Source organism: Candidatus Zixiibacteriota bacterium (genome assembly GCA_035380245.1).
In the GTDB taxonomy this organism is placed as follows: domain Bacteria; phylum Zixibacteria; class MSB-5A5; order GN15; family FEB-12; genus DAOSXA01.
Window position 1 is genome coordinate 346,029 of sequence record DAOSXA010000002.1, and the last position, 57,671, is coordinate 403,699.

Sequence of the window (57,671 nt, forward strand, 5' to 3'; positions counted from 1 at the left end):
GGCAACCGCACGCAGCGGCTGTGTTGAACACCGACGTGACGAAACAGATCTCTGATCTGAGCGCCGAGCTTGAGCGGCTCAAACAGCGCTTGGCCGAACTCGAAAGCAAGTGATTCACAGGACGGCAGGTCTCTCATTCGGAGAGACCTGCCCTACAAAAGACTGCCCTATGATAAACTAATGTAGTCTACAATTCTTATTTAACCGACTTGATCAACTCGCGAGCAATCACCATGCGCTGGATCTCCGAGGTGCCCTCACCGATCTCGCACAGCTTGGCATCGCGCCAGAGACGTTCAGCCGCGTGCGGACCGGTCAGCACGCCAACGCCGCCCAGGATGTGGATCGCTTTCGAGGTCACCCGGTTGGCTACCTCGGAAGCGTACAGCTTGCACATAGCGCTCTGTTGCGAGAACCGCACCTTGGCATCCTTCATCCGCGAGGCCTCGTAAATCAACAGCCGCGCCGCCTCGAGTTCAGTCGCCATGTCGGCCAGTTGGTATTGGACCGCCTGATTATAAGCGATCGGCTTACCGAACTGCTTGCGCGTAGCACTGTACTTGAGAGCGCAGTCGAACGCTCCCTGAGCCAGTCCCAGCGCCATAGCGCCGATAGAAATGCGGCCGCCGTCGAGCGTGATCAGCATCTGCTTGAACCCTTCCCCCTGTTTGCCGAGGAGGTAGTCGTCGCTGACGCGAAGGTCGTCAAAATGGAGCGAGGCGGTATCGGACCCGCGCAGCCCCATCTTGTTTTCCTTCTTCCCCGTCTCGTAGCCCTTCATCCCCTTCTCCAGAATGAAGCAGGTGATGGTCGGGTCATCGGGATTGTCGGAGGTCCGCGCCGTGCTGATCGTGGCGAGCGCGTACGAGGCGGAAGTGATAAAACACTTACTGCCGTTGATCACCCATTCATCGCCGTCTCGGATGGCCATCGTCCTCGTCCCGCCTGCATCCGAACCGGCGTCCGGCTCGGTCAGCCCAAAAGCCAGCAACTCTCCCTCGCAGGCGCGCGGGAGGTACTTCTTCTTCTGGGTGTCGTTGCCGAAACCGATGATCGGGAACGTCCCGAGGGAGTTATGTGCGGCGATAGTAATCCCGGTCGAACCGCAGACACGCGAAAGCTCTTCGACCGCGATCGAATAACAGATCGTGTCGACCGGTTTTCCGCCGTACTCCTCGGGAATGAGCATGCTCATCAATCCCTCTTCCGCCAGCAGTGGCAGATACTCGGTCGGGAATCGCTGCTGTTCATCGAGGGCGACGGCGTTCGGCTCGATCTTCTCGAGGGCAAAGGCCCTGATTCGTTCTCTGAACTCGTGATGTTTCTTTTCGAGCAACCGTTACTCCTTTAACAGGTCTCTCGCGATAACCATACGCTGAGCTTCGGAGGTGCCCTCGTAGATCATCATTACGCGGGCGTCGCGGAAATACCGCTCAACCGCGTATTCTTTCATGTAACCGTAACCGCCGTGAATCTGGACCGCTTCGTTGACCACGAAGTTGGCCATTTCGGTGGCGAACACTTTCGACATCGAAGCCTCGCGAGCCATCGGCGCCCCCTCGTCCTTCAACTGAGCGGCGCGATAGGCGAGCAGACGAGCGGCGTCAATGCGCGTCGCCATATCGGCCATCTTGAACTGCAACGCCTGGAAATTTGCCAGCGGCTGACCGAATTGCTTGCGCTCCTTCGAGTACTTGACCGCCTCGTTAAGCGCCGACTGCGCCACCCCGATAGCCTGGAACGAAACGCCCACGCGACCCGAGTTGAGAATAGTCAGGGCCATCTTGAATCCGTCCCCTTCCTTACCGAGCAAATTCTCTTTCGGAACTTTGACATCGGCAAAACTGATCTCACGGGTATCGGAAGCTTTAAGACCGCATTTCCTCTCCGGCTTACCGACCGTGATACCCTCGGAGTCGGCATCGACCACGAGACAACTCATCCCCCGGGAACCAGCTTCGGGATTCGTCTTGACGAATACGATCAGCACCCCGGCGAAACCGCCGTTGGTAACGAACGTCTTGGTGCCGTTGACCAGGTAATGGTCTCCCTTGTCCTCGGCCGTCGTAGTGATGGAACCTACATCGGTACCGGCGTTGGGCTCGGTGATGCAATAGGCGCCGATCTTCTCACCGGAGGCCATCATCGGCAGATACTTCTTTTTAAGATCTTCGGAGCCGAACTGCTTAATGATTTCGCAGCAGAGCGAGCAATGAACCGACAGAAGAATCCCCACACCGGCGGAAGCGGCGCAGATTTCTTCGAGCACACCGCAGAACGTGACCGCTCCAAGTCCGGAGCCGCCGTATTCTTCGGCTACGGTGAAACCGAGATAACCCAATTCGCCCAGCTCGGCGATCAATTCCGGCGGGGTGGTGCCTTCTTCGTCGAATCTCTCCGCTTCGGGATAGAGACGTTTTTCGGCGAAGTCACGCGCCATCTCTTTCAATTCGAGATCGTCTTCGGACAGCCTGAAATCCATAACAGCTCCTTACTTGCTGTAATCGTAGAAGCCGCGTCCGGTCTTGCGACCCAGATAGCCGGCTTGACACATTTTCTTGAGCAGCGGGCAGGGACGATATTTAGGATCGCCCAAACCCTCGTGCATTACTTCCAGAATCGCAAGACATACGTCGAGACCGATAAAATCCGCAAGGGTAAGCGGTCCCATCGGGTGCGCCATACCGAGTTTCATGACTTCATCGATCGCCTCGACCGTGCCGACTCCTTCCATGAGAGCGAACACCGCCTCGTTGATCATCGGCAAGAGAATGCGGTTGGCGATAAAGCCGGGGAAATCGTTGACCTCAACCGGCACCTTACCCAGCTTCCTGGCCAGTCCTTCGATCAAAGCGAAAGTTTCATCGGTGGTGGCGATGCCACGGATCACTTCGACCAATTTCATCATCGGAACCGGATTCATGAAATGCATACCGATAAATTTGGCCGGGCGTTTGGTAGCTGCGGCCAACTGTGTGATCGGCAATGATGAGGTGTTGGAAGCAAAATAGGTTTCGTCCGGACAGACTTCTTCGAGCCTGGTGAAAATATCGAGTTTGATCTGAAGATTCTCAGTGACCGCCTCGATTACGAGTTGTGAATCCTTAGCGACATTTAGATCAGTAGAAGTTTTCAAACGACCCATGGCGGCTTTTTTATCGTCCTCGGAGATCTTCTCCTTCTTGATCATGCGGTCGAAGCTCTTATCTATCATAGTCATGGCGCGATCGAGAAATTCCTGCTTGATATCGACCATATTTACGTCAAAACCGCACTGCGCGAAAACCTGGGCGATTCCGTTTCCCATCGTACCGGTGCCAACCACGGTGACTTGTTTGATGTCGTCAACTTTCATCGTATATACTCCTTCACAAACTCGTTATACCATTTCAATCGCCATCGCCACGGCATTGCCGCCGCCCAGACAGAGAGTGGCCATACCGTTCTTGAGGCCGCGGTCTTTTAAAGCGTAAATAAGGGTGGTGAGAACACGAGCTCCGGATGCGCCGATGGGATGTCCCAGCGCCACCGCGCCGCCGTTCACATTGACCCGGTCAAAATCCCAGCCGAGGAGCTTGCCGTCGGCTACCGCTTGAACCGAAAATGCCTCGTTAGCCTCGATCAGGTCCCAATGGTTGATATCGACGTTCATCTTCTTCATCAGCTTCTGGACAGCATAGACCGGTGTCCAGAACAACCGTTTCGGTTCGGCACCGGCGACGGCATAATTGATGATCTTAGCCAGCGGCTTGAGTCCCTTTTCCTTCATGTAGGATTCTGATACGACGACTGTGGCCGAGGAACCGTCGTTGAGACCCGGAGAGTTACCGGCCGTCACCGAGCCGTCCTTCACGAACGCCGGACGGAGCTTGGCCAGACCTTCTATCGAAATGCCCGGACGCGGGCCTTCGTCCTTGTTGAATATGATCGGATCACCCTTGCGCTGGGGGATTTCTATGTTAAAAATCTCTTCGTTGAACTTCCCTTCCGCCTGAGCCTTGAGAGCCTTGAGATGGGAGTTCAGAGCGAATTCATCCTGCTCCTGACGACTGATCTTCTCTTCATTGGCGATAAATTCCGCCGCACAACCCATGTGCCAATCGTTGAAGCTGCACCAGAGTCCATCAGTGACCATAATGTCGGTAAGCTGTTTGTGTCCCCAGCGAAGCCCCTGCTTGGCTCCGTGGACGACATACGGTGTGTTGGACATGGACTCCATACCACCGGCAACGAAAACATCACCGTCACCGGCACGAACAGCCGAAGCCGCCAGCATGACAGCCTTGAGACCGGAGCCGCAAACCTTGTTGATGGTCATTGCGGCAACTTCGCCCGGAAGTCCGGCATGAATAGCCGCCTGCCGAGCCGGGGCCTGCCCGCAACCGCCTTGAACCACTTGTCCCATAATGACTTCGTCGATGTCGGCAACATCCACTCCGGCTCTTTTGATCGCTTCTTTGATAGCCAGAGAACCTAACTGAGGCGCAGTGAGTTGGCCAAGACCACTGTGCAGAGTTCCGATTGCACTACGGCAAGCCGAAATGATGTAAGCTTCGTTCCGATCAGACATTGATTATCCTCCAAGTTTCACATTATTCTGCATTTCGAATCTATATATAGAAAAAACCGCTTGCCGGCGCAAGTGAATCAGTTCACATACATCGCATTCAAGAAAAGGTGAAGGTTTTCGCGTCATCCCGCCGATTATGGTAATATATGGGTGTTGCTATGGGAATTTTCCAAGATCCAAACAGGTTCATTTTTAGTTGTTATGAACCGATCCACTTAAGATGATAAGAAAAGAAGCAAGCGAAATATCCTGCGTTTCTTAACGGAGAGAGAGGAACAACGATGAAGAGAATCGTGCTTATTACAGTACTGGCACTGATGCTGGCCTCGGCCGTATCCGCGGGCGAAGGCACGAAACTGATTAACTTGTATATACAGGGCGGCGTGGCACTGCCGCAGTCTGACTTCAAGGACGGCTACAAAATGGGCTATCAGGGCGCCGGTAAAATCGGTCTGGCGATACTTCCTCTGCTAGAGCCCTGCGCAATAGTGTCCTATAACTACTTCCCGATGGACTATGATGCCTGGGGTTTGCCTGATAGCTATGATGTTGACGGTGGTGAAGTAACCATGCTTACCTATGGCCTTGAAGCTAAACTCAATTTAATGTCGGGGAAATCAAGTGGACTGTTCGCTCTGGCCGGTTTTGGTATCGTGAAAGTCGACATGAAGGAAATAACGGTATCTGACGGCACCTCGGAATACTCTTCAGGTGATTTTGATATCGACGATATGGAATACCTCACTATCGGCGCCGGTATCGATTTCGGGAGTATGTACCTTGAGGCCCGTTATATGAAAATGACCGATGATGTTAACTTCAGCGAACTGGATGAAGAAGTCGACGAGGATGCCTCGATCATTTACATCCCGATTTCACTCGGGTTCCGCTTCTAGTCGTTACGCCCTACGATAAAAGATTCTTTTGACCGCCGTTCTTGCGGCGGTCTTCTTTTTTGGCATACAGTTGCGAATCTTGTTGTTTTGATTAACGTCACGACCTAGTTTGAAGCAGGAAACACAATCGCATACATGGAGGTATGCCCGTGCACAAAGCTATTACGAGCCTTGGTATCGTTTTATTTCTGACAGTATCAGCGATGGCTCAGTCGCCGGTTCCGGTGAAGCTGTATTTAGGCGGCGGGGTGAGTTTAGGCGACAAACCGGGTTTGTTTGATTCCAAATATGACGCGTCTCCGCATGGCATGGTCGGCGTCGGCGTTGGAGTAGCGACCAATTTCGAGGTTATACTTCAGGGAACTTATGACCGGTTCGACAACAACTTGTTCGGCGACAAAAACGGCGACATCAGCATATTCAGCGGCAGTCTTTTTCTGAAGCCGCATCTTCAACATCCGGAATTCCCGGTGGAGTTTTACGCCCTGGCCGGATTGGGAATTACCCGGGTGAATATGGAAACGATCGTCCTGCCGGAGGGCGTTGATCGCCAGACGGAGGCTATCGCTTATTCTCTTGCTATCGAGGACCAGACAAAACTCTCTTACTCCATCGGGATCGGTATGCAATACCAGCTATTCTCCAAAGTTGGCTTGTTCGGCCAGGCAATCATGAACGAGATTCTCACCGAGCAAATCGACACGGTCTTTGACAACGGCATGCGGACCTTCAGCATCGCGTTCGGATTACGCCTGCTGTGAGCTTTAGGAATACTATCGTTGATTGACCCGCTTGAACTGCATCACTCCGCCTTCGTAGCCGATTTACATTGCGACACGGTCCTGCGTATACGTCAGGGACGGGATTTTAGTGTCAGAAACGAACGAGGTCATATCGATCTCCCTCGCTTGCAGGAAGGCGGCGTAGGATTACAAGTTTTCGCTTCCTGGATCGACAATGAGCTTCCGGCTGACCGTTGCCGGGCCGAAGCCGACAGCCTGATCGACCTGCTCGAAACAACCTTCTCTCCCCTGTCTGATCGGATCGTTATCTGTCACGATCAGGATGAAGTCCTGACGGCCGGGGCAGCAGGTAAAATTGCAGCCCTGCTGTCGATCGAAAACGGCACGGCCATCGAGAACAATCTCGCCAATCTCGAACATTTTTATGAACGCGGCGTGCGACTCATAACCCTGACTCATTTCAAATCCAGCGAATGGTGTGAGTCATCATCCGATTCCGAGTCAAAGATTTCAGGATTGTCGGAGTTCGGACGCGAGGTAGTAACCGAAATGAACCGGTTGGGAATGATCGTTGATATCTCCCATGCCTCCGTGAAAGCGGCCGAGCATGTGCTTGAGACCACTACCGTTCCGATTGTCGCATCTCATTCCTGCGTACACGAAATCTGCCGCGTGGATCGCAACCTGACCGACGAGCAAATCCGAGCCATCGCCGACAACGGCGGGATGATCGGCCTCAACCTCTCCACCGGTTTCATCAACCAGGAATGGGAAAATGTCGCCCGAGAATTCTACGAGGCACGAAAAGATGAGATCGATTCCGTCGATGACTTATTCGACGCCGGGATCAAACCACACGATCATATCAAACCGGTTTACCGGGAGTTCTGGGATACCACCGACAAGGTACAGGTAACAATAGAGCAGGCGGTTGATCATATCGACCACATCTACAAATTGGTCGGCGCCGACCATATCGGGCTAGGTTCCGATTTCGACGGGATCGCTCGTTCTCCCGAAGGTCTCGCTGACTGCAGTCAATGGCCTAACCTTACAGCCGAACTGGTCCGTCGCGGTTACCGAGCGAGAGAGATCCGTAAGATACTTGGCGGCAATTTCTTACGGATCATCGGCGACGTCTGCGGATAGACCGAACAGCGGCCGAGATAAATTCCGAGTTGTTATTGATTGCCTGAATTCATCAATGAAAATTACCGATATGAATAAAAAAGAGTCCATTCACCTAAGGAGGACAAAAATGCAGAAACTCATGATAGCAACAGCCCTGGTAGTACTACTGGCCGTTTCAGCCTCAGCCCAGGTATCGAGCCCAATTAAACTCTATGCCGGTGGCGGCATCTCGTTTCCGCAGACACCGGATGAGTTCAGCGACAATTTCAAAACCGGCTGGCACGGCATGGGGGGAATCTCGATGTTGGTGTTCCCGCGCGTATCGGCAATGGGTAAGGTTATGTACAACCAATTCTCGAACGATCTGGACCAGGTTGACGGTGGTGAGTTGAAGGTGACCATGTTCGGCGCCGATGCTCGTGTCGATCTCGGTTTTCCGACGATGCCGATTAAGCCGATAGTTTTTGGCGGCATCGGATTGGCCAACGTGAAGCTGGCTTCATACGATATCAGCGGACTTACCGAGGGTGATATAGATTTCGCCCTCGAGGATCAGACAAAGTTCTACTACAACATTGGCGGCGGACTGGAATGGAAACTCATGCCCGCAGTATCAGCTTTTGGCCAGGCTACCTGGATTACGATCGCTACCGACGGCGACAACTCCAGTTTCTGGAGTTTGACCGCGGGAGTGAAGCTGTTATAAAAAACTACGAATCCGAACATTCCAGGAGATCGGAGTATCAACTTCGATCTCTTTTTTTGTTGAAACGGAATTGTACAAAGAGTTTATTCGGCCATCCGAGAACCGAAGAATATATTCCCTAAGGAGACAGAGAGATGAAAAAGGTTCTTTTCGCGATGGTGCTGACCTTGGTTTTAGCAGGTATTGCATCGGCTCAGGGTCCCAAGATCAACTTCTACGCCGGCGGCGGCATGGCGCTGCCGATGGGCCCGGATGACTTCAAGGATTATTGGAAATCCGGGATATCGTTCGGCGGTGGTGTCGGTTTCCAACAGTCGGCCAACATGGAGCTGAAGGCCATGTTGTTCTACAACAAATTCGACGTTGATGAAGACGGCATGATTGAAGAAATCGAAGAGGCGTACGGCATCGATGCTTCCGGTTTGGAAATTGACGGCGGCGAGATGACTGCTATCGAGATCATGGGTGTTTTCAAGTATTCGCTTGGACTCCCCGAAGCTCCCGCCCGCCCATACCTGCTCGGCTCGGTCGGTATCACGGCCATGAAAGTCGCCGAAGCGACCATTTCTTACGGAAGTGAATACGGGTCCGAGACGACGCCTGAGACAACCGAGTCGAAGCTCTCATTTGGCGTCGGCGGCGGTGTTGACATCAAGATCGGCGCGACCACGGCTCTCTTCGCCGAAGCTCAGTACATGTACGTTTCGACCGAAGGCGACGCGATCACCTACCTGCCGATTCGCGGCGGCATCAAGTTCACGTTCGGTCAATAATCGACGAATGCGAATAGACGAAAAAAGCCGGAGCCTTCGCTCCGGCTTTTTCTATTTCGTGAGGATTTCCACCTAATCAGGTTTTCTCTTCCTCCAACTCCAGCTCAATGATCGGTGTCTCGGTGTCGACCTGGTCGCCGGCCTTGAAATTGACCGCCTTCACCTTGCCGTTGGCACGACTGTTGACCTGGTTTTCCATCTTCATCGCCTCGACGATCACCATCGGCTGCTTTTCGGTAACTTCATCGCCGACTGCAACCATGATCTTCACGATCTTACCGGGCATCGGCGCGAAAATCTTGTCCTTCTCTCCGGCGGCGCCTCCGGCTCCACCCGCAAAACCATCCTCCGAGGGCTCTTGCAGCTCTATCAGTCGCGAGTCTATATCGAGATAATACTTGCCGTTGTTGCCGACCGCTCCTATCACACAGGAGCGACCATCGATCATGGTACGAAACCGATTCTCCCCCACCGGCACGAACTCGAAGACCTTCTCCCCCACCGTCACCTTGACGCCGTCCGAGGTCCTCTCGCAGACCGTTTCCACCGCCTCGTCGTCGAACATGAATTCGTGATTACTCATGGATAGTCTCTCCGATCTGCCAGGCTCCGAGTGATTGCCACGGGGAGGGCACTGTCGTCTCTCCCCCGGGAGCGACTATCGCCTTACGCACGCTCAGAACCGTAGCCGCACTGGCAGCAGCGGCGGCCAGTTCCCTGAACGGACTGTAGTCGACATCGCGGTCGGCCATATTTTTTTCGATGAAGTCGGTGTAGGTGCGGCCAGCGGCGAACTCCGGATGCATCATCGCCTCGATCATGAACCGCTTTGAGGTCTTCACGCCGAGAATTTTGTAATCGTTCAGGGCGCCGATCATCTTCTCGATGGCTATCTCCCGGCTCGGAGCATGCACGATCAGCTTGGCCATGATCGGATCGTAGTCGATCGTCACCTCCTGCCCCGCCTGAATACCGCTGTCGACCCGGATACCGGGACCGACCGGCTCGGAGTAATGGTGTATCTTACCGGTCGAGGGCATGAAGTTGTTGTCGCCGTCTTCGGCGTAAATGCGGCATTCGATGGCATGCCCGCGCTGGGTGAGATTCATAAACTGTTCAGAGAGCGGGAGTCCCGCCGCAATGCGAATCTGCTCGACTACCAGATCGACTCCGGTCACCATTTCGGTAATCGGATGTTCCACCTGGATACGGGTATTCATTTCGAGGAAGTAATACCTGCCGCTTTCGTCGAGCAGGAACTCGACTGTCCCGGCGTTGGTGTAGTCGGCAGCCTGGGCAACTTTGACCGCATCCGCGCCCATACGCGCCCGCAACTCATCGCTCACCGCCACGCTGGGAGTCTCCTCAATGATCTTCTGATGGCGACGCTGAATCGAGCACTCGCGCTCGAAGACATGCATTGTATGGCCATGCTGGTCGGCAAGAACCTGAAATTCGATATGGCGTGGATTGACGATGTATTTTTCAAGATAGACCGTGTCGTCGTTGAAGGCGTTCAAGGCCTCACGTTGAGCCGCTTCGAGAGCGGGGACTAACTCCTCGGCGTTACGGACAATACGCATTCCCTTGCCGCCTCCCCCCGCCGCAGCTTTGATCATAACCGGATAACCGGCCTCATCGGCGACTTTCTTGTAAACCGCCGGATCGGTCTCACTCCCTTTCATGCCGGGAATGAGCGGCACCCCGGCGTCGGCCATCTTGACGCGTGAGGCTACCTTGTTGCCGAGCAGCTCGATCGCTTCCGGCGACGGACCGATGAAGGTGAGCCCTTCCTCCGCACAGTGACGAGCGAAAACCGGATTCTCAGCCAGAAAACCGTAACCGGGATGGATCGCATCCGCCCCGGTCTCTTTGGCGGCGGCAATCAACTTGTCGATATCGAGATATGACTCACGCGGCGGCGATGCGCCGATATGAACCGACTCATCGGCCGTCAGGCGATGTCTGCTGTTGACATCGGCATCGGAATAAACCGCCACTGAGGGAATACCTAAGGTACGGCAGGCGTTGATAACCCGAATCGCAATCTCGGAGCGGTTGGCCACCAGGATTTTTTTGAACAGCTTTTCCATCGATTTATTTCCGTTAATTTTATTGCTAATCTGTGACCCAGTTCGGCTTGCGCTTATTCAGAAAGGCGTCCATCCCCTCCTGTCCCTCATCGGAGACACGCAGCCGGGCAATCATCTCCGCCGTGAACGGTTTGAACTGCTCGGGTGTCATTCCGGGTACCTCACTGACCAGCCGCTTGGCCATCGCCACCGCTTCCGGCCCGGAGGTTAAAACACTCTTGACGAGATTATTCACTTCGGCATCAAGTTGGTCGTCGTCGACCACCCGATTGACCAAACCCACTTCATAAGCCCGGTCGCCGTTCATACGCTCACCGGTGATAAACAATTCACGAGCCTTTCCCTCGCCCATCTTCTTCACGACATACGGTCCGATACAAGCCGGAACGACACCGATCTTGACCTCGGAGAACGAGAATTTGGCCGAGCGAGCCGCGATAGCAATATCGCACACCGCTACGAAACCGGTCCCGCCGCCAATCGCGGCTCCGTTGATACGACCGATCACCGGTCGCTTGCAAGTGTAGATGCTGTAAAACAGATCGGCCAGGGCGTTGGACTCAGCGAGATTTTCATCGAAGCTCTGTTTAATCACACCGCGCATCCAATTAAGATCGGCCCCGGCGCAGAACGATTTCCCCCTGCCGGTCAGCAGCACCACGCGAATGTCGTCGTCGGCTTTGATCTTCGCGAAGATATCGCTCATCTCCTCGATCACGGTACCGTTGAAGGCGTTGTGAATCTCCGGCCGATTGAAGGTCACGTTGGCAATGCGACCATCGACGGAGAAATCAACCGTTTGATAATTCATAGAAATCTCTTTTCCCTCGTCTTTGGCCTACATTCTGAACACACCGTAACGTTGCTCCGGAATTGGCGCGTTGAGCGAGGCGGAAATTGCCAATGCCAGGGCATCGCGGGTTTCGGTCATACCGAGCATGCCGTCGTCCCAGAGTCGCGCCCCGGAATAGTACGGAGTGGATTCACTTTCGTATTTTTCTACAATCGGTTGGCGGATGGCGTTGATCTCATCCTGCGACAACTCCTGCCCCTCTTTCTGGAGCTGCTTGATCTTGACCGTCGCGAGGACATCGGCCGCCTGCTCGCCGCCCATCACACAGATTTTCGAGTTGGGCCACATCCAGAGCATCCTCGGAAAATAACCGCGCCCGCACATGGCGTAGTTGCCCGCTCCGTAAGAACCACCCACCACCACGGTAAACTTGGGTACGTCGGCGTTAGCCACGGCATGGACCATTTTCGCGCCGTCGCGCGCGATACCGCCGGCCTCGTATTGACGACCGACGATAAATCCTGAGATATTCTGCAAAAAGAGCAGCGGAATTTTGCGCTCGGTGCACAGTTCGATAAAATGCGCCCCCTTGACCGAGGACTCCGAAAACAGTACGCCGTTGTTGCCGATGATCCCGACCAGATAACCGTGTATACGAGCGAAACCGGTCACGAGTGTCGTGCCGTAAAGTTCCTTGAACTCGTGGAACCGGGAGCCGTCGGCAATACGTGCGATTACTTCCCTGACATCGAACGGCTTGCGGATATCGGCCGAAACGACGCCGTAAAGTTCCTCGGGATCGTAATACGGATCCTCCGGGGTAGCGCGGTCAAGCGGGAATTTAGCCGGGGTGTTGAAGTTCTCAACAATGTTCCGCGCCAGTTGCAAAGCATGAGTATCATCCTGCGCATAATGGTCGCTCACACCGGAGGTGCGGCAATGCACGTCTGCGCCGCCCAACTCCTCGGCCGTCACTACTTCACCGGTGGCCGCCTTGACCAACGGCGGTCCGCCAATAAAAATCGTCCCCTGCTTGCGCACAATGATCGTTTCATCCGACATGGCCGGGAGATAAGCCCCACCCGCCGTGCACGAGCCTAACACCACCGAAATCTGGGGAATGTTCTGCGCCGACATCTGTGCCTGGTTGTAGAATATGCGCCCGAAATGGTCCTTGTCCGGGAACGTTCCACTCTGCAGCGGCAGGAATATCCCGCCCGAGTCGACCAGGTAGATACAAGGCAGCTTGTTCGATTCGGCGATTGCCTGGGCACGGGCATGCTTGAGGATCGTCATCGGGTAATAGGTGCCCCCTTTAACGGTGGCATCGTTGACGACAATCATGCACTCGCGGCCGTGCACCGAACCGATACCGGTGATAATCCCGGCGCTGGGAGCATCGTTGTCGTACATATCGTACGCCGCCAGCGGACTTAGCTCCAGAAACGGTGTATTTCGGTCGAGTAATTTGGCCAGCCGCTCACGCGGCAGGAGCTTGCCCCGGTCGGTATGCCGCTTGCGCGACTTCTCCGGACCACCCAGTTTGACCTGTTCAAGGCGTTCCTTGAAAACTCGGTGCTGCTCCTGATTCAGCCGCTGGTTTTCTTTGAATAGATCGGAGTTGACGTCGATTTTCGATTCAATGCGAAACATTATCGGCTCTTCGATTTATAGTGATGATTCAATTGTTAACTGGGTGGCAGATACATCCATTTGGACGATGAATATAACTCCCCGGTAACAGTTTGTAAAGCTCAGATAAAACTCTCCCCAAAGAAGAAAAAATATGATCGCATCGAACGCGATCATGACCGAACGACTAATCAGCTTCAGACATACCCGACTGTCGTTCGTAGTTGCGACGCCCGGCCGCGGTCAGCCGTCTGAGGCCGAACCGCTCGTAGAACGGGATTAGAGCCTCATCGCACGCCAGATCGACCATGTAGTAGTCCTTGAGGAGCGCGAGCATACGCTGAACCAACTCTCCGCCGATTCCTCTCCCCTGATATTCGGGGAGGACCTCAAGCAGCGGCAAATAGGCAGCCAGGACGCCGTCGCTGATCGCGTTGATGAACCCGACCACCCGCTCACCGTCCAGAGCGAGCACCACATGACTGCTTCCCTTCAGGATGCGCAGATGCGTCTCCTGATCGGGTGGATTAGGCCAACCGACAAAGAAGCCGGCGAGTTGGGATGGGTCGACACCTTGAAAATCTGAGCTATATACAATCATTGTCAATCATCCTTGTGCTAACAAGTCCCCTTCATAATATGGGATTGGATACAGATGATCAACGGGATAACATACTAGTTGAATCCCAGGTAGAATCCCAGCGTAATACCGACGCCGGTAACATCCACCCCTTTTATGGCATACAGGTTCGATTCTTTGCTGAAGAAGTGATTCACATAGATTTCCGCTCGGACTGATGTCGTTGGGCCTGTGTATTGATTGTGACCAATACCGAATGCGAGGAAAGAGTATTCGTAGCTATACTCCGAGTCACGGCGAATCTTTCCATACTCAGGTTTGGCAAAGAAGAATGACCGTTGTCCACCAGTGAACCGGGCTATCCCATGAATAGAGTAGGAAAATGCATCTCCGCCACCCGCTACAGACCTGGTATAACCGATCCCACCTCCCACACCGATACGGCTGGAGAAGAAATACTCTCCCTCCAATCCCCAACCGAACCAGAACTCGTCTTTCGTGCTTTGAATCCTCTCAGTGGCATCGCCAACCAGCTTCCCGCCAGTTCCTTTAATACCGATAAACCAGTCTGTCTGTTTCACGGTGAAGTGGCGTTCTGAAGGCTTTGACAGCGCCTTGCCCTTCGCATAACAGGGCTGCCCTGCGGACACAAGAAACAACACAAACAGGGACACGGTAATCAGGTGTTTCATAGATCCCTCCTCTTCGAGATCGTTAACGATTATCAAGATGTCTTGAGGAATCTACCAATCCGAGATATCAGGCGCAAGCCCAAATCGCTACGCTGCGCCTACTTGCGTGACCAATACTCCCGTTTGAGCATCGACATCGTGATCAGGTTGACCCGACGGCCGTCCACCACCGCTGCCTCACGTTGTACGCCCTCTTTGATGAATCCCTCGGTCGAATAAATATGATACCCGCGCTGGTTGTGCTCCATGACATCGAGCCAGACTCTATGCGCTCCCAACTCCTCGAACACCATCTCCACAACCTTTCGGAACGCGGCTCGGCCGTATCCCTTATCCTTGGAGTCGATTACCAGTCGTTTGAACTCAATATTCCCCTCCGGATCATCGAGTCCGACCAGAATGGCATAACCTAAAATCTCCTCGGAGTTATCGAGAGTAACGATATAATGACCGTGATCGATATCGTTAACGGCGTGTAAATGACGTTCAACAGACCAGGTTCGAATATACGGAGTGTTGGCGGAATCGCGCTCGATACCGACGATGTGTTCGATATCTTTGGGAAGGCTCTTACGCAGAACTACATCAGGCATAGGACTCCTTAACGAATAACATGCTTATGAACGTTTGTACGTAGAACCGATCGAGTGGTTTGAAGAAAGCCTCGGAATAATGTAACGGGATCACATTGTGATAGATGCCGGCCCCATGAGGCGGGTGAAATTTTCGAGTAAGTTCAGGTCAAAAATGTTCTTGTCGCCGAACATGACCATCAGGGCCGGGAATGTCTCCACCGCCTGCCGGTACACTCGGTGCGTAGTCATGGCATCGAAGACATCGGCTACCGCGACAATCTTGCTGTGGGGATTAATATCTATCGAGGTAAGACCGCGCGGATAGCCGGAGCCGTCTTCTCGTTCGTGGTGCTGGATGATAGGGAAATAGGATTCCTCTCCGATTAATCCGGTCTCCCGCATCAGCTCGACGCCCCAGCGCGGATGCTTGCGAATAATTGCGAACTCTCGCTCGCTCAAAGGCCCCCGCTTGTTGAGAATGCGTTCATCGACCCAGATCTTCCCGACATCGTGAAACAAAGCCCCGGTTCCCAGACTTATCATTTCCTCATCGGACATTTCACCCATGAATTGCGCCAGAGCTATCGCAAAAGCACAAACATTGAGCGAATGAGTGTAGGTATAATAGTCGAAGGACATCACCTTCAACAGACTGTGAAATGTCTCCTGGCCGGACATCAGCAGGGTAACGGTACCCTCCACCACCGCTTTTCCGCGATGGATATTGTCGCCCAGAGTTGGATTACTAAGGACATCCTGAACCGTTCGAGTGGCTGTTTCGTAGATAATGGAGGTTTTCGTTTTTTCATCGATCGCTGAATCCCGGGCAATCATTAACAAGTTCTTTTCGAGATAATCCTGGTAGTTCCGGCGTTGTTCTATCGGTGTATATAATCGATCGACGTTATTATCGAGCAGACCGGTACGATTATCCTCATCGAACGGCAACTCCCGGGATCGGTAAAGAACCATTTTGTCGGCGCGCAGGGTGTAGAGATCAAAGCCAAGGACGCTGTCTATCCGAAGTGATTCCAAATAGATAGGGATGAATTGGTCGACATATTTCGCCGCCAACTGAGTCGCAGCCATCAGTTTCCTCCATTGCCTGTATTATCGGAAGGCGGTTGCTGAACTTAAGTGATACTAACTAAATCGTCTGTTGGGCGGCAGAGATATACAAGAAACAGCAAAGCTCCCGTAGCGCAGATCCGTCTTCGAACCTGCGAGGACTGTGAGTCATATAGGTCCCTTTGAACCTGAGATACTGTTGTCACGAAGCAATCAGACAGAGACACCTATTTCCTCGCGCCGATGCTCTGCGTCGTTGCGAGATGATTGGATGCTCTGCGTTTTTCCTTTTGTCAGGTTGCAAGCAACCTGACCTGACAGGTCCCTTCCCCCACACGTTTTATCCCAACACAAAGGCCGGGATCGCAAAGATCCCGGCCTGAGAATTGATCGAATTCATTGTCAGGCTCCAAGGAACCTGACCTACGAAGAAATAAGAATATACGGACCTACTAGAACCATTTCGGTGTGAACTTGTAGCCGTAGCTCAACACACCGGAATGCCCCTCGGTCTGGATACGGCGGAACTCCACCCGTATCTCCATACCGATCTTGACATCATCGATATTACAATCAGTGATCTGAGCCATCACCCGAGTGCCGTCGGCCAGCTCGGCAATACCGAGGGCGTACGGCCCCTCGTCGCCCCACATATTGGGAGCTACGCGGATAACGGTATAGGTCACCAGCTTGCCGGTATCGGGTAAACGCACGATTTCATATTCGGTGTCGCCCGTTTCCGGATCGATGTCGCGCGGCGGGAAATAGGTCTTGCCGCTCTTCTTGAACTTGGAAGCCTCCATACGATAGCGTTGAGGATACTCCCGCCAGTTACGTGCGCTGAACATACTCATTACGCCACCTCCATGATATGGACTGCCGATGAAGCCCCGGTACCGCCCATATTCTGAGCCATACCCACCTTCGGGGAGGTTTTGAGCTGGCGGCCATTCTCAGCCAGCCCCAGTAGCTGTTTGTGCAACTCAACCATTTGAGCCACCCCGGTCGCACCGACCGGATGTCCCTTGGCCTTGAGACCGCCGGACGTATTGATCGGGAACTTGCCATCGAGTCGTGTCTCCCCCGCCAGCACGGCCGGACCGGCCTTACCGCGTTCATAAAGACCGATCTCTTCCATGATAATGATCTCAGCGATCGTGAAACAGTCGTGAAGTTCGGCGAAATCAATATCACTGAGTTTCTTTCCGGCCATTTTCAAAGCCCGCTCCAGCGCCAGAGCAGCGGATGGAATCGAGGCCAGATCGGTACGATCGGCAAGCTGGATAGCATCGGTCGCAAGCCCGGACCCGGTTATCTTTGTATATGGCTTGCCGAGTTTTTTGGCAATCTCCTCAGTGGTGAGAATAATCGCTGAAGCGCCGTCGGTGATCGGCGAACAGTCGAGTATATGCAGCGGATCGGCAATCATTACCGAACTCAACACCTGATCGACCGAGACCTTGAACGGATACTGCGCTACCGGATTCATCGAACCGTTTTCGTGATTCTTGGACGACACGGTCGCAAGCATTTCCGGGGTGGTTCCGTATTTGTGCATATGGGCGTGCGCCATCATAGCGTACAAACCGGGGAAAGTCGCGCCGTGGAATACCTCGTATTCCTTATCGGCGGCGCCGGCCAGCGCGGCGGTGGCATCATCGCCGGAGCAGTCGGTCATTTTTTCGACTCCGGCCGCCATGACGATATCGGCGACACCGGCAGCGACTTCAATATAGCCCTGCCGTACGGCAATACCGCCCGAAGCGCAGGCTGATTCCACGTGCGTTGCGGGAAGACCGCGCATGCCGAGATAGTCGGCGCACAAAGCACCGATATGTTCCTGCCCGATGAACATGCCACCGGACATACAACCGACGTGAAGTGAATCCAGGTGATCCACGCCGGAGTCCTTGATAGCGGCGGTTGCGGCATCTACGAACAACTGGCGCAAGCTCCGTTCCCAGACCTCGCCCCATTTGCTCATGCCGACGCCAACACAACAAACATCTCTCATCGTGCGATCACCTCCTCAGTAGTTCTTTTTGATCTTCCGCCGGAACTTGGCATAAGTGCCATAGTCGACGTAAGTCAGGTTTTCGTCCAACAGTTTGTGCGTTCGTATGGTCAGATCGCGCACTTCGTTGATGCGCTCGGTCACCTTCCAGACGAAAGCATCGGAACCGGCGCCGCTGCCGTAGGAACACATGAAGATCAGATCGCCCGGCTCGGAGACATCGAGAGTCGCCGTCAAACCGATCGGGGAAGCGCCGGAGTAGGTGTTGCCTAATCTCGGAGCAAGCCAGCCCGGATCGATTTGCTCCTGGGTAAATCCCAGCATACGCGAGACGCGCTGCGGGAACTTCCCGTTCGGCTGGTGGAAAATGGCATATTTGAAATCGGAGGGCTTCATCCCGGCTTTCTTGAGGATCGCTTCGGAAGCGCCCATAGTAGTCCTGAAATAAGCCGGTTCACCGGTGAAACGACCGGCATGTTGCGGATAGAACTCATGCTCACGACGCCAGAAATCAGGGACATCATTCATCCATGAATGAGTATACAGGCATTCCGCGATGAGATTCTCCTTGCCCATAATGAAGGCCGCGGCTCCGGCAGCCGCCGAGAATTCCAGGGCGTCCGAGGGAGCACCCTGTGAAGTATCACCGGCAATAGCCAGCGCATACGGCATAGCACCGGAGTCGATATGCGACAACGCCACGAACATCGCTTCGGAACCGGCCTTGCAGGCAAATTCGAAATCGGCACAGTGAATGTCGGGAGTAGCGCCGATAGCCTCGGCCACTGTCGTGCCGGAGGGCTTAACCGCGTACGGATGTGATTCGGAGCCGATATAAATAGCGCCGATATCTTTGGGGTCAACGTTCTGGGCTCTAATCAGAGCGCGACGGGCTGCTTCGACCGACAATGTGATCGTATCCATGTCGGGCGGAGGAACCGATTTTTCGCGAAGCATCAGGCCTTTCTTGTAACTCGGAGCGTCCGCACCCCACACCTTGGCGATCTCTTCGACCTTGATGCGGTGGCGGGGTAAATGGGCGCCGTATCCGACAATACCTGCCATACGAAACCTCGTAGCTTATGTGGTTAGTGCTCAAAAAGTGGCTGTCAATCCGAATACGTCATGTGACGCAATTATTCATTATACGTTCCCGGACGTCTCAAGACAAGCATTTAGGAGATAAAATGTCCGGATGCGATCTCTTGGAATGCGAGCCCTACAGGCACCTCATTCACCCCGATATACAAGGGCAGGTCCATCTTCGAATCCGCTGCTGTCGATTCTGTCCCATGAATTGTTGTATAGAAATGCCGGTTATGGAGTCACCCGGCGGAGAGACCTGACATTCTCGTGCGGTCGTTCTGCGGCCGCACGTAATGTTTGGACGCTCTGCGTCCTCCCTTGCGTTAGCTGTAGATCGGTGCTTGGGGAATGTTGAAAAAGCCGTACGCGCGGATGTTCAGCAAAACACGTTTGTAATGCGGGCGACACAAGGCCGCCCGCTACGCGAGGTTATATGGCTCTTTAACGCGTAGCGGCGGGGCTTGTCTCCGCCGCGATGGAGTTTTTTCAACACCCCCTTTGGGGGTGTTGAAAAACCTCTGCATGGGCCTGATCACCGGGAAGACAGGCCCTCCGGCTATGCAATAGAGTGCCTTAGCTTCGCCTGGCATGAGATCCCCTCCACACCGTGCACAAGCTCAGAAGAAAAACGAAAGACCTATAAGGGCCTCGGCGTTGTCAAGCGTGAAGCTGTCGCTGCTGCTGTCGCTTTCGGAGATATCCTGCACCGAACCGTCATCGCCGTAAATAGTGTAATCGGTTTCCTGCTTCTCATGACTGTAAAGAGCCAGCAGATTATACTCAGCTGAAATGCTCACCGCTCGATGCACGAACCATTCAACCCCGGCAACCATCGAAGCCCCCATTCCCCAGCGACGCACCAGATTCCTGGAATCGCGAATACGACCATCCGAGTTAACGGTAACACTGTTGGTCTTGCTGCGATAAAAACTTATGTCCGGACCGAGTCCGAAGTAGAAACTGGTTACATCTGCGGTCGAACGATACCAGAGCCGCTGAAGTCGCAGACCGATCTCGAAGTTATTGGATTCATTGGTGCCGGTTGCGGTCAGAGTATCATCCTCGACCGTAACTCCGTCTGAATCGAGATAACGGCCGCTCAGCGTCAAGCCTAGTCGCGTTGCCTGATTTATCCCGTGGAATTTCTTGAGAGAAATAGTCGTCCCCTGAAAGGACTGTATGTCGAAATCGTCGGCCAGTTGAAATTGAAGCGCCCAATCGCCGGCCCGTCGGGAATCGCTGCTATCAACCTGTGAGAAAGCCGAAGAAATTGTCATGAAAGAAATAAGAAGTAATAAAGCGCCTGCCTTCAACACCGAATCGACCTCTTTGTACATCGTGTAAGTCCTTTCCTGGGAGTTGACCAGGTCGCTAAACGATTCCTAAACAGACTTTTAATAGGCAAGCCGGTCGAAATATATACAAACTGTTAAACCGGCTTTATCGCCCAAACTTTTAAGCCGATAATATAGCCAATGCTTAAAGTCAATAAAAGAGTTAAACTACTGCCCCTGCTTTTGTTATTACTTATCCTTTGGGCCGTAAATACGTACGCTGCCGAGGTGGAACCGGGTTATGTCCTGGACAGCAGCACGGCCGTATATGAAGGAGCCAAACAGACCTACTTGATACCTCCCCCGGCTAATTTCAAATTGGTAACCGATGAAATCGCCGTCGATGGTTATTCGCTGGCTTTCATTCCCGAAGGTGAAGATTACCTCGAGGCCTCCACAATTATCGCGGTAACGATCTACACCCTCGGAGAACTTCCTTTTGGAGAGATATTGACAGCCGACACCGTTGGTTTGCGCGATTTCTACGGTGATGACCTGATTATTCATCCGGTCGATTCCGTCCTTAACTTCGCCGGTGAATCAGTCCCGACCTTTTTCATAACCGAACCCGGCCGGTTCATTCCAACGGTGGAGTTGTCGTATTATAACGGCGGCAGCGAGATTCTCATTTTCGAATTGATCATTTCAGAAAACGGCCTCCCCCGTTTCATGGCCGAGGCGCTCTACAACGAATGCATCGGCTATTTCAAGGTCATGCGCAACCGCAAGCTGGCCGACAACTGATCAGCCCCGCTCTGCCACGATACAGAAATACTGGGCAATCTGTCCCGACATATGATCCCAGGTGCCGGGCACGGCTCCGTCCAAAGGGTGAAGATGCCGTGGGTCTTCATGTACCGATTTGATTCTGAAACCGGCCTCGACGAGCGCCGTGAAAATATCCGGCAGCAGATGCCGGAACTCGCGCGCGTCGGCATCCTCGACCGGACCACCCCGATAGCGTCCTTTGAGCGAATACCCCGCGCCGGTCCAATCGGTCTCCTGCGCGCCGTAGGTGTTGGGTAACATGTGCCCCACTCGATACAGCCCGCCCGGCTTCAGGACTCGCGCCACCTCCCGGTAGACCGGCCGCGTGTCCGGGACAAACACGATTGAGATCGCCTGGTAAACTAGATCAAACGAATCATCCGCCAGAGCCGACAGGTCCCGCATATCAGCCTTGATCGTAGTCACCCGAAAGCCATACGCGGCCGCCGCTTTGCGATCGCCGGACAACTGCCCCTCCGTCAGGTCCACCACCGTCACATCCGCACCAAGCAGTCCGAACACGGCCGACTGCTGGCCGCCTCCGGTAGCAAGACACAGCACCTTCTTGCCACAAACGTCCGAGAAGACGTACTGCGGATAGGCATACATGTAGGGCCGGGGCATCGGGTCGATCTTGCCGGCCGCAAAGTCCCGCACCAGGCCCGGATCAAGGTCAATCCACGGTCGGGTGTACTCCGATTGGTTGTCCACCCACTCCGACCAGATTTTCTCGTTGTGCTTCGATATTTCATCCATGCTTCAACAATACCGCCTCCTCAGGGGATCGGGCAAGCAGAAAGCGGACCGGTGAATCAACACCGACCCGCTGCATCAGCTATGTTTATAGAATGAAACGAACCGGCCCCTCGCCGGGGAGACAAGTCCCCCGGCTACGCAGCTAAGGGCCTCCACAATGACCACCTCAGCTACTTAAAGAGTATGCATCAACGCAAGTGGGCCGACAACCGGCACTAATCACATGAACCGGGCTCAGAAGCCTACGAGCGCCCGTCTATTTCCCTTCCTTCGACGCACTCCCGGTTTGATCAGTTCCCGTAGACTTCCCATCACCCGATCCGGCAGTCGAACTGGAGGACTGCGCTTGGCCCCCCGCGGCACTCGTATCCGCCGAACCGCTGCCCGGTCGAAGGCTAGAAACGGGTATCGCTTTCTCAATGACATCTACCTGCACTCGGTTTTCAACTCTCTCGTCAGTCATATTACTTTCCTTTCTTGAATGACTGTTCAGACCAATGATGGCACCCCATGTAAGGGCAATCATTGAGAAGGCTATTGCAGCAAGAGCAATCCATGAAGCCTTTCTCGTTGAAGCATCAATCCTCTCAGAGACATCCCAATCTCCTTTGATGGCAGCCCTGCAGGAAGCCGTTATTCGAAGTTGTGTCCAACCCACCGTGAGTATTGCCAGTAGTGCCAAGAGCACTGAGACTCCAACAGGCAAGAGGGATTCCGCATCACTTGTCCAGCGCTCGCTCGTGACAATCAGGAGAGCCGCGCCGAGTAAACCTGTTGACACTGATCCCACAAGTTTGTACAGGTCACGGGCTATAGCAACCGACGTATCATAGATCACTCTCTTTGTTTCGTCCACCGAGATAGCCTTCCCTTCGCCGTTTGTCAGGCGTTTCTATAAGTATCTCAAATATGAAAGCAAACATGCAATCACTTTTCAGCCCAGCACGCTATTTTGTGACATTTGCGCACAACAGAAAGCGGGCCGGTGTTTTTAGCATCGACCCGCTTTTTAATGGATAACAATCAGGAGGATAGATTTAGCCGGCCGGTTCTTCCTTCGGCTGGTCGTTATTAGTCGACTCGGCCGTCATACGCAACTGCTCGTCGGCAACGTCGATCAAGAGCTTCTGTCCTGGTTTCAACTCGCCGGACAAAAGCATCTTCGCCACCTGTTGCGAGAGGTGCTTGGAAATGAACCGCTTAATCGGACGCGCTCCGTAGGTTTCATCGAAACCCGTAGCAGCGATATAATCCCGAGCCGCATCACTGACTTCCAGCTCGACATTTTTATCCGCCAGCAGTTGCTCCAGCCGTACCAATTGCAGACTGACGATCTGTTTTATTTCATCGCGCGTCAGCGATGAGAAAATGATCGTTTCATCGATACGGTTCAGGAACTCCGGTCGCAATGTCTGGCGCAACCGCTCCATAACGTTGGTCTTGATATTCTCGTAAACCACCTCGCGGTTGAACTCACCCAGGTTACGGGATTCGTTCTGGATATAGTCGCCGGCGAAGTTCGAGGTCATTATCAGGATCACGTTCCGGAACGAAACCGTGCGCCCCTTGTTGTCCGTCAAACGACCGTCATCGAGCACCTGCAGAAGGATATTGAACACCTCGGGATGCGCTTTCTCGATCTCATCGAGCAATACGACCGCATAAGGCCGCCGCCGCACCGCCTCGGTCAACTGGCCCCCTTCATCGTAACCGACATAACCGGGGGGCGCCCCGACCAGACGCGAAACCGAATGCTTTTCCATGTACTCGGACATGTCGAGCCGAATCATCGCATCCTCGGTTCCGTATAGAAACTCCGCCAGGGCACGCGCCAGTTCGGTTTTACCGACACCGGTCGGTCCCAGAAAAATGAACGAGCCTATTGGTCGCGCCGGATCGGATAAACCGGCCCGCGACTGACGTACGGCGTTGGCCACGGCTTCGACCGCTTCGTTCTGTCCGATCACCCGCCGGTGCAATTCATCTTCGAGACGAAGCAGTTTCTGTTGTTCCGACTCGGTCAAACGCGCCACCGGGATTCCGGTCCATTTCGAAACGATCTCGGCGACATCCTCATCATCGACTTCCTCTTTGAGGAGCTTACGGTGTTCCTGGATCGCTGCGAGCGAATGTGTGAGAAACTGTAATTTCTTCTCAGCCTCGGCAATCTCGCCGTATTTCAACTTGGCCGCCGCTTCATAGTCGGCGCGGCGTTCGGCATCGGCGGCACGATGTTTTAGTTGTTCAATTTCGAGCTTGATCTCACGAATCGTGTCGACCGTCTCTTTTTCCTTCTTCCATTGGGTCGAGAGATCATCACGCTGCGCGTATAACTCGGAGAGTTCTTCCTCGATCGGTTTCAACCGCTCCGGGGCATCTTTCTCACGCCTGATCCCTTCCTTCTCAACCTCGAGCTGCCGGATTCGCTTCTCGATCGCATCCAACTCTTCGGGCATAGAGTCAATAGAGATTCGTAACTCGGCCGCGGCCTCATCGATCAAATCGATCGCTTTATCCGGCAAAAACCGGTCGGCGATATAACGGTCGGACAACCGCGCGGCCGCCACCATGGCGGCATCGGATATTTTGATCCCGTGGAACGCCTCATAGCGGTCACGAAGGCCTCGCAAGATCGAAACCGTCTCCTCGACCGAGGGAGGTTCGATCATTACCGGCGCGAACCGTCGTTCGAAAGCGGCATCCTTCTCGATATGCTGCCGGTATTCTTCGAGCGTAGTAGCGCCGACGAATCTAAGTTCTCCTCGGGCCAGCGCCGGTTTGAGCATGTTCGAGGCATCGAGCGAACCGCCCACCGCGCCGGCGCCGACGATCGTGTGCATTTCATCGACAAACAGCACGATACGACCGTTCGCCTGTTCCACTTCCTTGATAATCGCCTTGAGTCGTTCCTCGAATTCACCTCGGAACTTGGATCCGGCGATCAACGCCCCGATATCGAGCGCCACCAACTGCCGATCCTTCAACGTCTCCGGGACTTCACCGGCGGCGATTTTCTGAGCCAAACCTTCGACCACCGCTGTCTTGCCGGTACCCGGTTCACCGATCAGCACCGGATTGTTCTTGGTACGACGCGAGAGGATCTTGATCACTCGTCGGATTTCATCGTCACGGCCGATTACCGGATCGAGTTTGCCTTCCCGCGCCATTTTGGTCAAATCGCGCGAGTAACGCTCCAGTACGGCGTACTTCGATTCCGGGTTGTCGTCGGTCACCCGTGAATGGCCACGGATCGACGTTAACGCCTGGAGCAGGTCGTCCCGCTTGACGCCGTGTTGTTTGAGCAGATCACGAGCTTTGCTTTTTACCTCGAGCATCGCCAACAACAGATGCTCGACCGAAACATACTCGTCCTTGAAGTTGTTGAGTTCCGCTTCGGCTTTGACGAACAGGTCACTCAACTCACGTGAGGCGTAAACCTGCCCCCCCTGCTGGTGCGGCATCATCTTGATCGCTTCGTCAAGTTCATCGCCAAGGGCCACGGTATCGACTGACAGCTTCTTGAGCAGTTGTCCTACCAGCCCTTCGTCCTGCTTGAGCAGAGCGATCAGCAAATGTACCGGCGTGATTTCCGGATGCGATTGACTTTGCGCCAGTTGCTGCGCGTAGTTTATCGCATCCACCGATCTTTGTGTGCATTTGTTAAGGTTCATATCTTATCCCTCCTTGACTCCATATCTTCTCGTTCCGTCGCTTTGCGGCGGAACGCGTTCTTCGGGCACTCCGCGCCATTTCGTATTCCGTGGGCGGCAGACGTCCACGTCTGTCCCCAATATATTGTCGAAACTTCGCTTCGCGATCCGCCTTCGGCGGACAGGAGTTTCGACCTACTCAAGCTATCTTCAGAAAATCCGAGCAAGCCTCGGGCCACCCATCCACGGTCTGCGGTGCCCCGCCCCTCGGGTGGGACCTTCTCATTCGAGAACCTCACCCCTCCCACTTCTCCAGGAACGCCCGTTGTTCGTCGGAGAGCGAGGTCGGCAGCGTGACATTAATCGTCACGAACAGATCACCGGTCTTGCCGTTAAGTTCCAGCCCGAGTCCTTTCAGCCGCATCTTCGTTCCCGGCTGTGTGCCGGGCTTCAGGTTCAAAGCCACCGTCTTGGTCAGCGACTTCACCTCCACCTTGCCGCCGAGGATCGCCCGCGTGAACGGCACCTCCACGGAAGTGTGAATGTCGTTTCCTTTACGATCGAACTGTTGATCTGTCATCACCTTCACCGTTATTATCAAATCACCGTTGTTGCCACCCATCTGTCCCGGAGCACCGAGTCCGGCCAGACGAATCTTGCCGCCGTTCTCGATTCCTTTCGGGATTTTAACCGAGATTTTCCTGTCTCCCGGCTGCAACACCAACACTCTTTTAGTCCCGCCAATCGCTTCACGGAACGTGACCGTCAATTCAGCTTTGGCATTGGCGCCTCGGCGCGGTCGTTGGCGTCTGAAACCACCCGCCTGCGCTTTCCCAAACGGGGTTCCGCTTCCGCCGCCGAAAAACGACGACAGAATATCCTCCAGCCCGCCGAGACCGTCTACTCCTCCGCCGAACCGGAACGACTGAAAACCGCCCCGTCCCTGGGGTCCCTGGCGGAAGAACTGCGAGAAATCATCGCTGCCCGGACCTCTGCCCGCTCCAGGATAACCGCCCGGTTGTCCGGCAAAGGCGCCGTATTTGAGCATGGTGTCGTACTCTGCGCGCTTTTTCGGATCGGCCAGCGTCTCGTGCGCTTCGGATATCTCCTTGAAACGGCTTTCCGCCGCCTTGTCTCCCTTGTTGCGATCAGGGTGATACTTCTTTGCCAGGGTGCGAAACGCCTTTTTAATCTCGTCCTGAGAAGCATCCTCGCTCACACCAAGAGTTTTATAGTAGTTTTCACTCACTAAAGCATCACCTCGTTTATTTCAGAGTCACCGTCCGACAGGATATATCGAATTAACCTCACCGGTTTATACCACATGCGGGCTTCAACAAAGCCACGAAGGCGGAGAATCGCTCCGCCTCCGTCTCTTTGTTATATCCTGCTGCCGTCCCGGCAGCTCGGACCGGTGCCTTAGCATTACTTCACTTCTTCGAAATCGGCGTCCACGACATTCTCATCGTTGCCGCTCGCTTCGGCATTGCCGTTGTCGGACGGCTGCCCGCCCGGCGTCGGTCCTGCCTGTTGCGCTCCGGCGGCCTGGTACATCTCAGCCGAGGCATTCTGCCAGAGCTGGTTCAGCGCATCGGCCGCGGATCTGATTTCTTCGGCATTGTCGCCGCCGAGAGCATCCTTTACCCGCGCCTGGGCCGCTTCGAGTTTCGAGCACGTCTCCGGAGTCAGCTTGTCGCCGTACTCCTTGAGCTGCTTCTCACTCTGGAACAGCGAGGCATCGGCCTGGTTTCGCGTTTCTATCCGGCTCTTCTTCTCCTTATCATCGGACTCGTGTTTCTTGGCATCCTCGACCATACGGTCGATCTCCGCCTGCGACAGTCCGGAGGAAGCCTCAATCCTGATATTCTGCGACTTGCCGGTGGCCATGTCCTTCGCGCTGACGTTCAGGATGCCGTTGGCGTCGATATCGAACGTTACCTCGATCTGCGGCAGGCCGCGCGGCGCCGGCGGGATCCCATCCAGAATAAACCGTCCAATCGTCTTATTATCAACCGCCATTTCACGCTCACCCTGCAGCACGTGGATATCCACCTGCGGCTGGTTGTCGGATGCGGTCGAGAATATCTGCGATTTCTTGGTCGGTATCGTCGTGTTTCGCTCGATAATTCGCGTCGTCACCCCGCCCAGCGTCTCCAGGCCGAGCGACAGCGGCGTTACGTCGAGCAACAGCACGTCCTTGACATCGCCGGTCAGAACACCGCCCTGAATGGCCGCACCGATCGCCACCACCTCGTCCGGATTGACCGAGCTGTTGGGCTCGACTCCGAAGAAGTTCTTGACCATCTCACGCACCTTCGGCATACGGGTCATACCGCCGACCAGGATAACATCATCCATCTGGTTGATCTTGAGTCCGGCGTCGTCGAGCGCTTTTTTGAGCGGGTCCATGGTTCGCTGCAGGAGGTCGTCGACCAACTGCTCGTACTTGGCACGGGTCAGCTTAAGGTTCAAGTGCTTCGGACCGGAAGCATCGGCCGTCACGAACGGCAGATTGATATCCGTCTGCATGGTCGTACTCAGTTCGATCTTGGCCTTCTCGGCCGCTTCCTTGAGCCGCTGCAACGCCATCGGGTCTTTGGACAGGTCGATACCGTCGGATTTTTTGAACTCGTCAACGAGCCAGTCGATAATCCGCTTATCGAAATCGTCACCGCCCAGATGGGTATCACCGTTGGTGGAAAGTACCTCGAACACCCCGTCCTGGAGGTCCAGGATGGAGATATCGAACGTACCGCCGCCGAGGTCGTACACCGCGACCTTGCCGGTCTTCTTTTTATCGAGACCGTAAGCCAGCGCCGCCGCGGTCGGTTCGTTGATGATTCGCTCAACCTCAAGCCCGGCAATCTTGCCGGCGTCCTTGGTGGCCTGTCGCTGACGGTCGTTAAAATAAGCCGGGACCGTAATCACGGCCTTTTTGACCTTTTCGCCAAGGTACTCCTCGGCGGTCTTTTTCATCTTACCCAGAATCATGGCCGATATCTGGGCCGGGGCATACTCCTTGTCTCCCATGACCACGACCGGCTCACCGGAGCTGTTGGCCTTGACCTTGTACGGGAAGTTCTTGATCTCCTCGGAGACCTCATCGAACTTACGCCCCATGAAACGTTTGATCGAAAACACCGTGTTGAGCGGGTTGGTTACCGCCTGACGCTTGGCCACGGTGCCCACCAGCCGCTCGCCGTTCTTGTCGATCGCCACCACCGACGGCGTCGTGCGACCGCCTTCGGAATTGGCAATCACGCTCGGCTGAGAACCCTCGATCACCGATACGACACTGTTGGTCGTTCCTAAATCTATTCCGATAATTTTATTCATTTTCTCACCTCGTTATTTCCGTAAGAAAGGCCGGTCGTTGGCGACCGGCCTTCCTGGTTTTTCATTCAAGGGCTACCGGCTTCAGGCCGGACATTGCCACCTTGTTAGCTGACCTTGACATCGATCTGTTTCGGCTTGGTTTCTTCCTTGCGCGAGAGCTGGACGGTCAGCAATCCGTTCTTGTAGTCGGCCGCGACGTTTTCAGTGTCGACATAATCCGGCAGCGTGAACGACCGGCTGAAAGACCCGGTAACGATCTCGTTACGAACGATGCCGTTTTCGTTCTCGGCCGATTCGAACTTCCGTTCACCGTGAACCGTAAGGAGCTTGTGCTCGACCGTGACGTTGATGTCTTTCTTGTCCATACCGGGCAATTCGAAAGTCAGCACAACGTTGTCCTTGGTTTCTTTGATGTTGACCCTTGGGACAAAATCCGCGCAATCGTCGCAGTCAACGACATTGTTGCGGGTGAACATCCGGTTGAACATCTGATCAACCTCTTTCGAGATTCTGCTTGGGTTTACCAGGTAAGTCATTTTAACACCTCCGTGTATCCAGTTCTTTTTCTTTTTGTCTCGTTTATTTTTGTCATTCGCCTGGATTATAATCAAACGGCGTGCCAAAACTCGTAACACGATGGATAGTAGACACATAGCATATTCGCCTCACAGCCACTGGCAGAAAAAGACCGCCATACTGGCAGTACACACCGCCATGACGGCAGCCACGCTTGCCATTGCGGCAGCCATGTGCGCCATTCTGGCATCTTCCATATTGTCGAATTGTATGGCGGCCGTAGCGCGGGATCCCCGCGATCCCGCGCTGTCAACACCAATCTTGGGATGACTCGTTGGAAACGTCTCCCCAAAAACTGCCACGGATTCTATGTGGGCCGCAGACCTCCGGGTCTGCCCCTGCAGCAGCCGCCCCCGGAGAACTGTACAACCCGGACATAGATAACATGCAATCCCACCCGTGGACGGGTGGGCCACCAGCCGGGATCCCCGCGATCCCGCGCTGTCAACACCAATCTTGGGATGAATCGTTGGAAACGTCTCCCCGAAAACTGCCACGGATTCTATGTGGGCGGCAGACCTCCTGGTCTGCCCCTGCAGCAGCCGCCCCCGGAGAACTGTACAACCCGGACATAGGTAACATGCAATCCCACCCGTGGACGGGTGGGCCTTGGCTCAGATGAAGGACCGGCATTCCAGATCCTGCAATCCCACCCGTGGACGGGTGGGCCACCAGTCAGCGCGGCACAAAGGCCGGGATCGCGGGGATCCCGGCCTTCGGACTTCGTGAATATCATAGCCGAGCAGGTCTATCTGAGACGTGCCGTGCCTAGCAGGTCTGCCAGCTCCCCCCGATCCCGGGCACAAAAAAACGGGCGTGGCGCCCGCAATAAAAAAGTGGTGGGGGAAGGATTCGAACCTTCGAAGGCTGAGCCGACAGATTTACAGTCTGTTCCCTTTGGCCGCTCGGGAACCCCACCAACTTTGGAATATGGTATGTATCGGCACTGTGTCCGAAACACAAAGCCCTAATAAATGAGTTAAGCCTTAAAAATCAACGGAAAAATGCACGCGGAGGCTCTTGTCGGCCAAAAGTTTCGCTAATACCGCTCCATCCAGGCTCGAATACGTTCATAACCCTCGTCCGGAATCTGAGCGCCATCGACCTGGCAGACCTCAAAGCCACATAGCGCCGCTAAAGTTCCGGCCTGCTCCAAAGACCAACCCTGCACCAAACCGTAAAGGAGTCCGCTTGCCCAGAGATCCCCGGCGCCGGTGGTATCAACGATATCGCCGCCAGTCACGGCAGTTATTTTTATAACAGCGTCCCCGGCCTGAATCAGAGCTCCCCTGGGGCCGGTTTTGAGCGCCGCAATCGGAGCTTCCTCGGCCAGCGCGCTGAGCATAGCGCTCTCATCCGTCAGACCGGTGTAGGCGCGGGCTTCATCTTCGTTGGCCAGGAGAATATCGACATACTCGCGCACCAGTTCATGTAACTTCTCACCGGCCGCTTCAACAACCGTGTAGCTGGCCAGGTCCAGTGAAATCCTTGCCCCGGCCTCACACGCGGCTTCAAAACAGCGTACGGTCAGGTCCCAGTTGAAAAGGAGATAACCTTCAAGATGAACGATTGCAGCTTCCGCCAGCGGTTCCACGATAATCTCTTCCGGGACAATTTCCGAGGATGCTCCCAGGAAGGTAAACATGGTCCGCTGGGCATCCGGCGTAACCAGCGACAAGACCTGCCCGGTGGGGGTGTGTGAACGGAGCAACATCGGCTCGACGTTCGCTTCCTGCAATGAGCTCTCCAGCCTCTCCCCCAGTTCATCCCGGCCGCATTTACCGATAAAACGCGCCTCACCGCCCAGTTGACCGACACCGACGATCGTGTTGCAGGCCGATCCGCCCGGTGATTGTGCCGGGTTTTCCAGTAACTTCGCCACGGTCGCCTCGATAAAAGCGACCTCAGCCAAAGTCATCCCCCCTTTGGCATGACCGAGCGATTCCACTAGCTGATGCGACTGGTGTGAGATCATATCGACCAGAGCCGAGCCGATCCCGACAATTTTCGTTCTTCCGGAGAAATCCAAACTGCTATTCACCTCATATTTCGGGAAACCGTTCACGAATCCGGATCAATAGAGGAAATAAGGCTGTTACGGTCAAGGATTTATCAGAGGGATGCGGAGACTATCAGTCTCCAACGAACAGATCGAACGAACCGAACCAGGCAACAGCAATGTCCAGGAAGCTGTCGTCGACATCACAATTCAGAACATGTTGGGCATTGCTCAGGTCGCTATAACCGGCCGCGAAATCGAGCATGAAGTGGCGTCCGACATAACCGGCAACCGGGATAAAACCGGAAACCTTCAGCACCGCACCGAACTGTTTCTGAACCACCCCGGTCGGGAACGGCTCATCGTAGTCGCCGTCGACCAGCAGGAAAGACTCATCCCAGGGGCTGTAGATAGTTCCCTCGCCATGGCGACAATAGGCTAAACCTATTTCACAGGAGAACGAGGCGGTCGGCCAGAACCGAGCTCCGACATGAAGCGAGTCGGCGTCCGGGCCGAGCGGATGCCCTAACAGCTTGTTGCGATAGAGATAACGGTTTCGCGGTTTGCGCTGATGATAGGTGCGGTTGGTGATGTGAGTATATTCAACGAACAGGTCGGGCTCGAACGACGCCGTTCGCCCGGCGCGATAGAGTCCGGCCATCCCTCCCACCTCGGCCGGTTCCTCGTCTGCTTGTTCCTTGTCGTCCACCTGGATGTCATCGATCAGCAGTTGGCCGTAGAACGACCAGCCCTTGCGGAAAAACCAGGTGAAATCGCCGCCGAGCATGGTGTTGTCGTCGATATTCTCATTGATCTGAGCCGTGTGGAAAAACTGCAGCGGATTGAGATAGTACAACTCCGGCGACCGCCCCGCGCCGCCGAATATGACTGTTTCGAACAATGATACCCGCAACGTACGATGCAGGCGCACTGACAAACGATGCATAGCCAGATAGCGGTTGTCGTCAAACGAGTCGACGGGGAAACGAATATAGTCGATACTGTCCGGACGCGATTGATCCAGTCGGGCGAATACGAAAGCTATATCCAACCGTCCCTTGGAGAAATGCGCCCCGAGCATGTCGAGCGGCTCAGCCTCGGCAGACAGCACGAGATTCGTCTCACGCGGTCCCCAGAATAAGTGCTGCCGACCGAAGCTGAAGTCGAACGCACCGACATCGAAGAACAACGCTGCCGTCTCGACTTCTCCGGCCAGACCGCGCCATTTCTTGCCGGTATAATCCGGATCGAGAGCTTTGGCCCGATCGAGATTAAAACTGACCAGCGCACCCAATGAGCGAACAGGACGATAGATAAAGCCACCGGTCAGTTTGGTCAGGTCCTCACTTTTGCGGGACTGTCCGGTTTGAAGTTTCTCCTGAGTGATCGCGAAGCCGCGAACATGATCGCCTGAGACCGGATACAAGAGATCGAGAATCGGCGACGACAGCGAGTCGGACAACAGACGCTCGAAGTCACACGACAAGAATGGCCCTTGAGCCGGCCATGATTGAACTTCGCCGCAGCGCACGGCCTGTTGATAGAGAAGGTCGTATTCGAGGCGAAATGCATAGTCGTTAAGCGGCAGGGCCACTTCAGCGGACACACTTGTCGCAATCAGTAAAACCGACACTATTGTAATCAGTGCCTTGATCATACCTGCCTCGGGGATTTAATCCGCCTCATGGTCTTTGTTAACGGTTGATTTCATCACTTCTCGAAGTGCTTCTCGCTCAATTATCGGTAATTCTCTATCGGTTTCCAGATAGGCGGCAGGATGTCCCAAAGCCAGATTCATGTAACTGCGAGCCACCTCGTCCCAGCGATAACGTTCGGCAATACGACGCCGCATCGCCTCGGACTGATCGGGCATATCCATCGCAGCCGAAACCAGGACTTCAGCCAAATTATGCACTTGAAAAAAGAACCCGCTCTCCCCCAGCACCTCACGGCTGAAGTCAATGTCGATCGCAACCACGCGCGGACAAACCGCCATCGCTTCGAGCAGCGCCGGATTGGTGCCGCCGACCGAGTTGCCGTGCACGTAACAACGACAGTTGCGGCGAAGTGCATACAACTCATCGGCATCGTAGTTGGCCGGAAGAATCCTAACGCCGTTGACGCCATCGTAAGCTCGCAGTCTCTCAGCATAAGGAGTCGGTTGCTGGTATCCTACCACAACCATCCGAAAGCCTTTCCGGGACAAATCGGTCGCGGCGAATGAACTGACTGTTTCAAACGGAAGATTATCCGGCTCGATGCGGGTGATCTGTAGAAAATACTTCCCGGACTCAAGCTCGTATTTGTTCAGGATATCTGCCTGTTTCTCGGGGGAGACATCATATTTGCGCGGCGCTCCATAGGGAATGAACTGCGACTCGGCGCCGAATTGCTCCCGGTAGAAATTCTGAATCCCCACACTGTCGCTCACCAATGTTGCTCGAAGACGGCTTACTATCCAACTCGAAAGATAGTAGTACAGCTTGAACGGCCAACTCCATTTGGCCCTTTTCCATTCGAGTCCGTCGGTGTTGATCACCATCGGGATTCGCGCCATGACGGTAAGCAGAATCCCCGGCAGGTTGGCGTTGTTAAACCACATCACACAGTCATAGCGGCGACGGTCGCGCCGGATTGCTCTCCCGGTCTGAATCGAGGCGATGAACGTATCCAGCACGCGATGACGACTTCCGGCAACATATCGCAGCATCCGCCCCTCGTGTCGGTCAGGTCGGACATCACCGTTGGATTCACGACAAAACACCTCGCATTCGAAACCGTTACGGATAAAATGCGCCGTGATGTGATCGATGGCGGTCTCAAAACCGCCGTAGTTGGCGGGGAGTCCGCGCGTGCCGCAGAATGCCACTCGCGGTTTATCGGAGGCTGATCTTGTTTTGCGCTTGAACGTGAGTTTGGTATCTGTCATGTCAAGTCGTTCTCTTGAGAGTGTGATAACCTGCCCTCTTTACCACACCTATCGACAGGTATCAGAAAATACTGGAGTCGGATCAAGTTAAAAGATGATGAGTCCGTCAATACTCACGGATTGGTAAGCTGTTCCGCCAGACGACGACCAATCACTTCCTGTGTCGCAGGTGTCAGATGTCTCAATCCATGTGGACGGTTCATCGCCCCGGGCGGTAGTTCTTCGTTTACTATATACGATGCCTCAAGCACTCTCACATCATGTGCCGAAAGACTGTCGATCAATGCCGTCGGCATCGAGGGGCCGGTAAGTTTTTCCAGCGGATGCGGCAGATCCAGAACGATAAAGCGGGTATCCGATGAATCACACAGCATCTTCATGCGAAGAATCAAAGCCTCCGCCAGCCGTTCTTGTGAAGAAGTCGGGCCGTTATCCACGACCGCGCGAGCCTCAACCGCTTCTTGATCCGTTTCCGAGGTGATCACGTTGACCATCATTGAAAATAAAAAGGAGTGTTGGATCAACCAGCGAAACAGGCCAATGCCGAGTAAACGATCCTGAACTGCGATCCCCGGCAGGTAAGTAGTTTTACTGAGTACAAGCGAATCGTGCTCTATCGCGTACAATCCGCTATGTTCGGCATCCTCGAAATCATTGGCATAGAATCCCAATACTACTAAATCAGGTTGATAGCGGAGTCCTTCATAATGCAGAAAAGCCAATTCCTGAGCTGTTCCAAATCCGGCGATACCGCAGTTGAGAACCTCGAAGCGGACACTTCGTACGCGAAGTTCCCGTTCCAACACAGCGGGCCAGGTTGAATCCTGATCACATTCATATCCCATCGTTTGGGAATCACCGAGACAGAGAATGCGATAAACAGAATCGGCCTTTTCGTAATCGTAATCACGGTAATCACGAAATCCCCAGTTGTTGGTCGTGAACTCCCAGGAACCATCGGCGGACTTGTGACGGAAGGTCTCATTTGAACGCAGACGCGGAATAGATACCGGTCCATAATGGGCCGCGGTCTGAAAACGCGGGAACAGGTACATCGAATCGCCGAACAACCAGCGGACAGCCAGCTCGGACATAACCGTACAGATCAGGAAGGTGGAAAACGCCAGCAAGAGATTAAACAGCACGGCCGCCAACGGTAGTTTTTTGCCGACAGTCGCTTCAGTCATTTTCGAACGCCTCCTCCCACAGGTCGGCTTTGTCCTTTAATGGTTGGCTGGTTTTGTCATACAAGTAATCACCAATCACCAGGAAATCCATTTCGGTTCTCATGAAACAGCGATAGGCCTCTTCAGGCGTACATACGATCGGTTCGCCTCGGACGTTGAAGCTGGTGTTGACCAACACCGGGCAGCCGGTGATATCATAGAACGACTCCAACAACCGATACAGACGCGGGTTCGCATCCGATGTAACAGTTTGCACACGGGCGGAATTATCGACATGCGTAACCGCCGGGATCTCCGACCGTGGTTGGTTCAATCGCTCCGATAAGGATCCCGAAGGATTTACAGAGGAATTTTTAAGTCTTGCCTGCCGGACCGGAGCCGTGAACAACATATACGGCGAAGGGACATCCAGATCAAACCACCGACGAGCATGTTCGAGCAGTACGACCGGTGCAAACGGCCGAAATCCCTCACGTTTCTTGATAGCGAGATTGAGCTTGCGTTGCATTCCGGGCGAACGGGGATCGGCCAGAATGGACCGATTTCCTAGAGCACGCGGACCGAATTCCATACGCCCCTGAAACCATCCCACTACCTTACCGGCATCGAGCAGGGCGGCTACGCGTCGACAGAGATTTTCAAAATCAGAAAACTTCTCGTACTTAGGTCTCCAGGGTGATAGTCGTTCATCGACTTCTCCTTTCGAATATCCCGGACCGAGCAGAGCGTATTCCATTCCATCCGGTTTATGGATATTCCGCTCTTGTCTCAGAGCAATATGCCACCCTGCCAACGCTGCCCCGAGCGCACCACCGGCATCACCCGCCGCCGGTTGAATCCAGACACGGTCGAATAAACCGGATCGAAGCAACCGGCCGTTGGCAACACAGTTCAGAGCCACACCGCCGGCCAGACAAAGGTCCCTTTCGCCCGTCAACTCATGGGCGGAACGAGACAAACGGAGAAGGATATCCTCGGTGACAACCTGAATCGCCGCGGCCAATGCGATATGCCCCGTCTGAATCTCCCCCCCGGTCAAACGGGGAGCGACCTCGAACAACTCACGCCAGCGGGATTCGTCGAACATCGTCATACCGGTTGCATACGGGAAATAAGCCATATTGAGGCGCAGAGAGCCATCATCGCGCAGGTCTACCAACTCATTCAGGATACGTTCTACCTGACGGCGGACATCACCGGAGTCACGGTCGGCATAAGGTGCGAGCCCCATCAGTTTGTATTCGCCGCTGTTGACCTTAAAACCACAATAGGCCGTAAACGCGGCATAGAGTAAACCTATCGAGTGCGGGAAATCCAACTGGCGCAGAAGGTGCATGCCTGCCGACTGGCCGTGACAGATCGTTGCCGTAGCCCATTCTCCAACACCGTCAATTGTAAGCACAGCGGCAGACTCGAACGGCGAAGGATAAAAAGCGGCCGCGGCATGCGAAAGATGATGCTCTGGAAAAAGTAATCGGGGTTTTCTAAAACCCAGCTTTTTCAACTCGCGCACCAGGAGTCGTCGCATAAACAACTTCTCCCCTATCCACACCGGCATTGCTTTAACGAAGCTGCTGAATCCACGCGGTGCAAAGGCATGATAAGTCTCAAGCAGTCGTTCGAATTTGAGCATCGGTTTGTCGTAGAAAACGACGGCCTCGATCTGATCGGGAGTCAGATCGGCATAATTGAGAACGAAGTTTATCGCATCAGCCGGGAAACGAGGATCGTATTTAATGCGCGAGAACCGCTCCTGCTGAGCCGCGGCAACGACCTTGCCGTCAACCACGAGCGCTGCAGCGCTGTCGTGATAGTAAGCGGAGATGCCAAGAATCGCGCGAGCCATTGGGGAGACCTTAGAAAAGCGTGTAGATAAACGGACCCAGAGCACTGCTGCCGGCTAATACGATGAGCACTCCCAGCAGCACCAACACTACGATAGCCGGAGCCAGCCAGTATTTCTTACGATGCTTGAAAAAGCCGATCAGATCTCCGAATGAACTCATTTCAATAAGGCCTTTCCAAATCATCCGGTCCGAACTGTTTCTCACGTTTATTGAAAGCCGATCCGTCTTCCTTTTTGAAGCGACCGACATGCAGCGTGTCCCGGCCGGTCCAGCGTCGGAATAGGCCGATAGGCGTCACGATCAGGAAATAGATCAAACTGAGGATAATGCGAGAAACCACCAAGCCGACGAAATGCGTCACGGTGAGCCAAACGGCAGCGAGTGGTTTGAACAGAATCGGAGCGATTAATCCCAGCACAAGGACAACACCGGCGCCTAGCACCCAACGCAGATCCTTGTTCCAATAACCGACCGCCACCCCGATCAGGGCAAGCAGCATCGCCATATCACGCTGGTGAAGCGGCGTCGGTTCAAGACGCGGTTGTGACGAGCCTGATTCTGTCGCACTCATGCTGTTCTATTCCGAGATATTCCTCATTTCTCGCAACCAATATAGCCTTCCTCAAGAGCATGGTAAAGCATTCGTTGGATGCGCCCACAGGCTGATGCGAACAAGAAAAAAGGTCCGCATCGCACCGGAAATGCCTTCCCTTCATCACGGACAGCCACCTCACGCAGATCCTGCCGGGCCGTGTTAACTGGTTCATTTTGAAACGATTACGTCGCGTAAACAGTCCCCATTCAGTTCGGCACACCACTTGCCATATAATGAATCAGACAGGAACCTAAAAAACTGCCTTTGGAGTATGAAAGAGCATCTCTCAGACAAAAATACCTCGCACGACGACCTGAACCACATCAGTTTATTCGATCTGGTTCGCATCCTTCTATCGCGGCGCCGGATGATCGCCTCGATCGTGGCAATCGTGGTCATTCCCGCCCTTGCGATATTGTTGCTGTTGCCGAATCGGTATAGCTCAAGCGCTACGTTATTGCCAACCGCACCCGCCGATAAACTGGCCGAGTTGAAAACATTGGCCGGATTCGGCAGCGCCAACCAAGCCGCGGAAAGCTCTTCGGAGTTGTTCCCAACCATTTTGCGCTCACGACTTGTCAAGGATTCGGTGCTGAATTATTCGTACGTACTCGACCACGGTTCGGCGGCGACAACCGTAACTCTTGCCGAATATCTCGATGAGGATAATCCTGATAAACTTCGGGCAGCGCTGGACGGCATCACCTCGATCGCTACCGATAAACTGACCGGTGTCATCACCGTCAGTGTCGAAACCGAGCACCCGGTGCTCTCCCGGGCAGTTCTATCGCAATATCTGAGAGCACTGGAGCATTTTAATCTCCACCAACGAGCCTCCAAAGCTCAGGAAAACGTGCGCTATCTGGCGTCACAGGCGGCACGGCATAAGGACTCCCTCACCGTTGCCGAAGAAAACGTTCGCCGCTTCCGCGCCCAGAATCGTAACTGGGCAGCGAGCGCGAATCCCGACATTCTGGCTGAAAGCGTTCAGTTGGAACGTGAGGTGGAAATCCAGAATACGGCTTACCTTTATCTGGCGCGTGAGTTGGAAATAGCTCGGCTCGATGCCCAAAAAGATATTCCGATCGTTTCGGTGCTGGATCAACCCTCGTTGCCGACCGTCAAGTCCGGTCCGTATCGGCTCTCGATCCTGCTGGCCGTTTTGGCAGTGACATTACTCTCGGCGGTTTTAATCGCGTTCGTTCTGGAAGCCTTTCGCCTTAAAGCCAACCGTGCGAATGATGCCTCCCTGCAAAATCTGCGACACCAACTTGAGGAGACTTTCCCCCGTACCAGCCGTCTCGTCCTGAGACGGACTGAAAATCGGGTGCACGAAACGGTGTGAAATTATCGGGAGGATAAAACGCGCCAAATCGCTTCGGCACGAGCACGCCAGGTTAATTCATCCGGGATCATGCGTGGTTGCGGGCGAATCTTTAGCGCCCGGCGAAGGGCAGCTTCAAACGATTCCTTGTCCTGTGCCGTAAACACTCCTTCGTAGGAGTCATCGATTCCTGCCATGCGAGTACTTACGATCGGCTTATCGGCCGCCAGGTATTCATAGAACTTTATCGAATCCCCGCCGTGCTGCCGTTCCTCCGGGACATAAGGAATCAGGCAGACATCGAACTGCTGAACGAACGCCGGATAATCACGATAATGAATATCACCCAGATAATGGAAATTCGGCCGTTGTACGATACGATGGAACTGTCCGGCATCGAGTATCTGACCGGCTAACACGAAACTAACTTCGGGAAACGCGGTTGTCAGATAGTTAATCAAATCGGTATCGATCAGATGAGTTACTTTAGCTCCAATGCCGACAAGCGGTCTCGGCAGATCAACCAACTTCTCGGGAGCAGCATACCTTTTCCGAAACCGCTCAACATCGACGCCGTTACGGACCACTTCACACTTATCGAGCCCGAACTCGGAACAATAGAAATCACGGTTCGATTCTGAGTTGGTAGTCCAGGCCACCCTCATATCGGCCCAATCGGCATAGCAGTCATGTAAACGGCAACTATGCGAGTTATGCTCCGGAAATTCGAGAAAATTATCCCAGCCGTCGAACAGGCATCGCCGACATTTCAAATGTCGCACCAGAGGCGCTGCAAACAGATTGAAGCTGATGCAGTCATAGTCAACGAATCCCTCCGCAGCCAGTGCCTCGATAACGAACGAAACGAACGGCCTCCGACCGAACGCCCTCGCGAACCAGCTCTTGCGCAGAAGCAGCGGCCCTAATAAGTCGCACGAAAAATAATCCAGCGCCACCGTCCGTTCGTTTAGACGCACAACTCCACGACAGACCTTCTTTTTGATAACCTCACCTTTTGTGCGCCCGGCGCCGGTACGAACCAAACACTCTGCGGCCGTAACCGGTCGGTTTATAATCATAATGCGCCGAACGTTCGGTAATTCCGACAGATGCACGATCAAATGGGCGTCACGCGTACGAGCACCCTCGGCCTGGACTTTCGACCAGGAATGATAGGGGATAACAACCAGGTCCCGGGGTTCAGCGACCATGCGTCGTCCCCCCCAGCAGCATGGCCAATCCACACAGCAAACCACAAAACGCCCATAACAGAAGATTGATCGGATAAGCACCGAGACTCGATCCGGTCAGACCGGCGATCATGATTACCGTAAGCGGTCCGGATAAAAGCATGGCGGCGGGCAAATCGCCCTCGCCGCGCAGACGGAATGCGGCCTGCGCCAGCAGCAACACCATCAGCAGAAACAGAATCAGACCGGGCCAGCCGGTTTCCAGCGCCACTCGCAGAAACAAATTATGGCTGGTGACGTGAATTTTGTTGGCCGGTTCGAAATACTGCTCCATCGCATCGGCCGCCGAACCCATCCCGAGTCCCGCCGGGTGTGATTTAAGAAGACTCCAGCCGTGGGCGTAACCCTCAAAACGACTCGTGAAACGAGTCCCCTGCGACATATCGTCCAGGCTGGAAAGACTCCCGAACAGCATGCCCACCTCGGGGAAAAGGCCGGTCAGTATCCAGCCAATCAGAATCAGCACGACCAGCACTATCAGAGTAATCCAGACGATTTTCATGCGCCGTTGTCGGTAAATAAAAAACAACACGATCGGGATCGAACCGGCTAATGCCACGACTGAAGACCGCGTTAAGCTCGCCAGACAGGCCAGCACGGATAAAACGGCCAGGGTTATCGGCCAGGCTCTTTTCTTCTCGGCATAGAGAGTCAGCGCCACCCAAAACATGAATCCGGAAAACAGCCCGAGATGAAAAGGTCCGTTGAAAATCGAAAAGGCTCGCGTCTTGCCGAAAATCTGCCAGGTGTCGATAGAGGCCGTGTTGGCGGAGATCAAGGCATAATCGAAACCGGATAAGAAGAAAAACTGCTTGATACCGTACAGGAGAATCGGGATAGCACACAGCCCTATCAAGTGGACGGTCTTAATTACATACTCGCGGTTCGTCGCGGCCGCCACCGCCACGAAAAAGATCAGCATCTGAAATATCAGTCTCCGAAATCCCTCAATCCCCGCCACCATCGACGGCACATTCGGATTGAAAAGTTCCGCCAAACCTATCGTTATGAAAGCCAGGAAAAGCCATTCTATCCGAAGCCATTTTCGACCCTGTAACAACCCGGTGATCGTTACCCATAAGAAAAGCACACCGGTCACGACATCGGCCAGAAGGATCCAATAACGCGAGCCCAATGCTACCTTGGCGACATTGATGAACATCGCTCCGACCAACAGGAACAACAAAGCTCGCTGGAGTCCGCTCAGACGTTGTGAGAATGCCGCTATTCGTTCGCCCATGGCTCTCCCACATCGGTCGGGGCGGTATTGCAGGCAACCGCTTCCCAGACCTGGAAATGTTGTTCGACAGAGGTTGACCATTGGAAACGGAGGGCCTGTTTCCGACCCGCTTCGATTCGTTGCCGGCGACGGTCGTTGTCCCAGGCAAGACATTCCGCGATACGGTCGGCAAAAGGTCGCGGTTTGGGTTCATCGACAAGCAGACCGGCATCCCCAAGGACTTCGGGCATAGTGGAACAATTTAGCGCCACTACCGGCACACCGCAGGCCATCGCCTCTATCATGGGCAGACCGAAGCCCTCATAAAGCGAAGGAAACACCAACAGACGGACATCGCGATACAGCGCAATCAATCCTTCCAGATTAACTGCCGACTCAAAGAGGAGCAGTTCTTTCGGGATTTTGAAACTACGGGCACGCTCTCTGATGATTTTTTGGTGTTTTTCATCATCGGTAACACGCAGTCGAAGCGGTTCCCGACAGCCGTCCTTCACGAGCAAACCGTACGCTTCGAGCAGCAGATTCAAATTTTTGCGGGTAGTGTCGGTTCCGACATAAAGGATTCCGTGTCCGGCCGGAGAAACGACTTCATTCTCGGCTTCCGTTTGAAAACGAGACGATAAACCGGGATAAATCACACTGATCGCTTCCGGGGCAATTTTGAATTTCTCGACGATATCATGCGCTACGGCCCGACTGTGCGTGATGATGTGAGCGGCATTGCGCAACGCTCGTCCGAGTATCATTTCGTATTTCAGCGCTGTGGAAAACCGCCCCCAGCCCGGTTCACGATGTAACATCGGCGCCAGGTCCCAGACCGCCACCGTCAGTGGAATTGGCGAACGTCCCGGCGGCATTATCTGATACGGCCAATGGATTACTTCATAATCCGTCTGCCTAAGCCATACCGGAAGCCTTATCTGCGACCAGATCAATTTCGCTCCACGTCCGTCGCTATAAGGAACCAGGCGACTGCGAAATCCCTGAGGTGAGTCATGGCCGAGTGGAACTCCATGAAGCAGGTCGAGTTCATCCTGTCGTTTTTGTCGGGCCACTTCATCGAGGAATGATTCCAGACAGATTCGCATGCCGCACCGGCGATCATCGAGCAAATCAGCGCCAAGAATCAATCTCATACTTCAACCCCGCTTTCGGATCGACGGCGATTGAGACGGCCAAGCAATCGTATGAAACCGGCCCGGTCGGCATCGGTCATAAGTCCCCGCCAGAATCCGGTCGTAACCAGAACCAGTGTAACCAGAACCGCCGTTGATCGCAACACGATCCCCGGTATGGCAGTGAGACCGAACGCAAGACCGGTTACGACAATGACGGAAAACAACAACCACCCATTGTCACGATTCACAATGGAGCGATCATAGTCTATCAGGCGAGCAGAAATTATCCAGAGCACGATCACATCAACCGTGGCATATCCGAGCCAGACCGAAGCCACCCCGGTCAATCCGTATGCCCCGGCGGCCCACCAGGAAGCGACCGCATACAGAGGCAACTCGACAATGTGCCGTTTGGCCGTCAAATCGGGTCGGCCCACCGCCTGGATCGCCCCGCTCGGAATCGTGCCCAGAGCCAGCATCAGGATACCGACCGCCATCAACTGCAACAACAGAGTCGACTCGATGCGGAATTCCGCTCCGAGCCAGAGATCGATACCGGGGCCGGCAAAAGCCACCACCAGGATCACGATCGGGGCCACTATTACCATCAAGGCTTTGAGCGAACGACGCATAAGATCGCGCAGATCGTTCAAACGTTCCATACCACAAGCCGCAAAAAGTGGAAACAACGACATAACCAGAGCCGCCGGCAAAAAGAGCAGTTTGGTAACCATCTCGAACGGCGTGCTGTAGTAAGCCACGGCGCTCATATCCAAACGTGAAGAGACCACGAAACGATCTATGTAACCGAACGACATCAATGCCCCGACCATGTTGGTGACCGTAATCCAACCGCCATAGCCCAACAGTTCTTTGGCCAATGCGCCGCGAGGCGTTCGCGGTCGCCAGTCGCGACCTAGTGATTTGATCGCCGCAATCGTAAACGCGATGAACACCGCCGCACGCCCTATCGCCAGCACCAGCACGACATAAAACAAGCTCTGTGAAAATAGAAGCACGACCACCGGTGAAACGAAATTAAACGTGCTTGCCGGTATGCGAATCGCGTTCACTAAACCGAATCGGTTATGACCTTCGAGCACGCCCCGGCCACCCGAGGCGCCGATTATGAACGGCATCGACAGGGCCAGCGCCATAAACGAGCGCTCGGCCTCATCGAGTAAACCGGCCGGGATCGTAAAAACATCCTTGACCAGCCAGGGAACCGCGGCGGCAACGGCAATGGCGCCGATTATCCCCTGTACGATGAGCATCATGAGCGAGGTCCAGACGACGGTCGGAAGATCCCCTTGTCGATTGTTTTCAATCGCGCGGGCAACGAACTGGGTGGTCGCTCGCCCCACCCCCAAATCGAAAATGCCGAAATAACCGACTACCATCCACGCCAGGGTAAGCACCCCGAAAGGCTCCGTGCCGAGCCCGTCGACCACCACCGGAATACAGACCACCGCAATCCCCATCGGCAAAATCCGTCCCAGCAGGTTGAACACCGTATTGCGGGTCAACAAAGCCCAAATCGAACCGGTACGAACCGGAGTCGAGCTGTCTTTGTCTGATTCGGATTTATGCGTGATGGTCATGGCCCCGTGTTTCATGGTCGCATCGGTGCTTCGACTCGTTCAATCAACCTGGAACGGCGAGGCGGGATCGTCTTCATGGCGAATTTCATCGACCGTTTCGCCTCGCCCCTGCCCCGCATACAATCTGTTAGGGGCATTGAAAACCAGACCGTCAACATCGCCGATGTTTTTATAGGCATGCACCACTCCGGCCGGGACAATCACTACCGCCGGATCTCCCTCACCGGCCTCGAGAGTCATACGCTTGCCAAACGTGTTCGAATCGGAACGGTTGTCCCAAAGATAGAGACGAAAGCGCGATGGTCCGATGAATCCGAAGAAATCAGCCTGATCGCGGTGCTCATGCGGTCCGCGTACCACCCCGGAATGGGTCATGGAGATATAAGCCATTACCGGCATGTAATCAGCCTCGATCTCATCGGACCGGAACAATTCGATCAACCAGCCGCGCCGATCGGTATGACGCGTCAACCGCTTGACAATGACTCCTTCAAAAATCTCCTGATTCATGGCATCTTCTCCGGCGCACGTTTCAACGGTCACCGTACATTCGTTCATAATACTGTCGATACTCGCCGCTGATGCAGGATTCTATCCAATCCTGATTATTCAGGTACCACTCCACCGTGTGACGAAGGCCATCCTCGAAACACAACTGCGGTTTCCAGCCTAACGCGGTTTCGATGTACGAAGCATCGATCGCATAGCGACGATCATGCCCCGGACGGTCGGCAACGAACTGAATCAACTCATCCAACGGTTCACAATCGGTATTTTTTCTGATCAAGGCGATGAGCTTACGCACCAGCTCGATATTGGTTATTTCGTTGTGACCGCCAATTACATACGTCTTACCCGCTTCTCCCCGGTCAAAAACCAGTTCGAGGGCTCGGCAATGGTCGTCTACATACAACCAATCACGGATATTACCGCCGTCACCGTAAACCGGCAGCGGCATCCGTCGAAGTGCGTTGCGAATCATCAGCGGGATCAGTTTCTCCGGGAATTGATATGGACCGTAGTTATTGGAACAATTCGTTATCACACAGTCAAGCCCATAGGTCCTATGATACGAGCGCACCAGGTGATCGGCCGCGGCCTTTGAGGCGGAATACGGGGAATTCGGACGGTAGGGGCTTTGTTCGTTGAAAAAGCCCTCAGTCCCGAGTGATCCGAACACCTCATCGGTCGAAACGTGATGAAATCGAAACGGTTGCCCTTGCTCGACTCGTTGCCGTGCCTGTTCGAGTAAATTGAAGGTCCCGTTGATATTCGTCTCGATAAACGCCTGCGGACCGATAATCGATCGATCGACATGAGATTCTGCTGCCAGGTGTATAACTCCGTCAACCTCGTGTCGGTCAAAACAAGTCCGGAGCGCATCGCTGTCGCGAATGTCGATTCGCTCAAAGACATAATTGGCGGATGATTCGAGACTCTTCAGATTAGTCAGGTTGGCCGCATAGGTGAGGCAGTCGATATTGATAAACTTAACCTCGGGATGTCTCGGCACTAAATAGAGTAAAAGGTTCGATCCGATAAAACCGGCGCCGCCGGTCACGGCTATACAGCGAGCTTGATGCATCACGGTCTGATCAACTCTAATGATTTAAGTTTCAATGCATTTGAAGGCTAATCCGGTAAACACCGGCAGTCAATTAAAAATCGGATTTGGAATAACAAGGGATCAGATCGTTTGGTTTTCGACAGCGAAGAACTCGTTGAGGGCATCCTTCCAGTCGGCCATGCGATTAATACCGAGTTCTTTGAGACGGGCGTTTTCAAGTACGGAATAAAAAGGACGTTCGGCCGGACGCGGGTATACCGAGGTGGCACAAGGCGAAACCATAACCGGGAGCCTGCAAGCCTCGACAATGGCCACGGCGAAGTCATACCAGGTAGCTTGTCCCTCCGCCGAAGCATGCACGATTCCAACCAATTCGTGTTCCAGGATCGCCTCTGTCTGGCGCGCCACTTCACGTGACCAGGTGGGACTACCGGTCTGATCGTCAACGACACGAAGCCATTCGAGAGATTCGCCGGGGACGAGTTGTTCGATTTTTTCGTTGATCACCTTGAGAATTGTATTTACGAAATTCTTACCGTTATGCCCATACAGCCAGGCGATACGCATGATCACGGAGTTATCTGCAATCTCGCTTACCAGCCGCTCCCCCTCCAGCTTGGAGCGGCCGTAGACGTTTATCGGATCCGGTCGGTCATCCTCGACATACGATTTCTTTTTCTTACCGTTAAACACATAGTCGGTGGAGTAATAAACCAGACGAGCCCCCACCTCACGACTAGCCAGCGCCACATTGCGGGAGCCATCGGCATTGACCGCCATCGCCCGATCAGGTTCCGACTCCGCACGGTCGACATCGGTATAGGCGGCAGTGTGCAAAACGACATCAGGTGCAATACTGCGAAACGTTCTACGCACTTCCTCCGGGTTGAGAATATCGAGATCTTCCAAATCAATTCCGGTCACATCGGCGCAGGAGCCGAAATAGTCCATCAACTCACGTCCCAATTGACCGTTGGAGCCGGTGATGAGGATTTTAGGAACCGCCATGCTCAATCTCCCGCACTACTTCGCGCAGGTAAGCCTTGTATGAATTGTCAACCATACCTTCGACCAATGCCGACACCTGTTCCTTGTTAATCAGGCGCATGCGATAAGCGATCTCCTCCGGACAGGCAATTTTAAGCCCCTGCCTTTTTTCGATAGTGGCGATAAAATTCGAGGCATCGAGCATACTCTCGTGAGTCCCGGTATCGAGCCAGGCGATTCCCCGTCCCAACTCGACGAAGCGGAGTTGCCCTTCGCGAAGATAGGCATTGTTGATATCGGTTATCTCGAGTTCGCCACGGGCCGAGGGTTTCAGGCTCCGGGCAATTGAGACCACCCTGGAATCGTAAATATAGAGTCCGGTTACGGCATAGTTCGATTTGGGTTGAGTGGGTTTCTCCTCGATTGATTTCACCCGCCGATCGCGATCGAACTCCACTACCCCATAACGTTGCGGGTCGCGCACATAATAACCGAACACCAGTCCGCCGTTGCGGAAATCACGCGCCGCACGGAGGAAATCGAATTTACCGTAGAAGATATTATCCCCGAGAATCAACACCACCGGGTCGTTTTCGATGAATTCTTCTCCAAGAATAAACGCCTGGGCAATCCCCTCCGGTCGCGGTTGTTCTTTATAGCTGATTCGCAGGCCGAGTGCGGAGCCGTCACCGAGTAATACTTCGAATCGCGGGAGATCATCCGGGGTGGAAATCAGGAGGATATCCGTCACCCCGAACATCATCAGGGTCGACAACGGATAGTAAATCATCGGCTTGTCATAGACCGGCAGGAGTTGCTTGCACATCACCTGAGTGGCTGGATAAAGACGACTTCCGGCGCCGCCGGCGAGAATAATACCCTTATGGACTTGTTGCGTCATGTCTAACCTTGTTTTTGCCCGTGTTCAGGATACGCCGCTTGTTGCATAGCTAGTGCACGGAGAAGGATCAACTAAAACCTGTCACCTGATCGTCAAGAGAACTACTTCCGTAACCGCGTCACCACTTTTTCGACCGACTTGACATCGTTAAACACGAAAAAGTGAATGCACTTAGCATCGTAATTGAGTAACTGCTCGCATTGCTGCACGGCCCAGTCAATACCGATCTGACGCACACGTTTGGGTTCATCGTTGACGGCATCTACCAGCCGATCCGGCAGGTCGATATGAAACCGTTTCGGGAGTAACGTCAATTGACGAGTGGAGTTGATTACCTTGATACCGGGAATGATCGGGACATCGATTCCGGCCCTGCGGCAGCGATCCGCGAAATCAATGAAGTGCATATTGTCGAAAAACATCTGGGTTACGATATAATCCGCTCCGGCGTCGACTTTTTCCTTCAGATATGCGATATCGGACGACAGATTCGGAGCTTCGAAATGCTTCTCGGGATAACCGCCGACGCCGATGCAGAGATCGATCGCCTCGCTCTCCTCCAGTTCATCGAGATAATAACCGTCGCGCAAATGGTCCAACTGCTCCACCAGTTCGAGGCTGTGCTCGTTGACCGTCCGCCCGGCCTGGATATCAACCTTGAAATTGGGTTCATCCCCTCGGATCGCCAGCACATTATGGATGCCGAGGAAATTCAACTCGATCATCGCATCTTCGGTCTCCTCGCGCGTGAATCCCTGGCAGAGCAAATGCGGCACGGTGTCGATATTGTACCGGTTCTGGATAATGCCGCAAATGGAAAGCGTTCCCGGTCGCTTGCGGCGTATCTTGCGTACGACGGTTCCATCCGGATTGGTGTCGTAGCTGGCGGCGGCGGAGTGGGCAGTCACATCGATGAAAGGAGGCTCGAACGGCATGAGACGCTCGACGATATCGAGAATTTCACGAGCGCTTTTACCCCGAGGCGGCGGAATAATCTCATAGCTGAAAAGCGGATTACGGGCTCGCTCCAGGTGTTCCGTAACGTACATAGGCTCGTCAGGTCCTTTCCCTCAAATGCAATCTCATTCCTTCACGCCCGCGGGATCGTAGCCAAGATTGGGCTGCAACAAGCGCTCCGCTTCCGAAAGAGTCAAGCCCTTGCGAGCGGCATAGTCAACGACCTGATCCCGACCGATCCGCCCCACGGCAAAATAACGCGACTCGGGATGCGCGAAATACCAGCCGGAGACCGATGCAACCGGCCACATGGCGAAACTCTCAGTCAAGCGTACGCCAATGCGCCGCTCAGCATCGAGCAGTTCGAATAACTTACCTTTTTCTGAATGATCCGGGCAAGCCGGATATCCGGGAGCCGGACGAATGCCGTTGTATTTCTCGGCAATCAACGCCTCGTGGCTCAGCTTCTCCCCTGCGGCATATCCCCAAAGTTCGCTTCGCACCAACTGGTGCATGCGTTCAGCCATAGCCTCGGCCAGACGATCCGCCAGCGCTTTGAGCATGATCGCATGATAGTCGTCATGCTCGCGTTCGAATCGTGCCGCGGCTTCAATCGCCCCGAGACCGGTCGTGACCACGAATGCTCCGATATAATCCGTGATACCCGTTTTAACCGGAGCCACGAAATCACTTAAACAAAGATTCGCCTTGCGCGAGGGCGAACGAAGCTGCTGCCGAAGATGACATAGACGAACATGAGTCTCACGGTGTGACCCATCCGGATAGAGGAGAATATCGTCACCGTTGCTCGCCGCCGGGAAAAGCCCCACTACGGCCTTTGCCGTTAGCAGCCTTTCGGAAACGATGCGATCAAGCAGCCGTCCGGCATCGGCAAACAATTGCCGCGCCTGCTCTCCCTGAGTGGGATTGTCAAATATATTCGGATAGCGACCGTTCAACTCCCAGACCTGGAAAAACGGTGTCCAGTCGATGTAGTCACACAACTCCTTCAGAGCATAATTCTCCAGAGTCGTGATACCGGGATGCGCCGGCTTAACGGGAGAGTATGCCGACCAGTCGATTGACAGCCTGGCCCGGCGGGCCTCTTCGAGCGGTATCAGATCCCGTTCGATCGTGCGACGTTCGTATTGCTCACGGGTTTGCTCATAATCTTCACGAACTCGGCTAATGAACGGATCACGCTTCTCTTCGCTGACCAGCGCCCCCACCACCCCGACCGAACGGGAGGCATCCGGCACATAAACAGTCGGTCCGTGATACGCGGGGGCGATTTTCACGGCCGTGTGGAGCTTGGAGGTGGTAGCGCCGCCGATGAGCAAAGGAATTTTCAGACCGCGACGATTCATTTCGTCCGCAACATGAACCATTTCTTCCAGCGACGGTGTAATGAGCCCGCTTAATCCGATAATATCGACTTTCTTCTCCAACGCCGTGGCAATGATTTTTTCAGCCGACGCCATTACACCTATATCGATCACTTCATAATTATTACAGCCAACTACCACACCTACGATATTTTTCCCGATATCATGCACGTCTCCTTTGACCGTCGCCAGCAGGAGTCGCCCGCGCTTATGCCTTTCACCCCGCCCCTTCTCCGCTTCAAGAAACGGCGTGAGTACCGCCACCGCCTTCTTCATCACCCGGGCCGACTTAACCACCTGGGGCAGGAACATTTTCCCGGAGCCGAACAAGTTGCCGACCTCGTTCATCCCGTTCATGAGCGGCCCCTCGATCACCGCCAGCGGCGATCCCAGTTCCTTATGAGCGGAGAGAGTATCTTCCTCGATAAAATCTACGATACCATGGATCAATGCATGCGACAGTCGTTCCGTGACCGGGACTTCGCGCCAGGACAGATCCTCGGCTTCTTTGTGTGTCAGACCGGTGGCTTTGGCCGCCAGCACCGTCAGGCGGTTCGCTGCCTGCGGATCGCGGTTGAGGATCACATCCTCGGCCGCCTGGCGAAGGTCCTCGGGGAGATCATCGTACACTGCCAATTGTCCGGCGTTGACGATCCCCATATCCAATCCCGCTTCGATGGCATAGTAAAGAAACACCGCGTGCATCGCTTCGCGTACGGTGTCGTTGCCCCGGAAAGAAAACGACAGATTGCTGATCCCCCCACTAACCAGCGCTCCGGGAAGTTCTGCTTTGATGGTACGACAAGTTTCGATAAAATCGACTGCGTAGGAATCATGCTCGGCGATGCCGGTCGCCACCGTGAGCACATTGGGATCGAAAATGATATCCTCGGGTGGGAAATCGATTCGTTCCGTCAGGAGGTGATAAGCCCTTTTGCAAACCGCCACTCGCTTATCATAACTCGTCGCCTGGCCCTCCTCATCGAACGCCATGACAACAGCCGCGGCGCCATAACGACGAATCAACTTCGCACGTCTCAGGAACTCCGCCTCACCGTCCTTGAGGCTGATCGAATTGACCACCCCTTTCCCCTGGACACATTTGAGGCCGGTTTCGATTATCTCCCACTTGGAGGAGTCGATCATGATCGGCACCCGGGCGATATCCGGATCGGACGCTACGAGGTTAAGGAAATGCTTCATTTCGGCCGGACCGTCAAGCATGGCATCGTCCATGTTGACATCGATTATCTGTGCCCCGGCCGCCACCTGCTGACGAGCAACCTTGACCGCTTTCTCGTAGTCACGTTCCTTGATCAGCTTCTTGAAACGGGATGAACCGGCCACATTGGTGCGCTCGCCGACATTAACGAAAAGAGAATCAGGCCCGATTGACAACGGCTCCAGACCGCTCAGGAAGGTTCGTTTCTTCTTCTCAGGGACTACTCGTGGTTTGAACCCTTCAACGGCCTGCTTAATCGCTCTTATATGTTCCGGTACGGTGCCGCAACAACCGCCAACGATGTTGAGCAAACCTTCACGAGCGTATTCGGCCAGAATTCCGGCCATACTCTCCGGCGACTCATCATAGCCACCCAACTCGTTTGGAAGTCCGGCGTTGGGATGCAGGGATATCGGTAACGGTGTGACATGGGACAACTCGATCAGGTAAGGCCGCATAGCTTCCGCGCCCATGGCGCAGTTGAGACCGAGACAGAACAGATCGGCATGACTGACCGATATCTGGAACGCTTGCGGCGTCTGACCAGAAAGGGTGCGACCGGAGGCATCGGTGATCGTGCCTGAAACCCAGAGGGGGATATCGAGGCCACGTTCTTCGAGGATGGAACGAATCGCAAACAAGGCTGCTTTGGCGTTGAGTGTATCGAAGACGGTCTCGACCATGAGCAGATCGGCGCCGCCGTCAATCAAACCCCGAGCTTGTTCGCCATAGGCCGCAGCCATTTCATCGAAATCGGTGTTGCGCGCGCCGGGATCGTTGACATCGGGCGAAATCGAACAAGTTCGATTGGTCGGACCGAGTGACCCGACCACAAAACGTGGTGTCGATGATTCCGCTTCATCGATTGCCTCGCAAGCCAATCGGGCGGCCGCTACGTTCATTTCATAGACGTACTGCTGTGTCCCGTAATCTCGCTGGGAAACGGCGTTGGCGTTGAAGCTGCTGGTGGTAACGAGATCCGCTCCGGCCTCGACATAAGCGCGGTAGACCGATTTCACCACCTCGGGTTGCGTCAGACTCAACAGGTCGTTGTTCCCCTTGAGATAGTTCGGATGATCGGCAAATCGCTCGCCGCGAAAATCCGCTTCGGTCAGCTCGTGCGATTGCAGCAGCGTGCCGGAAGCGCCGTCGAGAATAAGAATGCGCCGGGAGAGCAATTCGTTGAGCGTTTTTCGAACTGAGGCAGCCATAGTATATCCCTTTTCCGTTTATCAAAGTATGACACCCACCCGGTATCAACAACAGAATTCTGGAGATGATCGACTCTTTGCAGCTTCCAACAAAAAACTTTCTCGACCGCGCCAAATTCGTATATTGGCGACCGAATCGGCTGCAACCTGACAGCCGCAAAACAACCGTAGAAATAAGGACCTGAGCGATACGGCATTGGCAATGGGCAAAGACAAGAAAAAAAGCCAGAAGGTAAAACCCCAGCTTTGTAAGGGGTTCAAAGACTACACTCCCGAAGAACAAATAGCCCGCGAGGCGATGTTGACCAAAATTCGCGAGGTTTACGAACGGCATGGGTTTCTTCCGTTCCGAACCGCCTCGGTGGAATTGGCCGAGACATTGCTCGGGTCGCATTACAATCAGGACTCGTTGAAAGAGTTGTTCGGTTTCGAAGGCCCCGAAGAAACCGATATGTCTTTGCGCTACGAGTTCACCTTGTCGCTCGCTCGGTTCGTAGCCGGCAATCCGGACCTGCCGCTCCCCTTTAGAGGTTATCAATACGGCACGGTCTGGCGTGTCGATAAACCCGGTCCGGGACGTTATCGTGAGTTCATGCAATGCGACATGGATATCGTGGGGACCTCGAACCTGCTCGCCGATGCCGAGATTATCCAGACCATGGTTGAGACCCTGACCCATCTTGGCGTCAAGCGATTCAAGGTCCGTTTTTCGAGTCGTCGCATCCTCAACGGTCTGGTCGAATACGCCGGGATTCCGGCCGAGCGCGGTCCGGAAGTCATGCGGGTGATCGACAAGCTCGAAAAACAGGGACGCGAGGCAGTCCTGCTCGAGTTGGGACCGGGACGCACCGACCAGTCGGGCGATGTAATCCCGGGGTTGCATTTGGAAGACGGTCAGATCAAAGAGATTGACAAGTTTCTTTCTATCGCCGGTGAAGGTGACGAAGACCCGCTGTACGAGGTCGAAAAGCTCCTCGGACATATTGAGGAATCAAAGGCCGGTATCGAGGATTTGCGTCAGATTTTGTCGCTGCTGCACGAGATGAAGGTTGATCCAACCAGGTACGGCGTGGACCTGACCATCGTCCGAGGTCTGGGGTATTACACCGGACCGGTGTTCGAGACTACTCTGCTCGATTTGCCGGAGTACGGCTCGGTCTTTTCGGGCGGCCGTTACGACAATCTCGTCGATCGGTTCCTGAATCGGTCTATCCCGGCGGTGGGCACCTCGATCGGTGTCGATCGACTGCTGGCGGCGTTGATCGAGCTGAAGGCGATTGAGTTGAAACAGTCTACTTCACGCGTGCTGGTCACCGTCATGGACCGCGAACGTCTCCCCGATTATCTCGAAATTCTGCGTGAGTTGCGCAAGGCGGGTATCCCGGCCGAGATATTTGAGGGTGACACGAAAAATCTCACCAAACAGATCAAGTACGGCGATAAAGTCGGCATCCCGTTCGCGGTGATTGCCGGCTCCGAGGAATTCGAAGCCGGCACGATTACGGTCAAGAATTTGGAGGCCGGGCGCGAGAAAGCCCGTGTCACCGACGACCGCGAGGAATGGCTCAAGGCCGAAGATATCCAAGAGACCATCCCCAGAGCGAAGCTGTTGGAGTGGGTGCGAAACTCTCAATAACGCTGAGGTGATTTGTTCCATTACCTATAGTCTAATCCTCAGTAAAAACAGAGCTGTGTCACATAATTCTTTAGCCTTGACACTCTCAACCACACTGCCTTATTTCGAGCGTGACGACTGCCCCATCGGACAGGGCCGCCGCCGGCAACTACAAAGACCCGCATTCTGAGGAAACCGATGTCCAAACGCGCTTATGCCGGTATCGATATCGGCGGGACCAATGTTAAATTTGGTTTAATAGACCGCAACGGTCAGGTGATTCACCGTGAGCAGCGGCCAACCATGGCCGAAAAGGGACCTGTTCCCCTTCTCCATCTCATCACGAACATAGCAGAGCGCATTCTCTATTACGCTGCCGAGGAAGAATACACGGTTGACCATGTGGGAGTGGGTTCACCGGGAGCAGTGGATTTCAAAACCGGAACGGTAATTGGCCCCTGTCCCAACATTGAGGGCTGGACCGGTACAAAAATCGCCGAGACCCTTTCGGAACGTATCAACCTGCCGGTTTATGTCGACAACGACGCCAACGCCATGGCTCTGGCCGAATCTAAATTCGGAGCGGCGATCGGAGCCAACTCCGTTGTCTGCGCCACGGTCGGCACCGGGATCGGCGGCGGTATTATCCTGAACGGCAAGGTCTGGCGCGGTGCAACCGGTTCCGCCGCCGAGGTGGGTCATGTCCCCATCTCCATGGATGGTCCTCTCTGTGCCTGCGGCTCCCGGGGTTGTGTCGAAGCGTATTGTTCTAGCCGAGCGATCATCGAACGAACCCGTTCCAAACTCAAAAAGAATCTCTCACCGGTTTTCAATGAGATTCTCAACGGGGATATCGATTCGATTAACATCAAAAAGCTATTTGCCGCAGCTCGGAAACAGGACGAAACCGCCCTTGAGGTTCTCAGCGAAACAGCCTACTATCTTGGTATTGGTTTGGCCGGAGTTGTGAACCTTTTAAACCCCGAGATCGTAGTAATAGGGGGTGGAATTGCGGATGGCGGCGGCGGATTCGTGGAAATGGTCGCAGCCGTGATTAAGGAACGCGCTTGGGATTCGGCCACCCGGGAACTGCGCGTGGCGCGGGCTCGACTCGGCAATGATGCCGGCTTTATCGGAGCGGCTGTCCTGGGTGAATCCGGATGAGTTTAGACCTTAGGAGATTTAGATGAGTGAGAAAGTGATTGTCGATGATCGCCCTTTGCCTTTCAAACTGGCCGGCTGGTGGGGTTATACCGTAGCATCGGTTCTTCTGATTTACGGCTCTGTAAAAATTATTCTGAGTTTCCTCGATCATGATTACGGCACGATGAGTACCTCAATCATGTTTCTAGTACTTGGATTAGTCCTGCTCGCCCCGGCGGTGGCCTTCAAAGATCATCGTCCCTGGGGTTATTATGGCCTGATTGCGGTGAACATTCTTATCATCCTGCTGGCGATTATCGGTTATCAGCATTACGAGAATTTTATCATGCTGGCCCTTTCAGTCGGCGCCCTGGCAGCGTTATTTTCGTCACAGACTAAGAACTATTTGTTCAATCGTCGCTAATTTTCAATTGACATCAGCCGAAAAGATGATAAATTGGCACACTCTATCGCTATCGCAGCGATGGAGTTAGAATAACTCGGCGCCCTAGCTCAGCTGGTAGAGCAACGGACTGAAAATCCGTGTGTCCGCAGTTCGACTCTGCGGGGCGCCAGTTTTTTTTACCCTATTCCTCCCCCTTCTCCCCCGGGGTTACATTCATTCATGATTGACCAGTCAACTTTTGCTCGTATATTATAGGAAATGTTAAGCCCTGACAGCGGGAGTAGTTTATCCATGAGAGCACGGCATGCAATTCTGTTAACATTAGTTGTATTCATGATGATTTCATCGGGTTGCCTCGATAACTGGTCGCCGTCCACTTCACCAGCCAAGTCACCGGCGGTTACAACGTCAGTGTCGGAATTCGACTTCGGTTTCGTTGAACCCTACACGATTCTTCCATACCCTTTTTACGCTCACTCTACAGGCACCCTGCCTTTGACCTTCTATAGTGCGAGCGGATCGTCCTGGTCGCGACTGGGTGAAACTCCCGGCAACGGCAACATTCTGCCGGGAGACAGCCTGCAACTGGTTTGTTGGTACCGAAGCAGAGATTACAACGCTACGGGATACAGACCGATAACCGTCTATTTCAACGACGGCGATCTCTCGATTGTCTTCAACCTTGCCGGTTACCTGCTAGAATATTTCGAGCATCCGCTGGAGACCGACTCACTTCGCCGTGAATTCCCGTTCACCGGCAGCTCCGATGAACTGACCTCATTAGTGCCGTTTTATAATACAACCGAGGACACCGCCTGGATCACTCCGGTGTTGCTCCCCGACAGCCGTGTAGACGTGAGCTTCCCGGAGTTTATCCCCCCTCAGGAAACAAGTTGGGTTGAAATCGATGTTAACGGTCGCCCTGTCGGTTCGAGCTATTATCAGGCTACTACCTTTGACGTACAAACCTCGTACAGCAGTCGGTACACCATCGGTATTTACAGGGCGGGCAAATAGATATCGTCAGAATCAAATCCAAACGCTTGACCGAAAAATACCGCTATGGTTTAACATTCTCCTAACTTTCCCTGTCGGTATTTCGTAAATTCCACCAAATGAGCATGAGCAGAGCTATGACCAGACTGGTGGAAAGGAGAGTCGTTTGAGATCAATCGCCATCGTACTGACCGCAGCCTTATTGGCACTCGCCGTCGGTTCCGTTTTCGCAGGGGACAAACCGGGGGGAATCAACGACAAACTGATTGAGGGATACAAACAACAAGCCGCATCCATGCCGGGCTTGAAAACCCAGATTAACGCCGTTACCAACAACTCGATCAAGTCGTTGGCGCTAGACCGCGATAAAGTAATCGAACACGACCGCATCATAGCTTTCAAGCTCAAGTCCAACGGCA

General features: G+C 54.1%; 52 protein-coding genes and 2 tRNA genes (2 of these 54 cut by a window edge). 14 read left to right on the plus strand and 40 right to left on the minus strand.

The window, feature by feature from the left end; genetic code table 11:
• Nucleotides 1-113: the final stretch of a hypothetical protein gene (locus PLF13_06695; protein HOP06963.1), read on the plus strand. Its footprint begins 1,636 nt before the window's first position; the window shows 113 of its 1,749 coding nt (coding positions 1,637-1,749); its start codon lies off the left edge, out of view; its stop codon occupies nucleotides 111-113.
• 83 nt (nucleotides 114-196) lie between these two features.
• Here the strand turns inward: PLF13_06695 and PLF13_06700 are convergent, their stop codons facing one another.
• Genes PLF13_06700 through PLF13_06715 form a run of 4 tightly spaced genes read right to left on the minus strand, consistent with a single transcriptional unit; the run spans nucleotide 197 to nucleotide 4,570 of the window.
• Complete coding sequence (locus tag PLF13_06700; GenBank protein ID HOP06964.1) at nucleotides 197-1,336, minus strand: acyl-CoA dehydrogenase family protein; 1,140 nt, start codon at nucleotides 1,334-1,336, stop codon at nucleotides 197-199.
• A 3-nt stretch (nucleotides 1,337-1,339) separates the two neighbouring features.
• A complete protein-coding gene (locus PLF13_06705) occupies nucleotides 1,340-2,482 on the minus strand; it encodes an acyl-CoA dehydrogenase family protein (GenBank protein ID HOP06965.1) in 1,143 nt (380 codons plus the stop codon).
• Nucleotides 2,483-2,491: 9 nt separating this feature from the next.
• Nucleotides 2,492-3,355: a 3-hydroxybutyryl-CoA dehydrogenase gene (locus PLF13_06710; protein ID HOP06966.1), complete on the minus strand. Its 864-nt coding sequence runs from the start codon at nucleotides 3,353-3,355 to the stop codon at nucleotides 2,492-2,494.
• 24 nt (nucleotides 3,356-3,379) lie between these two features.
• Nucleotides 3,380-4,570, minus strand: coding sequence for an acetyl-CoA C-acetyltransferase (locus PLF13_06715; GenBank protein HOP06967.1), 1,191 nt, complete (start codon nucleotides 4,568-4,570; stop codon nucleotides 3,380-3,382).
• A gap of 281 nt (nucleotides 4,571-4,851) precedes the next feature.
• On the opposite strand from PLF13_06715, the gene PLF13_06720 reads away from it, so the two are divergent.
• The 5 genes from PLF13_06720 to PLF13_06740 all read left to right on the plus strand — a co-directional run bounded on the left by PLF13_06720 (nucleotide 4,852) and on the right by PLF13_06740 (nucleotide 8,819).
• A complete protein-coding gene (locus PLF13_06720) occupies nucleotides 4,852-5,466 on the plus strand; it encodes a hypothetical protein (GenBank protein ID HOP06968.1) in 615 nt (204 codons plus the stop codon).
• Between the two features lie 149 nt (nucleotides 5,467-5,615).
• A complete protein-coding gene (locus PLF13_06725; GenBank protein HOP06969.1) occupies nucleotides 5,616-6,227 on the plus strand; it encodes an outer membrane beta-barrel protein in 612 nt (203 codons plus the stop codon).
• Nucleotides 6,228-6,245: 18 nt separating this feature from the next.
• On the plus strand, nucleotides 6,246-7,358 hold the full coding sequence (locus PLF13_06730; GenBank protein HOP06970.1) for a dipeptidase: 1,113 nt from the start codon (nucleotides 6,246-6,248) through the stop codon (nucleotides 7,356-7,358).
• Nucleotides 7,359-7,467: 109 nt separating this feature from the next.
• Nucleotides 7,468-8,046, plus strand: coding sequence for an outer membrane beta-barrel protein (locus PLF13_06735; GenBank protein HOP06971.1), 579 nt, complete (start codon nucleotides 7,468-7,470; stop codon nucleotides 8,044-8,046).
• Nucleotides 8,047-8,180: 134 nt separating this feature from the next.
• A complete protein-coding gene (locus PLF13_06740) occupies nucleotides 8,181-8,819 on the plus strand; it encodes an outer membrane beta-barrel protein (GenBank protein ID HOP06972.1) in 639 nt (212 codons plus the stop codon).
• A 76-nt stretch (nucleotides 8,820-8,895) separates the two neighbouring features.
• Here the strand turns inward: PLF13_06740 and PLF13_06745 are convergent, their stop codons facing one another.
• From PLF13_06745 to PLF13_06800, 12 genes are all read right to left on the minus strand, one after another.
• Complete coding sequence (locus tag PLF13_06745) at nucleotides 8,896-9,402, minus strand: hypothetical protein (protein ID HOP06973.1); 507 nt, start codon at nucleotides 9,400-9,402, stop codon at nucleotides 8,896-8,898.
• Nucleotides 9,395-10,912, minus strand: a complete 1,518-nt coding sequence (locus PLF13_06750; protein HOP06974.1) for an acetyl-CoA carboxylase biotin carboxylase subunit — start codon at nucleotides 10,910-10,912, stop codon at nucleotides 9,395-9,397. The genes PLF13_06745 and PLF13_06750 overlap by 8 nt, the downstream gene beginning before the upstream one ends.
• 25 nt (nucleotides 10,913-10,937) lie before the next feature.
• Nucleotides 10,938-11,723, minus strand: coding sequence for an enoyl-CoA hydratase/isomerase family protein (locus tag PLF13_06755; GenBank protein ID HOP06975.1), 786 nt, complete (start codon nucleotides 11,721-11,723; stop codon nucleotides 10,938-10,940).
• A 27-nt stretch (nucleotides 11,724-11,750) separates the two neighbouring features.
• Entirely contained in the window at nucleotides 11,751-13,358 is a 1,608-nt protein-coding gene (locus PLF13_06760; protein HOP06976.1) for a carboxyl transferase domain-containing protein, read from the minus strand.
• 166 nt (nucleotides 13,359-13,524) lie between these two features.
• Entirely contained in the window at nucleotides 13,525-13,938 is a 414-nt protein-coding gene (locus tag PLF13_06765; protein ID HOP06977.1) for a GNAT family N-acetyltransferase, read from the minus strand.
• A gap of 74 nt (nucleotides 13,939-14,012) precedes the next feature.
• The gene (locus PLF13_06770) at nucleotides 14,013-14,609 is read right to left on the minus strand and encodes a hypothetical protein (protein ID HOP06978.1); all 597 of its coding nucleotides are present in this window, start codon (nucleotides 14,607-14,609) and stop codon (nucleotides 14,013-14,015) included.
• A gap of 98 nt (nucleotides 14,610-14,707) precedes the next feature.
• On the minus strand, nucleotides 14,708-15,202 hold the full coding sequence (locus PLF13_06775; GenBank protein HOP06979.1) for a GNAT family protein: 495 nt from the start codon (nucleotides 15,200-15,202) through the stop codon (nucleotides 14,708-14,710).
• Between the two features lie 90 nt (nucleotides 15,203-15,292).
• The gene (locus PLF13_06780; protein ID HOP06980.1) at nucleotides 15,293-16,273 is read right to left on the minus strand and encodes an HD domain-containing protein; all 981 of its coding nucleotides are present in this window, start codon (nucleotides 16,271-16,273) and stop codon (nucleotides 15,293-15,295) included.
• Between the two features lie 431 nt (nucleotides 16,274-16,704).
• Nucleotides 16,705-17,106 (minus strand): Zn-ribbon domain-containing OB-fold protein, encoded by a 402-nt coding sequence (locus PLF13_06785; protein ID HOP06981.1) that lies wholly within the window; start codon nucleotides 17,104-17,106, stop codon nucleotides 16,705-16,707.
• Nucleotides 17,106-18,266, minus strand: a complete 1,161-nt coding sequence (locus PLF13_06790; GenBank protein ID HOP06982.1) for a thiolase domain-containing protein — start codon at nucleotides 18,264-18,266, stop codon at nucleotides 17,106-17,108. Before PLF13_06790 ends, PLF13_06785 begins: the two co-directional genes overlap by 1 nt.
• A gap of 15 nt (nucleotides 18,267-18,281) precedes the next feature.
• Nucleotides 18,282-19,331 (minus strand): hydroxymethylglutaryl-CoA synthase, encoded by a 1,050-nt coding sequence (locus PLF13_06795; protein ID HOP06983.1) that lies wholly within the window; start codon nucleotides 19,329-19,331, stop codon nucleotides 18,282-18,284.
• Nucleotides 19,332-19,969: 638 nt separating this feature from the next.
• The gene (locus tag PLF13_06800; protein ID HOP06984.1) at nucleotides 19,970-20,689 is read right to left on the minus strand and encodes a hypothetical protein; all 720 of its coding nucleotides are present in this window, start codon (nucleotides 20,687-20,689) and stop codon (nucleotides 19,970-19,972) included.
• 138 nt (nucleotides 20,690-20,827) lie between these two features.
• Here PLF13_06800 and PLF13_06805 point away from each other — a divergent pair, with 138 nt between their 5' ends.
• A complete protein-coding gene (locus tag PLF13_06805) occupies nucleotides 20,828-21,430 on the plus strand; it encodes a hypothetical protein (GenBank protein HOP06985.1) in 603 nt (200 codons plus the stop codon).
• Here PLF13_06805 and PLF13_06810 read toward each other — a convergent pair whose 3' ends face one another.
• The 14 genes from PLF13_06810 to PLF13_06875 all read right to left on the minus strand — a co-directional run bounded on the left by PLF13_06810 (nucleotide 21,431) and on the right by PLF13_06875 (nucleotide 38,305).
• Nucleotides 21,431-22,210 (minus strand): class I SAM-dependent methyltransferase, encoded by a 780-nt coding sequence (locus tag PLF13_06810; protein ID HOP06986.1) that lies wholly within the window; start codon nucleotides 22,208-22,210, stop codon nucleotides 21,431-21,433.
• Nucleotides 22,211-22,466: 256 nt separating this feature from the next.
• On the minus strand, nucleotides 22,467-23,066 hold the full coding sequence (locus PLF13_06815) for a hypothetical protein (protein ID HOP06987.1): 600 nt from the start codon (nucleotides 23,064-23,066) through the stop codon (nucleotides 22,467-22,469).
• 181 nt (nucleotides 23,067-23,247) lie between these two features.
• Nucleotides 23,248-25,881, minus strand: a complete 2,634-nt coding sequence (clpB, locus tag PLF13_06820) for an ATP-dependent chaperone ClpB (protein ID HOP06988.1) — start codon at nucleotides 25,879-25,881, stop codon at nucleotides 23,248-23,250.
• Between the two features lie 274 nt (nucleotides 25,882-26,155).
• Nucleotides 26,156-27,109 (minus strand): J domain-containing protein, encoded by a 954-nt coding sequence (locus PLF13_06825; GenBank protein HOP06989.1) that lies wholly within the window; start codon nucleotides 27,107-27,109, stop codon nucleotides 26,156-26,158.
• A gap of 176 nt (nucleotides 27,110-27,285) precedes the next feature.
• Nucleotides 27,286-29,196 carry a molecular chaperone DnaK gene (gene dnaK, locus PLF13_06830; GenBank protein ID HOP06990.1) on the minus strand — a complete coding sequence of 637 codons (1,911 nt, stop codon included), beginning with the start codon at nucleotides 29,194-29,196 and terminating at the stop codon, nucleotides 27,286-27,288.
• Between the two features lie 104 nt (nucleotides 29,197-29,300).
• On the minus strand, nucleotides 29,301-29,732 hold the full coding sequence (locus tag PLF13_06835; protein HOP06991.1) for an Hsp20/alpha crystallin family protein: 432 nt from the start codon (nucleotides 29,730-29,732) through the stop codon (nucleotides 29,301-29,303).
• A gap of 877 nt (nucleotides 29,733-30,609) precedes the next feature.
• Nucleotides 30,610-30,691 (minus strand) — tRNA-Tyr (locus PLF13_06840).
• A gap of 120 nt (nucleotides 30,692-30,811) precedes the next feature.
• On the minus strand, nucleotides 30,812-31,813 hold the full coding sequence (locus PLF13_06845; protein HOP06992.1) for an adenosine kinase: 1,002 nt from the start codon (nucleotides 31,811-31,813) through the stop codon (nucleotides 30,812-30,814).
• Nucleotides 31,814-31,904: 91 nt separating this feature from the next.
• On the minus strand, nucleotides 31,905-33,428 hold the full coding sequence (locus tag PLF13_06850) for a capsule assembly Wzi family protein (protein HOP06993.1): 1,524 nt from the start codon (nucleotides 33,426-33,428) through the stop codon (nucleotides 31,905-31,907).
• A 15-nt stretch (nucleotides 33,429-33,443) separates the two neighbouring features.
• On the minus strand, nucleotides 33,444-34,700 hold the full coding sequence (locus PLF13_06855; protein HOP06994.1) for a DUF1972 domain-containing protein: 1,257 nt from the start codon (nucleotides 34,698-34,700) through the stop codon (nucleotides 33,444-33,446).
• 113 nt (nucleotides 34,701-34,813) lie between these two features.
• Nucleotides 34,814-35,887: a hypothetical protein gene (locus PLF13_06860; protein ID HOP06995.1), complete on the minus strand. Its 1,074-nt coding sequence runs from the start codon at nucleotides 35,885-35,887 to the stop codon at nucleotides 34,814-34,816.
• Nucleotides 35,880-37,733 carry a carbamoyltransferase gene (locus tag PLF13_06865; protein HOP06996.1) on the minus strand — a complete coding sequence of 618 codons (1,854 nt, stop codon included), beginning with the start codon at nucleotides 37,731-37,733 and terminating at the stop codon, nucleotides 35,880-35,882. The genes PLF13_06860 and PLF13_06865 overlap by 8 nt, the downstream gene beginning before the upstream one ends.
• Before the next feature lie 10 nt (nucleotides 37,734-37,743).
• Nucleotides 37,744-37,893 carry a DUF5989 family protein gene (locus PLF13_06870; GenBank protein ID HOP06997.1) on the minus strand — a complete coding sequence of 50 codons (150 nt, stop codon included), beginning with the start codon at nucleotides 37,891-37,893 and terminating at the stop codon, nucleotides 37,744-37,746.
• A 1-nt stretch (nucleotide 37,894) separates the two neighbouring features.
• A complete protein-coding gene (locus PLF13_06875) occupies nucleotides 37,895-38,305 on the minus strand; it encodes an SxtJ family membrane protein (protein HOP06998.1) in 411 nt (136 codons plus the stop codon).
• A gap of 295 nt (nucleotides 38,306-38,600) precedes the next feature.
• On the opposite strand from PLF13_06875, the gene PLF13_06880 reads away from it, so the two are divergent.
• Nucleotides 38,601-39,674, plus strand: coding sequence for a Wzz/FepE/Etk N-terminal domain-containing protein (locus PLF13_06880; protein ID HOP06999.1), 1,074 nt, complete (start codon nucleotides 38,601-38,603; stop codon nucleotides 39,672-39,674).
• Between the two features lie 2 nt (nucleotides 39,675-39,676).
• Here the strand turns inward: PLF13_06880 and PLF13_06885 are convergent, their stop codons facing one another.
• The 10 genes from PLF13_06885 to metH all read right to left on the minus strand — a co-directional run bounded on the left by PLF13_06885 (nucleotide 39,677) and on the right by metH (nucleotide 53,092).
• The gene (locus PLF13_06885) at nucleotides 39,677-40,864 is read right to left on the minus strand and encodes a glycosyltransferase (protein HOP07000.1); all 1,188 of its coding nucleotides are present in this window, start codon (nucleotides 40,862-40,864) and stop codon (nucleotides 39,677-39,679) included.
• Entirely contained in the window at nucleotides 40,854-42,143 is a 1,290-nt protein-coding gene (locus tag PLF13_06890) for an O-antigen ligase family protein (GenBank protein ID HOP07001.1), read from the minus strand. Before PLF13_06890 ends, PLF13_06885 begins: the two co-directional genes overlap by 11 nt.
• Nucleotides 42,128-43,279 (minus strand): glycosyltransferase family 1 protein, encoded by a 1,152-nt coding sequence (locus tag PLF13_06895; protein ID HOP07002.1) that lies wholly within the window; start codon nucleotides 43,277-43,279, stop codon nucleotides 42,128-42,130. The genes PLF13_06890 and PLF13_06895 overlap by 16 nt, the downstream gene beginning before the upstream one ends.
• Entirely contained in the window at nucleotides 43,276-44,877 is a 1,602-nt protein-coding gene (locus PLF13_06900; protein HOP07003.1) for a flippase, read from the minus strand. Before PLF13_06900 ends, PLF13_06895 begins: the two co-directional genes overlap by 4 nt.
• A 24-nt stretch (nucleotides 44,878-44,901) precedes the next feature.
• Entirely contained in the window at nucleotides 44,902-45,372 is a 471-nt protein-coding gene (locus PLF13_06905) for a dTDP-4-dehydrorhamnose 3,5-epimerase family protein (GenBank protein HOP07004.1), read from the minus strand.
• Between the two features lie 22 nt (nucleotides 45,373-45,394).
• Nucleotides 45,395-46,447 (minus strand): dTDP-glucose 4,6-dehydratase, encoded by a 1,053-nt coding sequence (gene rfbB / locus PLF13_06910; GenBank protein ID HOP07005.1) that lies wholly within the window; start codon nucleotides 46,445-46,447, stop codon nucleotides 45,395-45,397.
• A gap of 102 nt (nucleotides 46,448-46,549) precedes the next feature.
• The gene (rfbD, locus tag PLF13_06915; GenBank protein ID HOP07006.1) at nucleotides 46,550-47,437 is read right to left on the minus strand and encodes a dTDP-4-dehydrorhamnose reductase; all 888 of its coding nucleotides are present in this window, start codon (nucleotides 47,435-47,437) and stop codon (nucleotides 46,550-46,552) included.
• Nucleotides 47,424-48,317, minus strand: a complete 894-nt coding sequence (gene rfbA / locus PLF13_06920) for a glucose-1-phosphate thymidylyltransferase RfbA (protein HOP07007.1) — start codon at nucleotides 48,315-48,317, stop codon at nucleotides 47,424-47,426. Before rfbA ends, rfbD begins: the two co-directional genes overlap by 14 nt.
• 101 nt (nucleotides 48,318-48,418) lie before the next feature.
• Complete coding sequence (locus tag PLF13_06925) at nucleotides 48,419-49,366, minus strand: methylenetetrahydrofolate reductase (GenBank protein HOP07008.1); 948 nt, start codon at nucleotides 49,364-49,366, stop codon at nucleotides 48,419-48,421.
• Nucleotides 49,367-49,399: 33 nt separating this feature from the next.
• A complete protein-coding gene (metH, locus tag PLF13_06930; GenBank protein ID HOP07009.1) occupies nucleotides 49,400-53,092 on the minus strand; it encodes a methionine synthase in 3,693 nt (1,230 codons plus the stop codon).
• 202 nt (nucleotides 53,093-53,294) lie between these two features.
• On the opposite strand from metH, the gene hisS reads away from it, so the two are divergent.
• From hisS to PLF13_06960, 6 genes are all read left to right on the plus strand, one after another.
• Complete coding sequence (gene hisS / locus PLF13_06935) at nucleotides 53,295-54,728, plus strand: histidine--tRNA ligase (GenBank protein ID HOP07010.1); 1,434 nt, start codon at nucleotides 53,295-53,297, stop codon at nucleotides 54,726-54,728.
• A gap of 177 nt (nucleotides 54,729-54,905) precedes the next feature.
• Complete coding sequence (locus PLF13_06940) at nucleotides 54,906-55,871, plus strand: ROK family protein (GenBank protein ID HOP07011.1); 966 nt, start codon at nucleotides 54,906-54,908, stop codon at nucleotides 55,869-55,871.
• A gap of 22 nt (nucleotides 55,872-55,893) precedes the next feature.
• Nucleotides 55,894-56,274, plus strand: a complete 381-nt coding sequence (locus tag PLF13_06945; protein HOP07012.1) for a hypothetical protein — start codon at nucleotides 55,894-55,896, stop codon at nucleotides 56,272-56,274.
• A gap of 78 nt (nucleotides 56,275-56,352) precedes the next feature.
• A tRNA-Phe gene (locus PLF13_06950) sits at nucleotides 56,353-56,425 on the plus strand.
• Nucleotides 56,426-56,547: 122 nt separating this feature from the next.
• Complete coding sequence (locus tag PLF13_06955) at nucleotides 56,548-57,273, plus strand: hypothetical protein (GenBank protein HOP07013.1); 726 nt, start codon at nucleotides 56,548-56,550, stop codon at nucleotides 57,271-57,273.
• A 145-nt stretch (nucleotides 57,274-57,418) separates the two neighbouring features.
• Nucleotides 57,419-57,671, plus strand: partial view of a C1 family peptidase gene (locus tag PLF13_06960; protein ID HOP07014.1) — the 5' portion only. 1,295 nt of this gene lie beyond the right edge of the window; only the first 253 of its 1,548 coding nucleotides appear in the window; the start codon lies at nucleotides 57,419-57,421; its stop codon lies off the right edge, out of view.

Coding starts and splice junctions, on each gene's coding strand:
- hisS (HOP07010.1), top strand. CDS start 53,295: ATGGGCAAAGACAAGAAAAAAAGCCAGAAGGTAAAACCCCAGCTTTGT.
- rfbD (HOP07006.1), bottom strand. CDS start 47,437: ATGGCGGTTCCTAAAATCCTCATCACCGGCTCCAACGGTCAATTGGGA.
- PLF13_06885 (HOP07000.1), bottom strand. CDS start 40,864: ATGGTCGCTGAACCCCGGGACCTGGTTGTTATCCCCTATCATTCCTGG.
- PLF13_06850 (HOP06993.1), bottom strand. CDS start 33,428: ATGATCAAGGCACTGATTACAATAGTGTCGGTTTTACTGATTGCGACA.
- PLF13_06855 (HOP06994.1), bottom strand. CDS start 34,700: ATGACAGATACCAAACTCACGTTCAAGCGCAAAACAAGATCAGCCTCC.
- PLF13_06955 (HOP07013.1), top strand. CDS start 56,548: ATGAGAGCACGGCATGCAATTCTGTTAACATTAGTTGTATTCATGATG.
- clpB (HOP06988.1), bottom strand. CDS start 25,881: ATGAACCTTAACAAATGCACACAAAGATCGGTGGATGCGATAAACTAC.
- PLF13_06715 (HOP06967.1), bottom strand. CDS start 4,570: ATGTCTGATCGGAACGAAGCTTACATCATTTCGGCTTGCCGTAGTGCA.
- PLF13_06740 (HOP06972.1), top strand. CDS start 8,181: ATGAAAAAGGTTCTTTTCGCGATGGTGCTGACCTTGGTTTTAGCAGGT.
- PLF13_06750 (HOP06974.1), bottom strand. CDS start 10,912: ATGGAAAAGCTGTTCAAAAAAATCCTGGTGGCCAACCGCTCCGAGATT.
- dnaK (HOP06990.1), bottom strand. CDS start 29,196: ATGAATAAAATTATCGGAATAGATTTAGGAACGACCAACAGTGTCGTA.
- PLF13_06720 (HOP06968.1), top strand. CDS start 4,852: ATGAAGAGAATCGTGCTTATTACAGTACTGGCACTGATGCTGGCCTCG.
- PLF13_06775 (HOP06979.1), bottom strand. CDS start 15,202: ATGCCTGATGTAGTTCTGCGTAAGAGCCTTCCCAAAGATATCGAACAC.
- PLF13_06710 (HOP06966.1), bottom strand. CDS start 3,355: ATGAAAGTTGACGACATCAAACAAGTCACCGTGGTTGGCACCGGTACG.
- PLF13_06890 (HOP07001.1), bottom strand. CDS start 42,143: ATGGGCGAACGAATAGCGGCATTCTCACAACGTCTGAGCGGACTCCAG.
- PLF13_06705 (HOP06965.1), bottom strand. CDS start 2,482: ATGGATTTCAGGCTGTCCGAAGACGATCTCGAATTGAAAGAGATGGCG.
- PLF13_06900 (HOP07003.1), bottom strand. CDS start 44,877: ATGAAACACGGGGCCATGACCATCACGCATAAATCCGAATCAGACAAA.
- rfbA (HOP07007.1), bottom strand. CDS start 48,317: ATGACGCAACAAGTCCATAAGGGTATTATTCTCGCCGGCGGCGCCGGA.
- PLF13_06790 (HOP06982.1), bottom strand. CDS start 18,266: ATGAGAGATGTTTGTTGTGTTGGCGTCGGCATGAGCAAATGGGGCGAG.
- PLF13_06835 (HOP06991.1), bottom strand. CDS start 29,732: ATGACTTACCTGGTAAACCCAAGCAGAATCTCGAAAGAGGTTGATCAG.
- PLF13_06895 (HOP07002.1), bottom strand. CDS start 43,279: ATGAGATTGATTCTTGGCGCTGATTTGCTCGATGATCGCCGGTGCGGC.
- PLF13_06945 (HOP07012.1), top strand. CDS start 55,894: ATGAGTGAGAAAGTGATTGTCGATGATCGCCCTTTGCCTTTCAAACTG.
- PLF13_06805 (HOP06985.1), top strand. CDS start 20,828: ATGCTTAAAGTCAATAAAAGAGTTAAACTACTGCCCCTGCTTTTGTTA.
- PLF13_06795 (HOP06983.1), bottom strand. CDS start 19,331: ATGGCAGGTATTGTCGGATACGGCGCCCATTTACCCCGCCACCGCATC.
- PLF13_06905 (HOP07004.1), bottom strand. CDS start 45,372: ATGAATCAGGAGATTTTTGAAGGAGTCATTGTCAAGCGGTTGACGCGT.
- PLF13_06810 (HOP06986.1), bottom strand. CDS start 22,210: ATGGATGAAATATCGAAGCACAACGAGAAAATCTGGTCGGAGTGGGTG.
- PLF13_06880 (HOP06999.1), top strand. CDS start 38,601: ATGAAAGAGCATCTCTCAGACAAAAATACCTCGCACGACGACCTGAAC.
- rfbB (HOP07005.1), bottom strand. CDS start 46,447: ATGCATCAAGCTCGCTGTATAGCCGTGACCGGCGGCGCCGGTTTTATC.
- PLF13_06780 (HOP06980.1), bottom strand. CDS start 16,273: ATGGCTGCGACTCAGTTGGCGGCGAAATATGTCGACCAATTCATCCCT.
- PLF13_06800 (HOP06984.1), bottom strand. CDS start 20,689: ATGTACAAAGAGGTCGATTCGGTGTTGAAGGCAGGCGCTTTATTACTT.
- PLF13_06770 (HOP06978.1), bottom strand. CDS start 14,609: ATGAAACACCTGATTACCGTGTCCCTGTTTGTGTTGTTTCTTGTGTCC.
- PLF13_06755 (HOP06975.1), bottom strand. CDS start 11,723: ATGAATTATCAAACGGTTGATTTCTCCGTCGATGGTCGCATTGCCAAC.
- PLF13_06860 (HOP06995.1), bottom strand. CDS start 35,887: ATGACTGAAGCGACTGTCGGCAAAAAACTACCGTTGGCGGCCGTGCTG.
- PLF13_06765 (HOP06977.1), bottom strand. CDS start 13,938: ATGATTGTATATAGCTCAGATTTTCAAGGTGTCGACCCATCCCAACTC.
- PLF13_06745 (HOP06973.1), bottom strand. CDS start 9,402: ATGAGTAATCACGAATTCATGTTCGACGACGAGGCGGTGGAAACGGTC.
- PLF13_06735 (HOP06971.1), top strand. CDS start 7,468: ATGCAGAAACTCATGATAGCAACAGCCCTGGTAGTACTACTGGCCGTT.
- PLF13_06785 (HOP06981.1), bottom strand. CDS start 17,106: ATGAGTATGTTCAGCGCACGTAACTGGCGGGAGTATCCTCAACGCTAT.
- PLF13_06865 (HOP06996.1), bottom strand. CDS start 37,733: ATGGCTCGCGCGATTCTTGGCATCTCCGCTTACTATCACGACAGCGCT.
- PLF13_06875 (HOP06998.1), bottom strand. CDS start 38,305: ATGAGTGCGACAGAATCAGGCTCGTCACAACCGCGTCTTGAACCGACG.
- PLF13_06870 (HOP06997.1), bottom strand. CDS start 37,893: ATGAGTTCATTCGGAGATCTGATCGGCTTTTTCAAGCATCGTAAGAAA.
- PLF13_06760 (HOP06976.1), bottom strand. CDS start 13,358: ATGTTTCGCATTGAATCGAAAATCGACGTCAACTCCGATCTATTCAAA.
- PLF13_06940 (HOP07011.1), top strand. CDS start 54,906: ATGTCCAAACGCGCTTATGCCGGTATCGATATCGGCGGGACCAATGTT.
- metH (HOP07009.1), bottom strand. CDS start 53,092: ATGGCTGCCTCAGTTCGAAAAACGCTCAACGAATTGCTCTCCCGGCGC.
- PLF13_06925 (HOP07008.1), bottom strand. CDS start 49,366: ATGTACGTTACGGAACACCTGGAGCGAGCCCGTAATCCGCTTTTCAGC.